The 57,671-nt window shown below is 36.8% G+C and carries 51 protein-coding genes, 1 riboswitch and 1 other annotated feature (1 of these 53 running past the window's edge); of the genes, 47 read left to right on the forward strand and 4 right to left on the reverse strand.

What is annotated here, in order from left to right; genetic code table 11:
* Positions 1 to 137: 137 nt before the first annotated feature.
* The gene (gene aac(6'), locus VXN63_RS10730) at positions 138 to 578 is read right to left on the reverse strand and encodes an aminoglycoside 6'-N-acetyltransferase (protein ID WP_327758081.1); all 441 of its coding nucleotides are present in this window, start codon (positions 576 to 578) and stop codon (positions 138 to 140) included.
* A gap of 886 nt (positions 579 to 1,464) precedes the next feature.
* Positions 1,465 to 1,552, forward strand: a riboswitch (SMK box riboswitch).
* Here aac(6') and metK point away from each other — a divergent pair.
* From metK to VXN63_RS10865, 27 genes are all read left to right on the forward strand, one after another.
* The gene (gene metK / locus VXN63_RS10735) at positions 1,550 to 2,740 is read left to right on the forward strand and encodes a methionine adenosyltransferase (RefSeq protein WP_327758082.1); all 1,191 of its coding nucleotides are present in this window, start codon (positions 1,550 to 1,552) and stop codon (positions 2,738 to 2,740) included. (Overlaps the previous riboswitch by 3 nt.)
* A 110-nt stretch (positions 2,741 to 2,850) precedes the next feature.
* On the forward strand, positions 2,851 to 4,104 hold the full coding sequence (gene yfmF, locus VXN63_RS10740) for an EF-P 5-aminopentanol modification-associated protein YfmF (protein WP_327758083.1): 1,254 nt from the start codon (positions 2,851 to 2,853) through the stop codon (positions 4,102 to 4,104).
* A gap of 7 nt (positions 4,105 to 4,111) precedes the next feature.
* Positions 4,112 to 5,401 (forward strand): EF-P 5-aminopentanol modification-associated protein YfmH, encoded by a 1,290-nt coding sequence (gene yfmH / locus VXN63_RS10745; protein WP_327758084.1) that lies wholly within the window; start codon positions 4,112 to 4,114, stop codon positions 5,399 to 5,401.
* 312 nt (positions 5,402 to 5,713) lie between these two features.
* The gene (locus VXN63_RS10750; RefSeq protein WP_327758085.1) at positions 5,714 to 6,610 is read left to right on the forward strand and encodes a helix-turn-helix domain-containing protein; all 897 of its coding nucleotides are present in this window, start codon (positions 5,714 to 5,716) and stop codon (positions 6,608 to 6,610) included.
* A 76-nt stretch (positions 6,611 to 6,686) separates the two neighbouring features.
* Positions 6,687 to 7,274, forward strand: a complete 588-nt coding sequence (pgsA, locus tag VXN63_RS10755; RefSeq protein ID WP_327758086.1) for a CDP-diacylglycerol--glycerol-3-phosphate 3-phosphatidyltransferase — start codon at positions 6,687 to 6,689, stop codon at positions 7,272 to 7,274.
* A gap of 162 nt (positions 7,275 to 7,436) precedes the next feature.
* Positions 7,437 to 8,726, forward strand: a complete 1,290-nt coding sequence (locus tag VXN63_RS10760) for a competence/damage-inducible protein A (RefSeq protein WP_327758087.1) — start codon at positions 7,437 to 7,439, stop codon at positions 8,724 to 8,726.
* A gap of 227 nt (positions 8,727 to 8,953) precedes the next feature.
* On the forward strand, positions 8,954 to 10,084 hold the full coding sequence (recA, locus tag VXN63_RS10765; RefSeq protein ID WP_327758088.1) for a recombinase RecA: 1,131 nt from the start codon (positions 8,954 to 8,956) through the stop codon (positions 10,082 to 10,084).
* Between the two features lie 371 nt (positions 10,085 to 10,455).
* Positions 10,456 to 12,021 (forward strand): ribonuclease Y, encoded by a 1,566-nt coding sequence (rny, locus tag VXN63_RS10770; protein WP_327758089.1) that lies wholly within the window; start codon positions 10,456 to 10,458, stop codon positions 12,019 to 12,021.
* A 194-nt stretch (positions 12,022 to 12,215) separates the two neighbouring features.
* Positions 12,216 to 13,019, forward strand: coding sequence for a TIGR00282 family metallophosphoesterase (locus VXN63_RS10775; RefSeq protein ID WP_327758090.1), 804 nt, complete (start codon positions 12,216 to 12,218; stop codon positions 13,017 to 13,019).
* A gap of 52 nt (positions 13,020 to 13,071) precedes the next feature.
* A complete protein-coding gene (gene mutS / locus VXN63_RS10780; RefSeq protein ID WP_327758091.1) occupies positions 13,072 to 15,696 on the forward strand; it encodes a DNA mismatch repair protein MutS in 2,625 nt (874 codons plus the stop codon).
* A gap of 33 nt (positions 15,697 to 15,729) precedes the next feature.
* Positions 15,730 to 17,685 carry a DNA mismatch repair endonuclease MutL gene (mutL, locus tag VXN63_RS10785; RefSeq protein WP_327758092.1) on the forward strand — a complete coding sequence of 652 codons (1,956 nt, stop codon included), beginning with the start codon at positions 15,730 to 15,732 and terminating at the stop codon, positions 17,683 to 17,685.
* A gap of 75 nt (positions 17,686 to 17,760) precedes the next feature.
* Positions 17,761 to 18,204 carry a peptide-methionine (R)-S-oxide reductase MsrB gene (msrB, locus tag VXN63_RS10790; RefSeq protein ID WP_327758093.1) on the forward strand — a complete coding sequence of 148 codons (444 nt, stop codon included), beginning with the start codon at positions 17,761 to 17,763 and terminating at the stop codon, positions 18,202 to 18,204.
* A 90-nt stretch (positions 18,205 to 18,294) separates the two neighbouring features.
* Positions 18,295 to 18,906, forward strand: a complete 612-nt coding sequence (gene ruvA, locus VXN63_RS10795; RefSeq protein ID WP_327758094.1) for a Holliday junction branch migration protein RuvA — start codon at positions 18,295 to 18,297, stop codon at positions 18,904 to 18,906.
* Between the two features lie 24 nt (positions 18,907 to 18,930).
* Entirely contained in the window at positions 18,931 to 19,941 is a 1,011-nt protein-coding gene (gene ruvB, locus VXN63_RS10800; RefSeq protein WP_327758095.1) for a Holliday junction branch migration DNA helicase RuvB, read from the forward strand.
* 30 nt (positions 19,942 to 19,971) lie between these two features.
* Positions 19,972 to 21,009, forward strand: coding sequence for a tRNA preQ1(34) S-adenosylmethionine ribosyltransferase-isomerase QueA (gene queA / locus VXN63_RS10805; RefSeq protein ID WP_327758096.1), 1,038 nt, complete (start codon positions 19,972 to 19,974; stop codon positions 21,007 to 21,009).
* A gap of 32 nt (positions 21,010 to 21,041) precedes the next feature.
* Positions 21,042 to 22,187 carry a tRNA guanosine(34) transglycosylase Tgt gene (gene tgt, locus VXN63_RS10810; protein ID WP_327758097.1) on the forward strand — a complete coding sequence of 382 codons (1,146 nt, stop codon included), beginning with the start codon at positions 21,042 to 21,044 and terminating at the stop codon, positions 22,185 to 22,187.
* A 194-nt stretch (positions 22,188 to 22,381) separates the two neighbouring features.
* Positions 22,382 to 22,723, forward strand: coding sequence for a preprotein translocase subunit YajC (gene yajC / locus VXN63_RS10815; RefSeq protein WP_327758098.1), 342 nt, complete (start codon positions 22,382 to 22,384; stop codon positions 22,721 to 22,723).
* 31 nt (positions 22,724 to 22,754) lie between these two features.
* Positions 22,755 to 23,039, forward strand: coding sequence for a post-transcriptional regulator (locus VXN63_RS10820; protein WP_327758099.1), 285 nt, complete (start codon positions 22,755 to 22,757; stop codon positions 23,037 to 23,039).
* A gap of 215 nt (positions 23,040 to 23,254) precedes the next feature.
* Positions 23,255 to 24,421: a DNA polymerase IV gene (gene dinB / locus VXN63_RS10825; protein ID WP_327758100.1), complete on the forward strand. Its 1,167-nt coding sequence runs from the start codon at positions 23,255 to 23,257 to the stop codon at positions 24,419 to 24,421.
* Positions 24,405 to 25,712, forward strand: coding sequence for a DRTGG domain-containing protein (locus VXN63_RS10830; protein WP_327758101.1), 1,308 nt, complete (start codon positions 24,405 to 24,407; stop codon positions 25,710 to 25,712). Before dinB ends, VXN63_RS10830 begins: the two co-directional genes overlap by 17 nt.
* Before the next feature lie 23 nt (positions 25,713 to 25,735).
* Positions 25,736 to 26,725 (forward strand): DHH family phosphoesterase, encoded by a 990-nt coding sequence (locus VXN63_RS10835; protein WP_327758102.1) that lies wholly within the window; start codon positions 25,736 to 25,738, stop codon positions 26,723 to 26,725.
* A gap of 170 nt (positions 26,726 to 26,895) precedes the next feature.
* Complete coding sequence (locus VXN63_RS10840; RefSeq protein ID WP_327758103.1) at positions 26,896 to 29,010, forward strand: PBP1A family penicillin-binding protein; 2,115 nt, start codon at positions 26,896 to 26,898, stop codon at positions 29,008 to 29,010.
* Between the two features lie 117 nt (positions 29,011 to 29,127).
* Positions 29,128 to 29,469, forward strand: a complete 342-nt coding sequence (locus VXN63_RS10845; protein ID WP_327758104.1) for a YlbF family regulator — start codon at positions 29,128 to 29,130, stop codon at positions 29,467 to 29,469.
* 108 nt (positions 29,470 to 29,577) lie between these two features.
* A complete protein-coding gene (locus VXN63_RS10850) occupies positions 29,578 to 30,798 on the forward strand; it encodes a metallophosphoesterase family protein (protein ID WP_327758105.1) in 1,221 nt (406 codons plus the stop codon).
* A 15-nt stretch (positions 30,799 to 30,813) separates the two neighbouring features.
* A complete protein-coding gene (locus VXN63_RS10855; protein WP_327758106.1) occupies positions 30,814 to 33,615 on the forward strand; it encodes an ATP-binding protein in 2,802 nt (933 codons plus the stop codon).
* Between the two features lie 28 nt (positions 33,616 to 33,643).
* Positions 33,644 to 34,609: a 3'-5' exoribonuclease YhaM family protein gene (locus VXN63_RS10860; protein ID WP_327758147.1), complete on the forward strand. Its 966-nt coding sequence runs from the start codon at positions 33,644 to 33,646 to the stop codon at positions 34,607 to 34,609.
* 248 nt (positions 34,610 to 34,857) lie between these two features.
* Positions 34,858 to 35,892: a peptidylprolyl isomerase gene (locus VXN63_RS10865; protein ID WP_327758107.1), complete on the forward strand. Its 1,035-nt coding sequence runs from the start codon at positions 34,858 to 34,860 to the stop codon at positions 35,890 to 35,892.
* A gap of 63 nt (positions 35,893 to 35,955) precedes the next feature.
* Here the strand turns inward: VXN63_RS10865 and VXN63_RS10870 are convergent, their stop codons facing one another.
* A complete protein-coding gene (locus tag VXN63_RS10870) occupies positions 35,956 to 36,315 on the reverse strand; it encodes a YtxH domain-containing protein (RefSeq protein ID WP_327758108.1) in 360 nt (119 codons plus the stop codon).
* Positions 36,312 to 36,749 carry an HIT family protein gene (locus VXN63_RS10875; RefSeq protein WP_327758109.1) on the reverse strand — a complete coding sequence of 146 codons (438 nt, stop codon included), beginning with the start codon at positions 36,747 to 36,749 and terminating at the stop codon, positions 36,312 to 36,314. The genes VXN63_RS10870 and VXN63_RS10875 overlap by 4 nt, the downstream gene beginning before the upstream one ends.
* A 162-nt stretch (positions 36,750 to 36,911) precedes the next feature.
* Here VXN63_RS10875 and VXN63_RS10880 point away from each other — a divergent pair, with 162 nt between their 5' ends.
* The 5 genes from VXN63_RS10880 to trmB all read left to right on the forward strand — a co-directional run bounded on the left by VXN63_RS10880 (position 36,912) and on the right by trmB (position 41,506).
* Positions 36,912 to 37,652 (forward strand): ABC transporter ATP-binding protein, encoded by a 741-nt coding sequence (locus VXN63_RS10880; protein WP_327758110.1) that lies wholly within the window; start codon positions 36,912 to 36,914, stop codon positions 37,650 to 37,652.
* A complete protein-coding gene (locus tag VXN63_RS10885; protein WP_327758111.1) occupies positions 37,649 to 38,872 on the forward strand; it encodes an ABC transporter permease in 1,224 nt (407 codons plus the stop codon). Before VXN63_RS10880 ends, VXN63_RS10885 begins: the two co-directional genes overlap by 4 nt.
* A gap of 22 nt (positions 38,873 to 38,894) precedes the next feature.
* Positions 38,895 to 39,752 carry a D-amino-acid transaminase gene (gene dat / locus VXN63_RS10890; RefSeq protein ID WP_327758112.1) on the forward strand — a complete coding sequence of 286 codons (858 nt, stop codon included), beginning with the start codon at positions 38,895 to 38,897 and terminating at the stop codon, positions 39,750 to 39,752.
* A 211-nt stretch (positions 39,753 to 39,963) separates the two neighbouring features.
* A complete protein-coding gene (locus tag VXN63_RS10895) occupies positions 39,964 to 40,740 on the forward strand; it encodes a phosphotransferase family protein (RefSeq protein ID WP_327758113.1) in 777 nt (258 codons plus the stop codon).
* Between the two features lie 118 nt (positions 40,741 to 40,858).
* Positions 40,859 to 41,506, forward strand: coding sequence for a tRNA (guanosine(46)-N7)-methyltransferase TrmB (trmB, locus tag VXN63_RS10900; protein ID WP_327758114.1), 648 nt, complete (start codon positions 40,859 to 40,861; stop codon positions 41,504 to 41,506).
* A gap of 52 nt (positions 41,507 to 41,558) precedes the next feature.
* On the opposite strand, the gene VXN63_RS10905 is transcribed toward trmB, so the two are convergent.
* Entirely contained in the window at positions 41,559 to 41,897 is a 339-nt protein-coding gene (locus VXN63_RS10905) for a hypothetical protein (RefSeq protein WP_327758115.1), read from the reverse strand.
* Between the two features lie 274 nt (positions 41,898 to 42,171).
* On the opposite strand from VXN63_RS10905, the gene pepA reads away from it, so the two are divergent.
* From pepA to hemG, 15 genes are all read left to right on the forward strand, one after another.
* Positions 42,172 to 43,242 carry a glutamyl aminopeptidase gene (pepA, locus tag VXN63_RS10910; RefSeq protein ID WP_327758116.1) on the forward strand — a complete coding sequence of 357 codons (1,071 nt, stop codon included), beginning with the start codon at positions 42,172 to 42,174 and terminating at the stop codon, positions 43,240 to 43,242.
* A gap of 31 nt (positions 43,243 to 43,273) precedes the next feature.
* Positions 43,274 to 43,885 (forward strand): YtpR family tRNA-binding protein, encoded by a 612-nt coding sequence (gene ytpR / locus VXN63_RS10915; RefSeq protein ID WP_327758117.1) that lies wholly within the window; start codon positions 43,274 to 43,276, stop codon positions 43,883 to 43,885.
* A gap of 47 nt (positions 43,886 to 43,932) precedes the next feature.
* Positions 43,933 to 44,598: a hypothetical protein gene (locus VXN63_RS10920; RefSeq protein WP_327758118.1), complete on the forward strand. Its 666-nt coding sequence runs from the start codon at positions 43,933 to 43,935 to the stop codon at positions 44,596 to 44,598.
* Positions 44,599 to 44,740: 142 nt separating this feature from the next.
* Complete coding sequence (gene murC, locus VXN63_RS10925) at positions 44,741 to 46,069, forward strand: UDP-N-acetylmuramate--L-alanine ligase (RefSeq protein WP_327758119.1); 1,329 nt, start codon at positions 44,741 to 44,743, stop codon at positions 46,067 to 46,069.
* Between the two features lie 198 nt (positions 46,070 to 46,267).
* Positions 46,268 to 48,931, forward strand: a complete 2,664-nt coding sequence (polA, locus tag VXN63_RS10930; protein ID WP_327758120.1) for a DNA polymerase I — start codon at positions 46,268 to 46,270, stop codon at positions 48,929 to 48,931.
* A 77-nt stretch (positions 48,932 to 49,008) separates the two neighbouring features.
* On the forward strand, positions 49,009 to 49,851 hold the full coding sequence (gene mutM, locus VXN63_RS10935; RefSeq protein WP_327758121.1) for a DNA-formamidopyrimidine glycosylase: 843 nt from the start codon (positions 49,009 to 49,011) through the stop codon (positions 49,849 to 49,851).
* A 31-nt stretch (positions 49,852 to 49,882) separates the two neighbouring features.
* Positions 49,883 to 50,488, forward strand: a complete 606-nt coding sequence (coaE, locus tag VXN63_RS10940) for a dephospho-CoA kinase (protein ID WP_327758122.1) — start codon at positions 49,883 to 49,885, stop codon at positions 50,486 to 50,488.
* Between the two features lie 62 nt (positions 50,489 to 50,550).
* Positions 50,551 to 51,018, forward strand: coding sequence for a transcriptional regulator NrdR (gene nrdR / locus VXN63_RS10945; protein ID WP_225744378.1), 468 nt, complete (start codon positions 50,551 to 50,553; stop codon positions 51,016 to 51,018).
* Between the two features lie 36 nt (positions 51,019 to 51,054).
* Complete coding sequence (locus tag VXN63_RS10950; protein ID WP_327758123.1) at positions 51,055 to 52,476, forward strand: replication initiation and membrane attachment family protein; 1,422 nt, start codon at positions 51,055 to 51,057, stop codon at positions 52,474 to 52,476.
* Complete coding sequence (dnaI, locus tag VXN63_RS10955; protein ID WP_327758124.1) at positions 52,476 to 53,405, forward strand: primosomal protein DnaI; 930 nt, start codon at positions 52,476 to 52,478, stop codon at positions 53,403 to 53,405. The genes VXN63_RS10950 and dnaI overlap by 1 nt, the downstream gene beginning before the upstream one ends.
* A gap of 54 nt (positions 53,406 to 53,459) precedes the next feature.
* Positions 53,460 to 53,677 (forward strand) — a binding site (T-box leader).
* Positions 53,678 to 53,750: 73 nt separating this feature from the next.
* A complete protein-coding gene (gene thrS / locus VXN63_RS10960; RefSeq protein ID WP_327758125.1) occupies positions 53,751 to 55,679 on the forward strand; it encodes a threonine--tRNA ligase in 1,929 nt (642 codons plus the stop codon).
* Between the two features lie 280 nt (positions 55,680 to 55,959).
* Positions 55,960 to 56,463, forward strand: a complete 504-nt coding sequence (infC, locus tag VXN63_RS10965; protein ID WP_327758126.1) for a translation initiation factor IF-3 — start codon at positions 55,960 to 55,962, stop codon at positions 56,461 to 56,463.
* A gap of 24 nt (positions 56,464 to 56,487) precedes the next feature.
* A complete protein-coding gene (rpmI, locus tag VXN63_RS10970) occupies positions 56,488 to 56,688 on the forward strand; it encodes a 50S ribosomal protein L35 (protein WP_327758127.1) in 201 nt (66 codons plus the stop codon).
* 53 nt (positions 56,689 to 56,741) lie between these two features.
* The gene (gene rplT / locus VXN63_RS10975; RefSeq protein ID WP_327758128.1) at positions 56,742 to 57,101 is read left to right on the forward strand and encodes a 50S ribosomal protein L20; all 360 of its coding nucleotides are present in this window, start codon (positions 56,742 to 56,744) and stop codon (positions 57,099 to 57,101) included.
* Positions 57,102 to 57,530: 429 nt separating this feature from the next.
* Positions 57,531 to 57,671, forward strand: the beginning of a protein-coding gene (gene hemG, locus VXN63_RS10980; RefSeq protein ID WP_327758129.1) for a protoporphyrinogen oxidase. It continues 1,263 nt past the right edge of the window; only the first 141 of its 1,404 coding nucleotides appear in the window; its start codon is at positions 57,531 to 57,533; its stop codon lies off the right edge, out of view.

Raw genomic sequence — 57,671 nt, forward strand, 5'->3', positions numbered from 1 at the left:
AGCCTTCCAAGCTGTCGTCGCGAGTTCGATTCTCGTCACCCGCTTCATATAAAAAGCGATTCATCATTTAAGATGAATCGCTTTTTTGTACTCATTATCTACTACTCGAATGGCCTTTTTTAGTGAAATCTAATAAATTACTTTGTTAATGGTTTTACGTAACAGATAATTCTGGCGGCTTCTTTGAATCCTGAATTCGTGTGAAAAAGGGTGCTTTCGGAATTTTCGAATGCACAATCACTAGCAAATTCAGTGCATCCTTTTTGCAAAGCCCACTGTTCGCAGTGTTCTAATAATTCTTGAGCTATCTTATGTCTTCTGTAATAGGGTTCTACATAAATACCTTCTAAATATCCTACAGGAGAAGTGTTTGTGCCTTCCACGTAGTCGTGTCTTAAAGAAGTCTGAGCATAACCGATAGCTTTGTCATTCATATAGTAAAGGTAAGCAGTATGATTAAAATGAGTTATCAAAGTATGAAATAATGCAGATAGTTCTTCACTAGTCATATCAGGCCATAAAGATTTCAGTAATGTGTAAGTGTCGTTTCTATGAATTTCTGTTACTTCAGTAATCACTCTATGACTTCCTTTCTCAATCTTCAAATTATGAGATAGCTTTAGTAAAAAAAGTAAGTCAACAATAAGATTACCGCATAGTTGAAGAAAAATAAGATGATTTTATTTAAATTTGTAAGTTTGACTGGGTTTAGCAGTAATGCCGGAGCAGTCAACAACATTCCTAAACTTAACCAAGTGCTGTTTGTCCACAGCATGGCAATAGTTAATACATAAGCAATACTCATGAATTGGATCTCAAAGGAGCGTTTGACTGGCTTATTCCTCTCTGAAGTTTCAGCTAAAAATATAGGAATAAGTAAGGGAATAAAGAATCGCAGAAGAACTAGAGAAAAGAAGCCAGTATGAATATAAAAGCCTATTGTATTGAGTAGTAAAGCCTTTAATACTGTTGAAATAGATATAGAAAAAAGGTCGAGTTCATAGAGTTTAAAAAAATAAACTGTCTGGGTCAGTATCCCATAACATAGGAGTAAAAGAAAAGTAGCAACTGAATGAACAATTAGGAAATAGGTTAAATTTAACAATAGCAGACCCTCTAATATTAGGATGAGTGTCTTTTTAAGCATTTTTTTCTCGTTCAAGGACGCCTTAAGATTCACCTCAATGACTTGATTGATTAGAACAAAGGTCGTCAAAAGGAAGAAAGAAAGGAAGTTGAGGTTGGAATAGGTTAAGGAAAGAATCGTTCCTATTAGTATGTAAAATATAGGTAGTAAAATATATGAAAATAATGGATTATTAATGGTTTCAGATACTCTAAATTTCAATCTTATCATCCTTTAGTATAGTAGTGTTTAACTTTATCATATCATAATTATATAAGATTACCTGAAATAATTTTGAATTCAGAATGATTGTTCTTCCCTAATGTGGTAGAATAATATAGGTTTACAATGAATTCCCGATAGGACGACCACAGACCAGGTCGGAAGCCTTGTAACCGATAATACAGTAGGGGGAATACTACAATGGAAGAAAAAAAATTATTTACGTCAGAATCTGTTTCAGAAGGACATCCGGATAAAATCGCTGATCAGATCAGTGATGCTGTACTAGACGCAATTCTTGAAAAGGACCCAGATGCTCGTGTAGCCTGTGAGACTATGGTAACAACCGGTTTAGTCTTAATTGCTGGTGAAATCAGAACGAATACGTATGTCGATATGCAGAAAATTGCTAGAGATACTATTCGAGAGATCGGTTATACGCGTGCTAAGTATGGTTTCGATGCGGATACATGTGCAGTACTCGTTTCAATTGATGATCAGTCACCAGATATTTCTATTGGAGTAGATGATTCAGCTGAGTCAAAAGCTTCAAATGAAAATGATTCACTTGATAAAATAGGAGCTGGAGACCAAGGGCTTATGTTTGGATTTGCTTCAAACGAAACGCCAGAGTTGATGCCTTTACCTATTTCTTTAAGTCATCGTCTAACGAGAAGGATTGCTCAAGTCAGAAAAGAAGAAATATTAGATTATCTTAGACCGGATGCTAAAGCTCAGGTCACAGTTGAATATGATGAGCATGATCAACCTAAGCGTATAGATGCAATCGTAGTGAGTACTCAACATTCTCCTGAGATAGATTACGAAACTTTGAAAAATGATGTGATCAAACATGTCGTTAAAGAAGTGATCCCAGCAAAATGGTTGGATGAAGAAACGAAATATTATATTAATCCTACTGGTAGATTTGTAGTTGGTGGACCTCAAGGGGATGCCGGATTAACAGGTAGAAAAATTATCGTTGATACCTACGGTGGATACGCAAGACACGGTGGAGGAGCGTTTTCTGGGAAAGATGCTACTAAAGTAGATCGATCAGCCAGCTACGCGGCTCGTTATATCGCTAAGAATCTTGTTGCTGCAGGGATTGCAGATAAAGTTGAAGTGCAACTAGCTTATGCTATAGGTGTGGCTCAACCCGTTTCAATAGCAGTAGATACCTTTGAAACCGGAAAAGTGGTTAATTCGAAAATTATTGAAGCCATTCGTCAGACATTTGACCTTAGACCAGCTGGCATTATTAAAATGCTTGATCTACAACGCCCGATATATAAGCAGACAGCTGCTTATGGTCATTTCGGCCGTACAGATATTGATCTGCCGTGGGAAAATGTAGATAAAGTAGACAATCTTAAAACACTTCTACTATAAATCGATAAGTTCATACTCTAAGACTAGAGCCTTGTTGTTCTAGTCTTTTTGTTATTTAAATAAGTGGTAGAAACCGAAATAAGCTAAGTGAAAACGATTCAGGAGGATATATGCAAATAGAACTGGTAAAAGGGGTTAATTTAAAAGTATTATCGACTCAAAAATTTAAAACAGTGTCTATTAGAATCAATTTCAAGTCTTTAATAGATGCCAATGAAATTACGAAAAGAGCCTTATTAGCAAACTTACTAAGTACGAATAGTCAGCATTATCCAACACAAACAGACTATAGAACGGCACTTTCAGAACTTTATGGCGCGCAGTTATCATCAGATGTTTCCAAGGTAGGCAAGTATCATGTATTAACTTTGGATTTAGATATAGTAGACGAAACGTATTTAAATGAAACAGGATTGTTCGAAAAAGCAACAGAATTTCTAAAAAGCATTCTTTTTTATCCAAATGTATATGATGGTGCTTTTCATAAAGAAACGTTTCAAAGAGAACTAGAAAACTTAAAAGACGAATACGAAGCGGTATACGAAGATAAGCAAGAATATGCTGGGATAGAAACTAGCCGCCTTTATTTTGATACTTTGGAACAACAAATTCCTTCTTGGGGTAGGCTAGAAGATTTAACTGGATTGTCTCAAAGAGATTTGTATGCTGTTTATCAAGATATGATTTTAAATGACAAAATCGATATTGTGGTTTTAGGTGATCTTGAAGAAGAGAGAGTTAAAAAAGCTTTCGTTGATTTCAATTTCAAAGCTCGAACGGTCAATAACGAATCGTTGTTTTATAGCATTAATGAAGTTAAAGATGTAACTAGAAAAAAAGAAATTCAACCAATCACACAAGCAAAACTTAATTTGGCGTATAAAACGACTATATATTATCATCAAGACCATTATTATGCTGGACAAGTATTTAATGGGTTATTCGGTGGCTTCCCACATTCTAATTTATTCACAATTTTAAGAGAACAAGAGGGACTAGCTTACGACATTGCGAGCGGAATCGATAGTTTTAATGGAGTACTTTATGTTCAATCAGGAATTGAATCTACGAAAGCTATAAAGGTTGAAAAATTAGTAGCAGAACAATTAAACTCTATTCAAGAAGGCGCTTTTTCTGAAGATGTTATATTTCAAACTAAGGCTTTGTTGAAGAATGCTCTAATCCAATCCGAAGACCATGCAGAAAGTCTGATAGAAAAGTATTACAGTTTTAATTTAATCGATAAACCGATGATAAGTCTTGTAGAATGGGCTGATAGAATTGATGCTGTTTCAAAACAAGATATTATAGATGTAGCGAAAACGGTAGAATTAAAAGCCGTATTCTTATTATCGGGAGAGTGAGTCTAAGTTGAAAAAAATTGAATATAAGCATTTAAGAGAGACCCTCTATAGAGAGAAATTGGATAATGGGTTAACGATAACCGTGTTACCTAAAAAAGATTATCATACTACTTTCGCTTTGTTTAGTACGGAATTTGGGGCGATTGATCAACAATTTATTCCTTACGGAGAAAATAGATTTATACAGTTTCCTCCTGGTATTGCCCACTTTCTTGAGCATAAACTTTTTGAAACTGAATCAGGAGACGTATTTGATCAATTTGCGCACCATGGAGCTTCAGCAAACGCTTTTACAGGTTTAACTAAAACGGCTTATCTTTTCTCTAGCACAAGCTCTATAAAAGAGAATATAGAAACCCTTTTAAATTTTGTACAAGAACCTTATTTCACAGACGAATCTGTTGAAAGAGAAAAAGAGATCATTGGTCAAGAGATTCAAATGTATGAAGATCAGCCAGAGTGGACGGTCGCTTTAGGGCTACTTAAAAATTTATACCCCAATCACCCAGTCAGCAACGACATTGCAGGGACATTGAACAGTATTCAAAAGATTACAGCGGACGATTTATATCGTAATCACCGTACGTTTTATCACCCAAGTAACATGCAATTATTTGTGGCGGGGAATATTGATGAAAAAGAGATCATAGAGTGGGTCAAAAAAAATCAGTTAGATAAATATTTTGAGAGTGAAAAAGAGATTAAAAGACAATTCCCAGTTGTGCAGCAACAAGAACTCATTCCTTATAAATCAATCGAAGCTGATGTAGTTAAAGCCAAAGTATTGATTGGTATAAAAGGTGATAACGATGACCTTGAAGGTGTCGAAGCTTTAAGGTATTCAATCAAGATGGAGTTTTTATTGAAATTGCTTTTTGGAGAGACTTCCACGACCTATTTAAAGTTATACAATGAACGTCTAATAGATGATAGTTTTAATTATGAACATACAGTTGAGAGACAAATTGATTATCTTAGTATTGGGGGAGATGCGAAAGACCCTTACGAGTTAACGATGATCCTTAAGACACTCTTATTAACGGCATCTGAGAGTCCAGATTTAAATGAAGTGCATTTTGATTTAGTTAAAAAAAGAAGTATCGGACAAGAATTACAATCACTGAACTCTTTGGAATATATTGCTCAACAATTCGTTGACCTTTCAGAGATGGAAGCATCCGTTTTTGATATTGTACCGTTAATGGAACAAATTAAATTGGAGGATATTAAACAATTAGCTTCAAGCTTTTTGATAGAAAAAAACATGTCTGTATTTCATGTTCTCAAAAGAACTTAGAGCTTGAATATGGGCTTTAAAATCAATAAATTTCAATCATTAATAAATCTTTAATAGGATCCAGTACAGATGCAATAATCACCCTATACTCAAAGTTTTTCGTGTGGTATACTTTTATAAATAGGTCCATAACCCTTGTTTTATATTAAATATAAACGGTTATATAATGAGTGTTAATAAAAAAATTATAAAGATTGACCTGATCCCTGTAGAAATAGAAAATAGGTCCAAAGAATATGAATCACTAGAGTGGTTGTTTTCTATAGAAGTATAATACAGGCTATAAGAATGATATTAGGGTAGGTGACAAGAGTGAATGAAGTAGGCGAAAAGCTTAAAGAAGCTAGAAAAGCCAAAGGATATACATTAGATGATTTGCAACAAATGACTAAAATCCAAAAAAGATATTTGATTGCTGTTGAAGAAGGAAAATTAGAGGTTTTACCAGGTAATTTCTATGCTAGAGCCTTTATCAAGCAATATGCGGATACTGTCGGCTTAGATGGAGAACAACTGTTAAAGGATCATTCTGATATTCCAACACCTAAGAGTGAAGAAATCACTGAGCAAGTTAGAACAACACAGACTAGAACAAAGCCTAAAGAAAATGGCATGATGAGTACCATCCAAGATAGTTTACCGACAATTTTGATTATATTATTAGTTCTAGGTATTGCATTGGCTTTTTATATAGCCGTTAGTAGCAACTCCAATAATAATAACTCATCTGTGAATCAAGACGAAAGTGCACAGAATGATAATGTGAATGTCGAAAGTAATGAAGATGCGGAGAATACTCAACCAGAGGCTCCGGCTGATGATGAGGATACTGAAGAAGAACCAGAACCAGAACCAGAACCAGAACCAGAACCAGAAGATCCATTCACTATTGCGCAAGAGTCGAGTACTGGTGGTACGACGACTTACAGTGTATCCGGCCCATTACCGGATGATAAGAGTCTGACTTTGAATGCTGAAGGTGGAGATTCATGGGTTAGTATCACTGTAGATGGTACAACAGATCAGCAAGCGCTTCTGTCTGGCGGAGAATCTATCTCTACAGACTTACCGGAAGATGTAGAGACTGTAGCTGTCGTGATTGGAAATGCTGCTGTCACAACTGTTCAATTAAGTGGACAATCTGTAGAGTATGCACCGGAATCGGCGAATGCTGTTAAACAAGATCTGATTTTTAACTTCGAGCAATAATAGAATGCTTTTTCAGAGAAAGACCGAGTTAATTCCATTAACCCTGGTCTTTCATTTGAATGTCTAGGAGGAAACTATGAATTTACCGAATAAACTAACGATGCTTAGAATCTTCATGATTCCGATATTTATCGTACTAGTGGTTATGCCTATAGATTTAGGAACTTTAGAAATCTTAAATTCTTCTATTGAAGTTAAGCTATTGATTGCGACGATTGTTTTCGCTGTTGCCAGTTTCACTGATTGGTTGGACGGTTATCTTGCAAGGAAAATGAACATTGTATCAAACTTTGGGAAATTTGCAGATCCACTGGCAGATAAAATGCTGGTTATGACAGCACTGATTTTATTAGTTCAGTTAAATATGGCTCCCGCATGGGTTGTAGCGGTTATAGTATGTAGAGAACTGGCGGTTACGGGCTTGAGACTATTATTAGTTGAACAAGGTGGAACGGTATTGGCTGCATCTTGGCCAGGTAAAGTGAAAACTAATACGCAGATGCTTGCTATTATTTTTCTCTTGTTGAGTAATTTCCCTTTCAATTGGACAGGTATCCCCGTTGCGACAATTCTATTATATATTTGTCTAATTTTCACTTTATATTCTGGATTTGACTATTTTTACAATGCGAGACATTTTTTCAAAGGAACCTTCAGTAGTTGATAGACATTTGAATAAGGCGTGTGTGATCTTAAAGGATTGCGCACGCTTTTTTTTAATCCTTGAAGCGGTATTCTGAAATTTAATATGATAAAATCAAAATATGCTATCTAAAAAAATTAGATTAAGATTAATCAAACAGTATTTATATGTAGGAGGAGTAGTATGAAAGCTGAAATTATTACCGTTGGAACAGAATTATTAATGGGACAGGTGATTAATTCGAACGCTGCCTATTTATCTAAAGAATTATCTTCTCTTGGTATTGAGATTTATCATCAGGTAACTGTGGGAGACAATGCTGAAAGGCTAGCTGAAGCGATTAAAGTAGCCGAATCTAGAGTAGATACGATCATACTGACAGGAGGTCTTGGACCTACTGAAGATGACATAACAAAATCAGTGGTATCAAAGCATCTAGGCTTAAATATGGTCATACATGAAGAAACAGAAGAAAAAATTATTGAACGCCATAGAGATAGCGATTTCAAAATGCCAGAAAACAATCGACTTCAGGCGCTTATACTAGAAGGTTCAGAGCCCTTGCTAAACGACGATGGATTAGCAGTAGGGGTATTCTTAGAAAAAGATAATCGAGCTTATGTTATGCTTCCTGGACCACCAAGTGAACTCAAACCTATGGTCGAAAACTATCTTAAAAATAGACTGATTGAACTGGAACAAGAAAATCAAAAATTAGTCTCTAGAATGATTAGATTGTTTGGTCTGACAGAAGCTCAAGTAGCAGAGCAATTAGATAGTATAATTAAGGAACAATCCAATCCTACTATTGCTATTTATGCTTCTAACGGAGAATCAAAAGTTAGGATAACTGCTAAAGGAAAGACTGAAGACGAGTGCGAAAAGATGATTACAGAAGTAGAAGAAGCAATAAAAGCTAAAATTGGTGATTACATTTACGGATATGGAGATCACACCCTTTCTTACGTTGTTCAGTCGCTTTTATTTGAACAAAGTAAAAAGATTACTGCTGCTGAAAGCTTGACCGGAGGGGCCTTTTTAAGTTGTATTGCGAGTGAACAAGGTGCCAGTTCAGTACTTGATGGCGGAATCGTAGTTTACAGTTCTGAAAAGAAACATCAGGCTCTTGGCGTCTCAAATGAAACGATTGACACGTATGGCGTGGTGAGTGCTGAGTGTGCAGTAGAAATGGCTGAGAAAGCTCTAGAAAAATTTGATGCAGATATTGCAGTATCTCTAACAGGCGTAGCAGGGCCTCATCCCCTAGAAGGTAAAGAAGCGGGAATTGTCTGGATAGGAATTGCACATAAAGGACAAACAACTTTTGCAAAGCACTTTCACTTTAAAAGAGACCGAGATAATAACAGAAATCTTGCAGTATTGAATGCTTTAAATCTTGTTCGTCGATCATTGCTGGGTCTTACAATACAAGAAAAAGTATTTTACATGAATGATAACGACGAAAGAGCATAAAATGGAAAGTGCATTTATTGCGAATAAATGTTCGATTTAAGCTTGCTTTTTGTTCAGAAAAACAGTAAAATAATAGAGTAGTAGAGAATGCACGTTTGCTATAAATAGACTAGATTCAAAAGAGGATTAGTCTATAAAAAAGCAATAAATGTGTAGGTTAAATAGTAGTAGTAAGCTTAAAAGTATATCAAAATTAAGTCCTGAATCAATAGGAGGAGAATATATTAATGACAGATGATCGTAGAAAAGCACTAGATGCAGCACTAAGCAAGATTGAGAAGAATTTCGGTAAAGGGTCCATTATGAAAATGGGCGAAAAAATCGATACTCAAGTTAAAACCGTACCAAGTGGTTCTCTTGCGTTAGATGTTGCGTTAGGTATAGGCGGGTATCCTCGTGGACGTATTATCGAAGTGTACGGACCAGAGAGTTCTGGTAAAACAACAGTTGCTTTACATGCAATTGCTTCTATACAAGCTCATGGTGGTATTGCGGCATTTATAGATGCTGAGCATGCACTAGATCCTAAATATGCACGTGCCTTAGGTGTAGACATAGATGAATTATTACTTTCTCAGCCAGATACAGGTGAACAAGCATTAGAGATTGCAGATGCACTTGTTTCAAGTGGTGCAGTGGACATGGTTGTTATTGACTCTGTAGCAGCACTAGTACCTCGAGCTGAAATTGACGGAGAAATGGGTGCTTCTCACGTTGGTCTTCAAGCACGTTTGATGTCACAAGCTCTTCGTAAACTATCTGGATCAATCAACAAAACAAAAACAATTGCGCTATTTATCAATCAGATTCGTGAAAAAGTCGGTGTTATGTTTGGTAGCCCTGAGACGACTCCAGGGGGACGTGCGTTGAAGTTCTACGCTACAGTTAGATTAGAAGTACGTCGTAGTGAAGCCATCAAGTCTGGTAAAGATATGACAGGTAATAAAACTAAAATCAAAGTTGTTAAAAACAAGGTTGCACCGCCATTTAAAGTAGCGTTAGTAGATATTATGTATGGTGAAGGTATTTCTCAAGTTGGAGAACTAGTAGATATGGGCTCTGATGCTGAGATTATTGATAAAGCTGGTGCATGGTACTCATACGGTGAAGAAAGAATTGGACAGGGTCGTGAGAACTCAAAACAATATCTTACAGATCACCCTGAAATGCGCCTCGAAATTGAAAAAAGAGTTCGTGTTGCTTACGATATTGGTAGTGAAGAAGATATCGAGTTTGTTAACAAGTTAAGTGGCGACGCTGGTGTCATTAAACTTGAAGAAAGTCCCGATGTTATAGGATCAGAAGAAACAGGGAATGAAAGTGAAACAGAATCTGACTCTGAGACTTTAGATGTTTAATTCTTTTTAAAGTGAAGTGAAGCACCACACAAATTCTTTATTTGTGTGGTGCTTTTTGGTTATATTTTGATTGTATCGTGCTAAAAAAAGAAAACTTCAGCTGATTGAAGTATGTACGAATGAAGTTCTTTTAAACGATTTTTCAACAAAAAGGTCTAAAATCCTTCTCTTTCTACAAACTGTATTGACACATAGGCATAAGACCTTTAAAATTAGATTGTCTGTTACACAATTATGTTAATCATAAATACTTTATTATAACTGACGCACGTTCTCAATAATTGAAAACGGTCGTTGCTTAACATAAATAGTACCTGACTTTTTTATACATGAATTAAATGTAAACTAAATAATGATACGGAGGTGACCAAATGACTACTCTTTTATACTCAGTAGCCTTCGCTATCGTTACTTTAATCATCGGAATCTTCGTAGGAGCTTATTTAAATAAAAAAAGCTTTGAAAAAAGACTTGCTGATTCAAGAAAAACAGCGGATAACATAGTAGAAGATGCTAACAAAGAAGCTGAAACCTTGAAAAAAGAAGCGTTGTTAGAGGCCAAAGAGGAAATCCATTCTTACCGAACAGAAGTAGAATGGGAGTTAAAAGAAAGACGCTCTGAAGTAGCACGTCAAGAAAATCGTTTGGACCAGAGAGAAGACAATCTTGAACGAAAAGCTAATACGATAGACAAGAGAGAAAGTTCTTTACAAAGTAGAGAAGATCGTTTGACAAGTAGACAAAAAGCAATTGAAGACTTGGAGCAAGCAGCTGAGGATTTAATTACAGAACAGCAAGAGAAATTACTAGCTGTTGCTGCTTTATCTCAAGAAGAAGCGAAATCAATCGTTTTATCTCAAACAGAAAAAGAATTATCTCGTGAATTAGCAATTATGGTCAAACAATATGAAGACAAAGCGAAATCAGAAGCTGATCGTAGAGCCAAAAACTTAATTACTCAAGCCATACAACGCTCTGCAGCAGACAAAGTTACCGAAACAACTGTCAGCGTAGTAAACTTACCGAATGATGATATGAAAGGTCGTATCATAGGACGAGAAGGACGTAATATACGTACGCTTGAGAGCTTGACAGGTATGGATCTAATAATCGATGATACACCAGAAGCAGTCGTATTAAGTGGATTTGATCCTATACGTCGTGAGACAGCTAAAATGGCACTTGAAAAACTGATTTCAGATGGACGAATTCACCCAGGCCGAATCGAGGAAGCAGTAGAAAAATCTCGAAAAGAAATGGATGAACGTATCCGAGAAATTGGTGAAGAAGCTATTTTTGATTTAGGTATTCACTCAATACATCCTGATTTCATTAAAATAATCGGGCGCTTACACTTTAGAACAAGCTATGGTCAAAATGTTTTGAATCATTCAATTGAAGTGGCCAAAATCGCTGGCGTAATGGCAGCAGAACTTGGAGAAGATATTCAGTTAGCTAAGAGAGCTGGATTACTGCACGACATTGGTAAAGCATTGGATAGCGAAGTAGAAGGATCTCACGTTGAGATTGGTGCTCAAATAGCGATGAAATATCAAGAAAGCGAAACGGTCATTAATGCAATTGCTTCCCATCATGGAGATGTTGAAGCGAGCTCAATCATTGCAGTCTTGGTGGAAGCGGCAGATTCAATTTCTGCAGCGAGACCAGGCGCTAGAAGCGAATCTCTTGAAAACTATCTACAGAGACTTGAAAATCTTGAAAGAATTTCTAATGGATTTGAAGGTGTCAAAGAAAGTTATGCAATTCAAGCTGGTAGAGAAATTCGCATTATCGTTAGACCGGATCAGTTAGATGATAGTATGTCTGCTAAATTGGCACGAAGTGTTCGTAAACAAATCGAGGAAGATATGGACTATCCTGGACACATTAAAGTAACGGTCATTCGCGAGACTAGAGCCGTTGAATATGCAAAATAATTAAACGAACAGTATCATTCAAGAAGAACAGCAAAGGCTGTTCTTCTTTTTTTAATGTTAATGTCCAGAGTATGAGACTGAACGAGTGCGTCACCAAGGCTTACATACGGGAAAAGATCTTTATCAATTCACTTTGATTTTATCCTGTCAATACTGGTAAAATAATAGTTACCGAATGGAGAAGAGGAAGTTAAATGAAAATACTATTTATTGGGGATGTAGTGGGCTCTATGGGACGAGAAATGGTCCAAGAGTACTTACCCAAGCTAAAAGCAAAATACAAGCCACAGGCAACGATTTTAAATGGAGAAAATGCAGCCGGTGGCAGAGGGATAACAGAAAAGATTTACAAGGAGTTTCTTCAATGTGGTGTTGACGCTGTAACAATGGGAAACCATACATGGGACAAAAGAGAGATTGTCGAATTTATAGATGATTCCAAGAAACTAATTCGTCCAGCGAACTATCCAAATCTTTCCAGAATTCCAGGAAAAGGTATTGCTTATATTAAAATCAATCAACAAGAATTAGCAGTGATCAATCTACATGGTAGAGTGTTTATGGCGGATCTTGAAGATCCTTTCAAAGTAGGAATGGAACTGGTAGAAGAAGCCAGAAAAAGAACGCCTCATATCTTTATTGATTTTCATGCTGAAGTAACAAGCGAAAAAGAAGCAATGGGCTGGTACATGGATGGTAAAGTATCCGCGATTGTAGGGACACACACGCATGTCCAGACTAATGATCATAGAATCTTACCTGGGGGAACAGGTTACATGTCCGATGCTGGGATGACTGGTTTTTATGATGGTGTACTAGGAATGAAAAAAGAAGCAATTATTGAAAAGTTCCTTACACAGTTGCCAGCTCGATTTGAAGTGCCAGAAACTGGTCGAAAGAAATTAAATGGATGCTTTATAGAATTAAACGATACAACAGGGAAAGCCAAATCCATTATACCTATTCGTATAGATGAAGATACACCGTTTTTTGATTAAGCAGATTTAGATGAAAAAAATCCTTTATTTTAGATATAGAGAGGTGAGGTAAATGCCTCAAAAGACAAAACACACACCAATGATGGAACAGTATTTAAAGATCAAGGAACAGTATCCTGACGCTTATTTGTTTTACAGACTTGGCGATTTTTATGAATTGTTTTTTAATGATGCCGTAGAAGTAGCACAAATGTTGGAATTGACACTGACTAGTAGAAATAAAAACGCGGAAGAACAAATCCCAATGTGTGGTGTACCCCATCATTCTGCGCAAAGGTATATTGATGCCTTAATAGAAAAAGGGTATAAAGTAGCTATCTGCGAGCAAGTTGAAGATGCTAAGTTGGCAAAGGGAATGGTCAAGCGAGAAGTCGTACAAGTAATCACTCCTGGAACAGTGATGAACGCGTCATCTGTTCAAGCTAAAGAAAATAATTACATTGCAGCAGTGTTGAAAGTGAATGAGTATTATACACTGGCTTATACCGATTTAACTACTGGAGAATTAAAAGCAACTAAGTTACATTCTCAAGAGGAAATTAAAACAGAACTGCAGTCATTGAAAATCAAGGAAGTTTTATTTGAAAGAAATCAGGATCCGGTTCTCGTTGAAAGATTAGAAACGGAACTCGATATTCTCGTGTCTTTAATATCAATAGAAACCGTCGAGGTAATGGCGTTAGAAAAATTAAAAAAAGAGTGCACGGATGAACAAATCCATCCGGTAATCGACCTTTTACTGACATATTTGATCAAAACTCAAATGCGCAGTCTGGATCATTTGCAACCGGCGCAGCAATATGAAACGTCTCATTATATGATTTATGGTCAAGAAGCCCGCCGTAATTTAGAGTTGTCAACTTCTTTAAGAGACGGGTCAAAGAAAGGCACATTACTCTGGTTACTCGATGAAACCAAAACAGCTATGGGTGGGAGAAAGCTGAGACAATGGCTCGAAAAACCACTAATTTCTAAAAAAGCGATAGAAAATCGATTAAATATCGTGAGTGTTTTGATCAATCATTTCTTTGAAAGAACAGATTTAACAGATACGCTGACGAGTATTTATGACCTTGAGCGACTAGCAGGAAGAGTGGCTTTTGGAACAGTGAATGCGCGTGATTTGATTCAGTTAAAGAATTCTTTGAATCAAATTCCAAAATTGATCCAGATAATAGAAGGCATGAACGCGAATCATGAATGGGATGAGTTGCTCGGCCAACTTGATCCTGTAGAAGAAATTGCGGAACTGATTGAAACAGCAGTCGAGGAAGAGCCACCTTTGTCTATTACAGATGGTGAAATCATCAAAATGGGCTACCAGGATCAGCTTGACGAATATAAAGATGCTATGATCAATGGTAAGAAGTGGATCGCGAACATGGAAGCAGAAGAGCGATCACTGACTGGCATCAAGAATCTTAAAATCGGCTTTAATAAAGTTTTTGGTTATTATATCGAAGTGACTCGATCCAATATTGATAAAATTGATGAGCAGAGATATCAAAGAAAGCAGACTTTAACGAATGCAGAACGTTATAGCACGCCTGACCTAAAAGAAAAAGAAGCATTGATTTTAGAAGCAGAAGAAAAATCCAAAGCGCTTGAATATGAGTTGTTTATCGAAATTCGTGAACAAGTTAAAAAACAAATTAAAAGACTACAAAAACTGGCTAGCATTGTTGCTGAAATTGATTGTCTACAGTCGTTTGCTTGTATCAGTGAGACCTATGATTATGTTCGTCCTGAATTCAACACAGAATCTCAAGATATTTTAATCAAAGAAGGGCGTCATCCTGTTGTAGAAAAAGTAATGAAAGAACAAGTCTATGTGCCTAATGATATTGAATTAGAAGGGGACACAGACATTCTTCTAATCACGGGGCCAAATATGTCAGGTAAGAGTACCTATATGAGACAATTGGCTTTGACGGTTATTATGGCTCAAATTGGCTGTTATGTTCCAGGAGAATATGCGAAACTGCCCATCTTTGATCGTATCTTTACGCGTATCGGGGCAATGGACGATTTGATTGGTGGACAAAGTACATTTATGGTCGAGATGATGGAAACAAATCATGCAATAGAGTTTGCCACAAATAAAAGTTTACTACTATTCGATGAAATTGGACGCGGAACCGCAACCTATGACGGAATGGCTCTCGCAGAAGCTATCATAGAATATGTTCATGATAAAATTGGGGCTAAGACGTTATTTTCAACTCATTACCATGAGTTGACCGTTTTAGAAGAACGGTTGGATCATTTGAAAAATATTCACGTAGGTGCTGTAGAAGAAGATGGTCGGCTTGTGTTCCTTCATAAAATGCTTGAGGGCCCGGCTGATAAAAGTTACGGCGTCCAAGTTGCGAAGCTAGCAGGACTACCGGACACTTTGATTGACCGAGCTTCAGGTATACTGACTGAACTAGAACAAAAACAAGCAGGACTATTTGAGCAATCTACGGAAAAAGAAACTACAGTAGCTCCTTCTCAAAAACAAGAAAATAACCAAAAAGTTCAAGAAAAACTTGATGAGCAATTATCTTTATTTATATCTGAATCGGCTGAGAGAGAAGTCGCTGTCTTAGAGAGGATAAAAGCTACCAATATTATGAATTTGACACCACTACAAGCAATGACATTGCTGAATGACTTACAAGATAGACTCCAATAAATACCCATCTGAATGGAGAAAGGAGCCAAAGAAATGTCCCAGATCAAAATCATGTCTTCTATTTTAGCCAATCAGATAGCAGCCGGTGAAGTCATTGAAAGACCGGCATCAGTTGTAAAAGAACTGGTGGAAAATTCAATTGATGCAAAGAGCACAAAAATCGATATCTACGTAGAAGAAGCTGGGCTTAAATCTATTCAAGTAACAGATGATGGAGAAGGCATCCAGTCAGATGAGGTTCAAAAAGCATTTAAACGTCATGCAACCAGTAAACTGATTTCAAATGAAGATCTTTTTCGTATCAGAACACTTGGATTCAGAGGAGAAGCTTTACCTAGTATTGCTTCAGTTTCTATGGTCACCATTGAGACTTCTCAGCAAAATCTCCCAGGCAGAAAAGTAGTGTTAAAAGCAGGAGAAATCATTGAGAATCAACCTTCTTCTTCGAGACGTGGAACATTGATTAAAGTTGAAGAACTGTTCTTCAATACACCTGCTCGACTCAAATACGTCAAAACACTTAAAACTGAACTGGCGCACATCAGTGATACAATCAACCGAATTGCATTATCTCATCCTGAAATTAGTTTCAGATTGTTTAGTGACCAAAACCAGTTGCTGAAAACAGTGGGTAACGGAGATGCGAGACAAGCCATTGCTGGTGTATACGGTGTAGAGGCTGCTAAAAAGATGAAAGCCATTGAAGCATCAAACTTTGACTTCACTGTTTCAGGTTATGTTTCATTACCCGAACTCACCAGAGCAAGTAAATCTTATCTGACACTTGTCGTCAATGGTAGACATATCAAGAATTATGCTTTATCCCAAGCCATTGTGGATGGATATTCTTCCAAGTTGATGGTAGGCAGATATCCTATGGCGCTAGTCAACATAGAGATGGATCCATTGCTGCTAGACGTCAATGTACATCCAACGAAACAACAAGTCAGAATCAGTAGTGAGAAAGAACTCAGTCAATTGATCAAACAAGCCGTTGGGGGACTGATGCAAACTCAACAAAGGATACCCAATGCGTTAGGCAATATTCATTCTAGTAAAAAAGAAAATAGTCAGAATAAGATAGAACAGACGACGTTCAATTGGCAAGAAAGCACGGACTCAAAAAAAACTACTGAAAACAAGGCGTTTCTTTTCAGAGAATCGGTCAAAGAAGTAGAGGCTCCGTTTGTCGAAAGAAATGAAACAGATTCATATTCTACTGAAGATCATTATGAATATGGAAGCCATGATGATGTTCGCGAAGATAAAGATCATGACTCGAGATATACACAAGCAGATCTGTCTACAGAGCAGTCTGTAGTATCAGAAGAGAACCATGTTCTTGAATCTCCACTTAAGACAGCAGACAGAGTGCTCAAAGAAGCAAAATCAATGCGTGAATTTCCACATCTAGAGTATGTTGGACAAATGCATGGGACATATTTATTTGCCCAAAATGAAGATGGACTTTATATTATCGATCAGCATGCTGCTCAAGAAAGAATCAAATATGAGTACTATAGAAAAGAGATCGAAAAAGATGGAACGGTTCAGCAAGAATTACTCGTTCCGATCGTACTTGAATATCCTTCAAATGATGCCATCACCATTCGAGAGTACACGGATAAACTTTTGAAAGCGGGGATTGAACTGGAAGACTTTGGACAGAATAGTTTTTTGATTCGTCGTCATCCAGCTTGGTTCAAAGCGGGACAAGAAGAAGCAATCGTGCAGGAAATGATTGATTTCCTACTTGAGAAGAACGATTTATCTGTTACTAAATTCAGAGAAGCTACGGCTATTATGATGAGCTGTAAACGATCGATTAAAGCGAATCATTATCTGAATCCTAACGAAGCAAGAGTTCTGATTCAAGACTTGAAAGAAACTGAAAATCCTTACAACTGTCCACATGGGCGCCCGGTACTCGTACAAATGACAAATAATGACATGGAAAAAATGTTTAAGAGAATTCAAGATCCGCATTAGTAAAAAAACGAGCGGATTACCTTTAATTTTGCACGATATATTGGTACAATGTAGGTTAACAGGAGGGATAGTATCATGGCAAAACAATTTTCAGATGAAGAGTTAAAACAACGTTTAACTAGAGAACAATACGAAGTCACTCAAAATAGTGCAACTGAACGAGCGTTTACTGGTGAATACGATGATTTTTATGAAGATGGAATTTTTGTAGATGTCGTAAGTGGTGAACCGCTATTTTCTTCTAACGATAAATATGATGCTGGTTGTGGTTGGCCATCTTTTTCAAAACCAATCCAAAAACGAGGCGTTAAAGAATTAAGAGATTCTACTCATGGCATGGAAAGAACAGAAGTTAGAAGTAGCGAAGCAGATTCTCACTTAGGTCACGTATTTACAGACGGTATACCGGAACAAGGTGGTTTACGTTACTGTATCAATTCTGCAGCGATGAAATTCATTCCTAAAACTAAACTAAAAGAAGAAGGATACGAAGAGTATCTGCCTGAATTTAACGCATAAAGAAACGATTCCCAGCCCCTAGGAAAATTTTATGGGCTGGGTATTTCTATGTTACAATAGATGAGAAATTAGCTGAAAAGGGGAACTTATGTGTACGAATACATAAAAGGGATCATTACGCACATTTATCCAAGTTATCTTGTAATCGAAACGAATGGGATCGGATATCACGTTTTAATGGCAAATCCTTTTCGGTATACAGATTACCATAATCAAGAAGTCCAACTTTATTTATACCAAAATGTCAGTCAAGATGATATCAATCTTTTCGGATTTAAAACGCACGAGGAAAAAGGATTATTCTTGAAGCTGATCAACGTTTCTGGAATCGGTCCGAAAAGTGCACTGGCTATTTTAGCTAATGAGAACCATAGAGGGCTTATTCAGGCAATCGAACAAGAAGATGTGAAATTCTTGCAGAAATTTCCAGGTGTTGGTAAGAAAACAGCTTCTCAAATTGTGCTGGACTTGAAAGGGAAGTTGTCTGAATTAAGTATTGATCAATTTACTGGGCAACTTTCAGAAGAGCTATCGTTTGAAGAAGATAATGGAAACCTTTCTTTACAAGAAGCTACCGAAGCATTGATAGCTCTAGGGTATTCCAAGAGAGATGTCATAAGAGTTAAAAAATCTTTAGAGGCTATGGGACAAACGACTACAGATGCCTATATCAGAGAAGGCTTGAAATTACTAATGAAATAATAAAACGAAAAAGGAGGTGCAGTAGTGGATAGTGAAGATAGATTAACATCGGAAGACTTATTGAGTGCAGCAGAGGGGTCTTTGGAAAAGTCCTTACGTCCGCAGTATTTTGATCAGTATATTGGTCAAGATAAAATTAAACAAGAGCTTTTAATTTATATTGAGGCCGCAAAAAATCGCGAAGAAGCGCTAGATCATGTCCTTCTTTATGGACCACCGGGACTCGGAAAGACCACAATGGCGATGGTTATAGCAAATGAAATGAATGCGACAATCAGAACAACTAGTGGACCTGCTATAGAGAAACCGGGAGATCTAGTTGCGTTATTGAACGATTTAGAACCAGGTGGAATTTTGTTTATAGATGAAATCCATCGTCTACCGAGAGTCGTTGAAGAGATGCTCTATTCGGCAATGGAAGATTATTTTATCGATATTATCATTGGTCAAGGAGAAACAGCTCATCCAGTTCATTTTCCTTTGCCACCATTCACTCTAATCGGCGCAACAACGCGTGCAGGAACACTATCTGCACCTTTAAGAGATCGATTTGGTATCTTGTCCCATATGGAATACTATGCTGAGCAAGATTTAAAAGAAATTGTGGAGCGTACAGCAGATGTACTGAATACACAAACAGATGAAACGGGTGCGATCGAACTTGCCAGAAGATCAAGAGGAACACCACGTATTGCAAACCGATTACTGAAGAGGGTTCGCGATTATGCTGAAGTCGTTGGTGAGGGAATCGTCAATGAAGATATTGCTTCCAAAGCTTTGGACTTACTCAGAGTCGATAGCCATGGTCTGGATACTGTTGATCAGAAATTACTGATGACAATGATTACATTATATAATGGTGGACCAGTTGGTTTAAATACATTGTCTGCAAACATCGGTGAAGAAATGGAAACCATCGAAGACATGGTTGAACCGTATCTCCTGAAAGAAGGTTTCATTCAACGAACACCTAGAGGTCGGGTAGCAACAGCTAAAGCCTACCGACATTTTGACTTACCTGAAAAACACCTTTAAAGCATCATGGAATAAAAAGGAGAGAAAATTGTGACGTTAACTACAGAAGATTTTGACTTTGATCTGCCAGAAAACTTAATTGCTCAAACGCCACTTGAAGATAGAGCTTCCTCAAAAATGATGGTCCTTTCTACTTCTGATCAAACAATCAAAGATCAGAAGTTTGAAGACATTATAGAAGAACTACAAGCTGGAGACGCCTTAGTCATGAATAATACGCGCGTACTACCTGCTCGGTTACATGGAGAAAAAGAAAAAACTGGCGCTCATATTGAACTACTACTTTTAAAAAATACTACAGGGGATAAGTGGGAAACGCTTGCCAAACCAGCTAAAAAAGCTAAAGTAGGGACTAAAATTCTCTTTGGGGACGGTCGATTAGTCGGAACTGTTCAAGAAGAGTTAGAACATGGCGGAAGAATCGTGGAGTTTTCTTACGAGGGGATCTTCTTAGAGACTCTTGAATCGCTTGGTGAAATGCCACTACCACCTTATATCAAGGAAAGACTAGAAGATCAAGACAGATATCAAACTGTATATGCAAAAGAAAATGGATCGGCTGCAGCACCAACTGCGGGTCTGCATTTCACAAAAGAAATTATCGAAAAAGTAGAAGCAAAAGGCGTGAAAATTGTTTTCTTAACGTTACATGTTGGGCTTGGAACATTCCGTCCAGTTAATGTAGAAAACTTAGAGGAACACAAGATGCATGAAGAATTCTATCAATTAACTGCTGAATCTGCTCAGACTTTGAATGATATTAGAGAAAATGGCGGTAAAATCGTTGCAGTAGGAACGACTTCTATTAGAACGCTTGAGACAATTGGAACTAAATTTAATGGAAAGCTTGAAGCGGATAGTGGATGGACAGACATCTTTATCGCACCTGGTTACCAGTTTAAAGTGGTTGATGCCTTTTTGACCAACTTCCATTTGCCAAAATCTACACTAATTATGCTAGTTAGTGCGTTTGCTGAAAGGGAATTTGTCTTGAAAGCATACAATCACGCTGTTAAAGAACAGTACCGTTTCTTCAGTTTTGGGGATGCGATGTTTTTAAAAAAGTAAAGAAATTAAATTAAAAGAAATTGAGGGTTACAATGATAGATCATCCGATAAAGTATCATTTAGAGAAAAAAGAAAAACATACAGGAGCAAGACTTGGGAAAATTGAGACGCCACATGGAACATTCGAAACCCCTATGTTTATGCCTGTTGGAACACTTGCAAGTGTTAAGACGATTGCGCCTGAAGAGCTAGAAGAAATGGGTGCGGGCATTATATTGAGTAATACGTATCATCTTTGGCTAAGACCAGGCGAAGATATCGTAGAAGAAGCAGGTGGCTTGCATGAATTCATGCAATGGGACAAGGGCATTCTAACGGATTCAGGCGGGTTTCAAGTGTTTTCCTTATCTGATATGAGAGATATTAAAGAAGAAGGGGTCCATTTCAGAAGTCACCTTGATGGTTCAAAGCTATTTTTATCTCCGGAAAAGGCTATTCAGATCCAAAATAGTCTGGGATCTGATATTATGATGAGTTTTGACGAATGTCCACCATTTGATGAAAGCTATGATTATGTTAAAAAATCTGTGGAACGTACATCAAGATGGGCGGAAAGAGGCCTTGAGGCACATAAAAATTATGACAGACAAGGTTTATTTGGAATCGTTCAAGGTGCAGGTTTCGAAGACTTAAGAAAACAGTCAGCGAAAGATCTAGTGAGTATGGACTTTTCCGGTTATTCAATTGGGGGACTTTCGGTAGGCGAGCCTAAAAAAGAAATGTATCGTGTCTTGGATTTCACGACGCCTCTGTTGCCTGAAGACAAGCCGCGTTATCTCATGGGTGTTGGCACGCCAGATGCCTTGATCGAAGGTGTAATGAGAGGCGTTGATATGTTTGACTGTGTATTACCTACTCGAATCGCAAGAAATGGTACAACCATGACAAGTAAAGGTAGAGTTGTTATCAAAAATGCTCAGTATGCCAGAGATTTTGGACCACTTGATGATAAATGTAATTGCTACACTTGTCGTAATTATTCTAGAGCATATATACGTCATTTGATTAAATCGGATGAAACGTTCGGCCTTAGACTGACCAGCTATCATAACTTGTACTTTTTATTAGATTTAATGAAAAACGTGCGTCAGGCTATTAGAGAAGACAATCTTCTTGAGTTCAAAGAAGCCTTTTTTGAAGAGTATGGATATAACAAACCCGATGCTAAAAACTTTTAATTCGACTCAAACTTATGTAGCATTCGCTTACAAAATCTGATAAGGTAATAGGTGTCGTTAATGTTTAAATTTATTTAAACATCTAATCACTGCCTAAACAGACTAGGCTTGAGAAATAAAGGAATCATATAAATTATCAGGACTTTAAGCGACTCACAGTCTATGATAAAGAAATGAATAATGGAGGAAATAACATGGAAGCAATATTTGGATCAGTTTTACCTTTTGTATTTATTATCGCAATTGCATATTTCTTAATGGTAAGACCGCAACAAAAACGAGCAAAAGAAGCTCAAAACATGCTGAGTTCACTACAAAAAGGTGATTCTATCGTGACAATCGGTGGACTTCATGGCGTAATTGATGAAGTTGATTCAGAAGGAAAGACAGTCGTTTTAGACTGTGAAGGCATTTATTTAACATTTGAACGTCGTGCGATTTCTCGTATTGTAACAAAAGTTGATAGTGTCCAAACAACTACAACAGAAGAATTAGGTACGAATACACCCGATTCAACCAATGAAGAAGAATTGTAGACCGATAACTCAGTAATAAAGGAGGTACCTTTTGGACTTTCAAACGCAGACTTTTATGAATTATGAGGTTTGGCTGAAAATGAAGCAGGAGGAATTTTCAAAGAATGGTTATGATCAAGTCACAATCGAAGATCTTTGGAAATATTGTAATAATTTTCTGTGGAAACACATTCGTCCCGAGAGGTACCATGAAGAAGTAAAAGCCATTATGGGTATCGGACTGAATGATTATTTCAACTACGCTTCGCTTGAAGCTCAAGTGTATAATGTCTCCTCTCTCGATGAAATGGATTTTGGAGATATACTGAGATCATAAAGAAAAAAGACAGAGATGGGTTTACTCATTCTCTGTCTTTTTGTTTGTAGTTTTACTAGATGTAACAATAAATTCTAAAACAGAATGATACTTGAAGGGGATTTCTAGTATAATCATTTAGTAGATACTTTAAAATTTAATGGTAAGTTTAAGTGGTGTAGTGTATTAAATGTGCAAATTTCGAACTCGGGTAAATGAACTAAAGAGGTGAACCGATGAAATATGGTATTCTAACTTTTGATGAACCTGAGAGGGATACATCTAGAAAAATCATTCATATTGATATGGATGCATTCTATGCTTCTGTAGAAGTTAGAGAAAATCCTTCTTTACGAGGTAAGCCAGTCATTATCGCTAGGCATCCAAAAGAAAATGGTGGTAGAGGGGTCGTTGCTACGGCTAGCTACGAAGCTAGAAAATTTGGGATCCATTCAGCTATGAGTGCTCAAAAGGCTTACGAATTGTGCCCAGATGGGATATTTGTTTCTGGGAACTTTGAACTTTATCGTTCTATATCAGAAGAAATTCGAGCGATTTTCAAGCGATACACGGATTTAATTCAACCGCTATCCCTTGATGAAGCTTATCTTGATATAACAGAAAATAAGATTAATTTAAATAGTGCGACATTGATTGCACAAAGGATCCAAAAAGAAATCTATTATGAACTGGGACTAACTTGCTCAGCAGGTGTGTCTTATAACAAATTTCTTGCAAAATTAGCTTCTGACTTTAAAAAACCTTCAGGTATAACCGTTATTCCACCAGATGATGCACATGGATTTCTGACGACTCTGCCCATTGAAAAATATTATGGTGTAGGAAAAAAATCAGTAGAAAAAATGCATGCACTAGGAATTTTTAATGGACAAGATTTGTTTGATCAGAACGAAATGGAACTTGTATCGCACTTTGGTAAAATGGGACATTCTCTTTACCGCAAAGTCAGAGGGATTGATGACAGTGCAGTCGTCGCTGATCGAACGCGTAAATCGGTCGGTAAAGAAAAAACATTTTTAGATGATTTAAAATCAGAGGAAGAAGTGACTCAGTCTCTTCGACAAATTGCCAATCAGACTTTCGCATCTTTGAAAAAGAGTCAAAAGCACGGTAAAACAGTGGTACTAAAAATTAGATACAATGACTTCAGCACATTTACAAGACGTAAGACCTTTCCTGAATATATTCAAGATGCAGATGAGCTTTTTGTGAGTGCACTAAGGATTTTTGAAGAAGAAGGTTCAGTATCAAAAGGGATTAGACTTCTAGGAATCACGGTCACTGGTTTAGATTCATTATTGTTCGAAAACATTCCATTAAAACTTTGGGACAGACAAAAGACTGAAATTGAAAAGGAAACTGCAGATGGCGACGAAGCATGAACAAATTCTAAATTTTATCGAGTCAATCTCAATAGGTGAAAAGCTATCAGTTAGGCTGATTGCGAAAGAACTAAAAGTCAGCGAAGGAACAGCTTACCGGGCAATTAAAGAAGCCGAGAATAGTGGGCTTGTTACAACGATACAACGAGTGGGGACGATAAGAACCGAGTCGAAAACAGAAGGAAATATTGAAAATCTGACTTTTGAAGAAATTCTTAAAATTATCGATGGGGAATTATTAGGTGGTAAAACCGGATTAAATAAAACCTTAAATAAATTTATTATCGGTGCGATGACAGAGAGTGCCATGCTCCGCTATATTACGGAAGAATCGCTCATGATTATTGGAAATAGAGAGTCCGCTCAAAGATTATCTCTTCAAAATGGCGCTGCTGTTTTAATAACAGGTGGATTCAGAGCGGATCAAGAAATTATTGATTTATCAAACAAATTGTCTCTTCCAGTCATGACGACTTCTTACGATACATTTACAGTAGGTGCGATGATCAACCGCGCGATGACAGATCAGTTAATTAAAAAAGAAATTATGTTGATTGAATCTATCTATACACGTTTGGAGCATACTCAGTATTTGAAAACGGATGATACGGTATACGATTACCGTATTGCCAATCAAAGTAGTCAGCATACAAGGTATCCAGTCATTGGAGTCAATGACAGATTAGTGGGAATCGTGACGGCTAAAGATATTATTGGTAAAAAAGATACCGTCTTAATCAAAAATGTCATGACAAAAAATCCGGCATTTACAAGAAACCATATGAGTGTGGCGAGTGTGGCACATACGATGATCTGGGATGGGTTAGAAGTTATGCCTGTCGTATCAGACGAAATGAAATTACTAGGGATTGTATCCCGCCAAGATATTATGAAAGCTATGCAGTCCCAACAACGACAACCACAGACTGGTGAAACGATAGCAGATCAGATCAATCAACTGATTAAAGAGAAGAACCCTGAAGAGTATTCTTTTAATGTAACGCCACAGATGACAAATGGTATGGGAACCATCTCTTTTGGAGTGTTAAGTGAAATCGTCACAGAAACAGCTTATTTAAAACTTTCCCAGCAAAATAAAAGAAATGTCGTGGTGGAACAAGTTCAGTTGCATTATCTGAACTTGATACAAATCGGCAGTACATTGACAATCAGACCAACCGTTTTCGATAAAAGTAGAAGGTCAGCTAGACTAGATATTGAAATCTATTCAGAAAGCGGACTGTCTGCCAAAGCGATTGTTGTTTGTCAACTCTTACAAAAAATTAAATAGTACAGGATTGGAAGGAAATTTAAATGACATTAAAATCAATGAATAAAGAGGACTACGATACTAAATTAGAAATATTGAATACCATTAAAAAGTGGGAAACGATTATCATTCATCGTCACGAAAGACCAGATCCAGACGCGCTTGGATCACAGTGTGGATTGGCTGAACTCATTAAAGGCACCTATCCAGACAAGAAAGTCTATACAGCAGGTTTTGATAATGACAATCTAGCATTTTTACAAAAAATGGATCCACCAAAAAAAGAAGATTATACTAATGCATTAGTGATTGTAACGGATACTGCTAATGTCAAGAGAATAGACGGTAAGGCGTTTGATTTATCTGAAAACTGGATCAAAATTGATCATCATCCTTTAGATGATTCTTATGGGGATATTGAGTGGGTCAATACAGAAGCAAGTAGTTGTAGCGAGATGATTGCTGACTTTTGGCTGACATTTAAAGATGAACTGGTCATGACGACAGAAGCAGCGAGATTATTGTACGCAGGGATTGTTGGAGATACGAATCGCTTCTTATACAGTGGGACGTCAAGTTATACGATGCAAATTGGTGCAGAACTAATGAAGTTTCCATTTTCACACACAGCATTAAATAATAAAATGAATGTCATCAAACCACCAGTTGCTAAATTAATGGGGTATGTATTGGAAAACTTCTCAGTCAACGATCAAGGCGTAGGACATATCATACTGACTCAGGAGACTTTAGAGAGTATGAATATTGGAGATAAGGATACAAATGGTATCGTTTCTCTTCCAGGATCCATTGAGGGCGTGAAAGCTTGGGGGATATTTGTTCAGCAAGTGGAAGGTCACTATCGTTGTAGATTACGTTCAAAAGGCCCTGTTATAAATGTGATTGCAAAACAACATGACGGCGGAGGGCATCCGCTTGCAAGTGGAGCCAATGCAAAAGATGAAAGTGAAATTGAACAGATTTTAGGACAAATGACGGAAGCAGCTGAACAGTGGACGCCAGAGATCTTATAAATCAGTCTTTAGACGGATGATTCTATGTCAGTATGCAGATACTATAAAGTGGAACATCCTTTACTTAAGATGATTAAAAGGTAAAAGAAAATCGTCTGATATAACCACAGTTGATATTCAATGAATGAGTTGGTGTCAATGTGGTAACAAAAGATATTGAGGGAAAAATCATGAAAAATCAGAATTTCAAGCAGCAACTCAAAAACAAGTTACGCTCTTTTTGGATCTGGTTGAAGCCAATTCTATCTCGTTTAATGATTCGACTGCGTCGGACTTGGAAGAAATACCATTTAACCAAAAGTCTGATTCTATTCGGACTGACGGTTTCATTGGTTTTCAGTATCTATCTAGCTTATTTGGCTAAAACTGCTAACGTAAATGCACTTCGTGCAGGACTAGAACAGACGACGACGATCGTTGATGTTCAAGGAGAAGCAGCAGGTACGTTGTATGATCAAAAAGGAACATTCGTGGAATTGGAACAGATTTCGCCAAATATTCAAGATGCCGTTACCTCTACTGAAGATCAGAGATTCTATGAGCACCGTGGATATGATATTAGAGGAATCGGAAGAGCCGGTATTAAATTTTTAACAAGTGGTAGAATTTCTGGAGGCGGGAGTACGATTACGCAGCAGTTAGCTAAAAATGCGTATTTGTCTGCAGATCAAACGCTTATCAGAAAACTTAGAGAATTGTTCTTGGCTATAGAGATTGAGAAACACTATAGTAAAGAAAATATATTGGAAATGTATTTGAATAATGCTTATTTTGGCAATGGTGTCTGGGGTGTTGAAGATGCTTCTTACAAATATTTCAATAAGTCAGCTGCTCAACTGGATGTAGCAGAAGCGGCTACTATAGCAGGAATGTTAAAAGCTCCCTCCAATTATAATCCGATTGATCATTATGATCGAGCGATTGATAGAAGAAATATTGTTTTAACCCTAATGGTTGATACGGAAAAGCTCACAGACCAAGAAGCCAAGACGATTAGTCAGTCAGTATTAACCCTTTCGGATGGCTTTGCAGACGAAGATGGCTACCGTTATCCTTACTACTTTGATGCTGTGACAAATGAAGCTGTTTATCGCTACGGTATAGCAGAAGAAGATCTTCTAAATAATGGATATACGATTTATACTTCGTTGAATCAGACCTATCAGCAACAGATGGATACGACTTACCAGAATAGCGCCTTATTTACAGATGCTTCAGATGGAACGGTTGTCCAAAGTGCTTCAATAGCGATAGATCCTTCAACAGGGGGCGTCAATGCAGTTGTCGGTGGAAGAGGAGAATACACTTTCCGCGGGCTTAACAGAGCAACTCAAATGAAACGTCAACCTGGGTCAGTAATCAAACCGTTAGGTGTATACGTTCCAGCCCTTGAGAATGGCTATGAAATTGATTCAATGTTACAAGATGAATTGACATCATATGGAGAAACCAATTATCAACCTACTAATTTATCAGGAACATATGCTGGCGAAGTGACGATGTATAATGCACTGTCAAATAGTTTGAATGCACCCGCAGTCTGGTTACTGAACGAGATTGGGTTGAATAAAGGTGTAGACAAATTAAAAGATTTTGGTTTACCTGTCAGTGACAAAGATATGCACTTGGGGGCTATTGCACTTGGTGGAATGGATCAAGGCGTTTCTCCAATGCAGATTGGGAGTGCTTATGCAGCTTTTGCTAATGGAGGAAGGCGTATTGACCCTTATTTTATTACAAAAATTGTGGATGCTACGGGAGCGGTTGTCGTAGACCATACGAGACCAAAAGAGAAGCGTGTCATGTCGGAAAGTGTAGCGGAAGAGATGAATAGAATGCTACTGAATGTATATTCTTCTGGTACAGCACGTAATAACCAACCAAACGGATATAGAGTTGCAGGGAAGACCGGAACAACTCAGACATCTAGTGGAACGGGCTCGACTGACCAATGGATTGTTGGAATGACACCGGATATCGTGGTAACAAGTTGGATGGGATTCGATCAGACGACAGAAAACCACTACCTGACAAATAGTAGTTCACAAGGGATCGGAATGGTCATGAAATCTGAATTAGAGCATATTCTACCCTATACAAGCCAAACGGCATATGCTGTAGAGGATGCAAATACAGAAGAAGTAGAAGCAGACAATAACCAAGAATTAATGGAGCAAGTGAACAAAGGAATTGAAGATACAAAAGAAGTGATTCGTAAAGGATCTTCTTACATCAAAGAGGGTGCTGGAAAAGTAGTGGAGTTTTTCAAAAATTCTGTAAGATGATCTAGTTCTTATTCTAAGAGAAAAGTGATTAATACTAGAATGGTATTCGGATTCATGATAAACTGAAAATAGAAAATAATCAGTTAATTATCTGGTTATAAATGAAGGGATGAGAGTATGGCGGTCAATATTTATGACACAGCTAACCAGTTAGAAAAAGAAATAAGAGAAACAGAACAATTTGTAACATTGCAGGAATCTTTCAAAGCAGTACAAAGTGATGAAGAAGCTAGTGCAATTTTCAATGAATTCAGAAATGTACAACAAGTACTCCAACAAAAACAAATGACTGGGCAAGAAATAACTGAAGAAGAAGCACAACAAGCCCAAGAAATTTCAGGTAAAATCGGAGAGAACGAAATCATTTCTGGTTTACTTGAAGCGGAAAAACAAGTTGGACAAATGATAGACGATATCAACCAAGTTGTTTTGAAACCTGTTCGCGAATTATATCAGTAAAATTAAAAGAGTTGTTAAGTGAAAAGAGCTTGCTGAAAGGTGAGCTCTTTTCATTTAGATTTAAAAAGAACATACGTACCCAGAAGGTTTGAGAGGATTGAAGAAAGTATGATCAAATTTATTCATGCAGCAGACTTGCATCTGGATAGTCCGTTCTCAGGACTCAAAAGTCTGCCCAAAAAAATTGTGGAGATGATTCAGCAATCCACCTTTCAGTCTTTAGCGACTATTGTGTATTCCGCAATACATAACCAGGTAGACTTTGTTGTCTTTTCGGGAGACATTTACGATTTAGAGGATCGTAGTGTGAAAGCTCAAGTGCAATTCAAAAAAGAGATGGAACGCTTGAATAAAGCAAAAATACCTGTTTATATTATCCACGGTAATCACGATTTTATTGGAGATGAAAAGCTCCATTTATCTTTACCTGAGAATGTAAAAGTATTTGATGCCAGTGTAGAAACCGTCCGTATGACAACAAAAGGCGGAGAAAGCGTTGCGGTATCAGGATTCAGTTATGGTGAAAGATGGATCACGGAACGCATGATTACAGACTACCCTAAAAGACACACGCAAATAGATTTTCATATTGGTTTATTGCACGGATTTCAAGAAGGAATCAATAGTGAACATGCACGCTACGCTCCTTTCACGCTGGATGAGTTAAAAGAAAAAGGCTACGATTACTGGGCGCTAGGACATATTCACGTCCGGAGTAAAGTCTCTGATTTTCCACTAGCCTATTATCCCGGAAACATTCAGGGACGCAATAAAAAAGAAACCGGTGAAAAAGGTTACTTGATGGTTGAGCTTAAAAAGAATGCTTCTGCTGAAATTGAATTTTATTCTAGTGCGTCTATTGTCTGGGAAAAAGTGGTGGTAGATGCCGTAAAACTAAATGATATGGATGCGATTTATAAGCTGATTCAAGAATCATTACCGTCGATTGAATCTGCACAATTTCACTATCTTATCTCGCTAGAGTTACAGGTCTCTGAAGACATTAAAGACACATTACTGAAAAAAATTAGCCAAGATCAATTTATTGAAGCGCATCATTTTTTTGAAGATGCCCAATTTATCTGGATTGCAAATTATAAAGTTTCTCAAATTAAATCAAATCACAATGATTCAGATCTGCAATCACTTTTTCCAGAGGCTTTTCAAGAAGTTCTCTCAGAGCTTTCAGAAGAAGAAGGATTCAATGAATTAACAACAGATTTCTTTGACCAGTCTAAGTTTTCTAGGATATTAGAGGAAAGATCGGTGACTTATAGAGAAGAAATGATTAGAGAAGCTTTATCAGAGTTGCGCAATCAGTCGATTTAAAAGGAGTAAGAAAAGTTGAAGATTAAAAACCTAATGATATACGGATATGGGAAATGGATTGATCAGACCTTTGATTTCTCTAGTGATTTTCATGTCGTTTTTGGACAGAACGAAGCCGGGAAATCAACTATTATGTCATTTATTCATAGTATTTTATTTGGTTTTCCAACCAGACATAGTGCACTGCTCAGGTATGAACCTAAAGATAGTAGTCGATATGGCGGGAAAATCATAATAGAGGATGAGCGATTTGGAATTGTCAGCATTGAACGGGTGCAAGGAAAGTCGACGGGCGATGTAACAGTCCTTATGGAAGACGGGACAACTGGAAGTGAGGCTTTACTCCACAAAATTTTATATGGTATAGATCGTACCTTGTATCAGTCAGTATTTTCTTTTCATTTAAAAGGAATCGAACGTGTGGAAGATATGACAAAAGATCAAATGAACCGTTATTTTCTGAGTGCCGGAGCTTTAGGAACAGAACAATTTCTACAAAAAGCTGATCAGTTCAAGCAAAAAGCAAATGGATTATACAAGCCAACCGGACGTGTGCCAAAAATCAATCAAGTACTAAAGGGACTAGAAGAAAAGCAAGCTGCTATGGAGTTAGCAAAAAGTAAAAATGCAGAATACCTAGATCTACTGCAAAAAGTAGAAGGATTAAATCAAGAAATTGAAGAACAGGAACGCACACAAAAAGAGTTAAATATAAGAATCCAAAAACTCAAGCAATTTGAACAGAACTTCGAAGCGGTTGAAACAATCAAGCAGCTTGAAAAAGAAATTGAGCAGTTAAATACTTCTAAACTTAATGAGAATAGTCTTTACGAGATGAATACGTTAAACAAACAAATAGAAGATATTCAAAAAGAAATTAGAACTCAGCAAGCATTACTTAAGGGGTTCGAAGAGGAATATGAGCCGACTAGTCAATTAATCTTATACCAAGAACATGAGCAAAGTATAGATGCCTTAGCTGTTCAAATTGGTTCGATTGATGACTTGATTAGAGAGCAACAGTATGTTTACAAAGAGTTAGAAAAAGCGGAACAAGAAATCACTAAGAAACGGATACAGCTAGATTTATCTAGTGATGAACAGGTTCCAACTGCCCTAACGAAGGCTGAAAAAGAAACCTTAGTAGAATGGCAGCGCGAAATGAATCATAAAGAGAGTGGAATAAATCTACTTAAAGAAAAACTGACGACTATTGGATTCAAGATCAGTTCTCTTGAAGAGTCCATTGATCAGCTAGAACAAAATCTCTGGTCTAATGAACAATTTAGAAAAGAAGAAGATCATTTTGAAGCAAAACCAGCGACTCGTTCTCAAGCTATTCAGTTAAAAAAAGAAATGAGCATCATACTTGTTTCGATAGTATTGATTATAAGTATATTTTTATTGGATTTACCTTTTATGCTCTTATGGAGTTTGCTAGCCGTTAGTCTCATAATCGGTAGTATTTTCAGTATATGGAAAAAAATGCATAAAAAAAATCAAGATTCTGCACAAATATCCTATGAAGACTATATTCATCAAAAAGAAATCCGCAGACAATGGCGAGACTATTTATTTAATAGCGATAAACTTGAAAGTGAGAAACAATCCTTACATTCAGAAATAGCTATTCTAGAAACTGAAATTGAAAACATACAGAGTGGCTGGACTAAATTCAAAGAAGATCGATTAGCAGGATATCATACTGTATTATCAACGGTATTGCAATTTGAAGAAGTGCTTAGTAAACTTCGTGCTAGTGAGCGTGAACGGGATAAAGTGCGCGATTATTTGGAAGAATTGAAAACAGCATTATTTCTTAAAACAGAACAGTTTGATCAAGTATCTGAATTATTTTTCGAAGAAGATACACCTACTGAGAAAATAACAAAATTCAAAACGTTTTATCAACAAGTTAAAGAAGAAAGAAATCAGTTACAGCAATACATGATTGAGAGTCAAGAAGCAAGAAGGTCACTGAATCGCTCGATTGAATTGGAGAAAACGATTCTTAGAAAAAAACAGCAACTGTTGCAAGAGGCAGGGGCAGATTCCGAAGAGGTATTTAGGCATTTATATGGTATATTAAAACAAAAGAATGAAAAAGAAGAAAGATTAAAAGTGCTTAAAGAACAACTGCCTGAAAACCATTCGGAGATAAAAGCAGATTCGATAGAAGACGTCCGATATCAAGAAAAGCAATTACAACAAGAAGTATTGAATATAACTACGAGTATAAAGAGCTACACTCAAGAAAAGATAGAAATCGAAGTTCATATCAAAAGACTGGAAGAGGGTGGAGAGTATACAACACTACTACAGGAATTTGAGAATGAAAAGAGCCATTTACAAGAATTAGTGAATAGCTGGGTAACCAATAAATTGGCTTCTAATATAATCGAAAAAACCCTCAAATACGCTAGGAAAGATCGATTCCCCCAAACAATAGTGGATGCTGAAAACTATTTCAGTTATTTAACGAAGGGCAAATATACTAAAATCGTTATAGATGATGAAACGGTCTTTATATTAGATAATGAAGGTCACTATTTTAGAGCAGATGAACTTTCAAGAGGAACAGCCGAACCCTTATATGTTGCATTAAGATTAGCCTTTATTAACAATATCAAAGACACTATTCTTATGCCGTTACTTGTAGATGACGGATTCGTAAATCTAGATTGGACTCGAAGAACACGAATGTATGAACTGTTGAAAGAAATCAGTCAGACAACACAAATCATCTACTTCTCATTTGATGAACAGTCACTTGAATCTCTAGAAGATGGTCAGAAAACAATTTTAACTAAAGTATAAACGAGTTATGGATAAAAACCTGAAAGGGATGAGTATAGTGGAGAAAAAATTATATGAACATCGCATGGATGAGCAAGTAAACTTGTTCTTGCTAATCAAGTCATCAGAAGAAAAGACGACTAGAAATGGAAAACCATATCTAGCTTTTACTTTTCAGGATACGAGTGGTGAAATGTCGGCTAATTACTGGGATGCTTCTGAAGAAGATGTTGAAATTTTCCGTTCTGGTGCTGTCGTTAAAGTGAATGGAAAGAGAGAAGAGTATAAAGGGAGCCCGCAGTTAAAAATCAATGCGATTCGAGTAGCTACAGAAGGTGAACCAGCGAATCCTGAACTTTATGTTGAAAGGGCACCTATCAAGAAAGAAAAAATGATTGAACAATTCAATAAGGCGATTTTTGATATTACGAATGCGAATATGAATCGAATTGTTCGACATATTATGAATAAATACCAGAAAGACTTTTTCCAGAGCCCAGCTGCTAAGACTAATCACCATGCTTTTTTAGGTGGTTTGGCCTATCACACGATTTCTATGCTTGGAATCGCGCGTTCAATTGTGGAGCAATATGACTTTTTGGATCAGTCTTTACTCTTTTCTGGTCTAATCCTTCATGATGTTGGGAAAGTGGTGGAATTGTCCGGACCAACTGCCACAGAGTACACGCTTGAAGGTAAGTTGATTGGACACATTGTAATTGTACACGAAGAGATCTCTAAAGCTTGTCAGCAACTGAAAATTGATGAATCAAATGAAGATGTTGTTTTATTAAAACATATGGTGTTGTCTCATCATGGACAGTTGGAGTATGGATCTCCTGTCAGGCCGCAAGTTCCCGAAGCAGAAGCCCTTCACTACATTGATCAGATTGATGCTAGAATGAATATGCTCCAATCAGCAATCAACAAAACGGAAAAAGGAGCATTTTCAGAACGACTTTGGGCTATGGAGAATCGATCTTTTTATCGTTCAAACCTTTCGGATAAATTGTAAAAATCAGTACAACTTCAATTATTATTCAAACTCATGAATAATGTGTAAATATTCTTAGCATTTTAGTGAAAAGCGGGTTTTTATTGTGACATAGGTTTAAAAATCATCAATGCTGTGGTATATTAATCAAAGAATAGAAGAGTAAAACAAAGCGAATTGATGGAAAGCTGTCATAAAATGAGCTTGTATAGATTTGCTAAATGTTTTCGATTTTAAAACTTATAGAAGTAGGATGTGTAAAGTAAAATATGAAAAAATGGTTAATCGCTACAATGGCTTGTTCAGGAATATTACTTGCAAGTTGTTCTAATAGCCCAGAAGTTGCTTCTACCGAAAACGGAAGAATTAGAGAAGATGCACTATATGATCGTATGAAAAATGAAGTAACGCAATCTGGTCAAAAATACGGAGAACAAATGCTTCAACAAATGTTACTTGAAGATATTTTAGAAAATGCTCATGGTGATCAAGTATCAGAAGAAGATGTTGATGCTGAATTTGAATCAGAAGCTGAACAATATGGTGGTGTTGACCAGTTCGAGGAACTGATTGCGAACCAAGGGTTAGAAGTTGATGAGTTAAAGAAAACAATGCGTACATCTCTATTAGTTGAAAAAGCTATTACAGAATATGCAGATTTCTCTGATGAGGATATCCAAGAAGCATATGATAATTATGCAGTAAACAATACAGTTGCACATATTCTTGTTGAAGACGAAGAAACTGCTAATGATATTATCGGACAGTTGAATGATGGAGCAGATTTTGCTGAACTTGTTCAAGAATTCTCTACAGATACCGCTTCAGTAGCAAATAATGGTGAAATGGAATTAGTAGAAGGTCAGTTCGTTCCTGAGTTTGAAGAAGCTGCGAATGCTTTGGAAAACGAAGGTGACATCACTCAAGAACCCGTTCAATCAGAATTTGGATACCACATTATTAAGTTAGTTAGTGTAGGAGAAAAAGGCTCGCTTGAGGAAGAGAAAGCTACGATTCAAGAGAATATGATTGCTGAGAAATTAGCAGATCAAGCTTACGTTCAAGAAGTGATCTCTTCTTTAGTAGCAGACGCTAACGTGCAAATTGCTGATGAGGACCTGAGCAATGCCATGAGCGCTTATATGGAACCGGCGATGGGAGAAGAACAGCCAGTTGAAGAAGAAATACCGGCTGATGATACAACAGATATGGAAGAAAACACAGAAGAAAATTCTGATGAAAACACAGATACAGAAGCAGATACGGAAACAGATACAGAAGAAAACACAGAAGATTCAGAATAATCTTCTCTTATTTCATAATAAAAAGAAGGCCTGCCATTTGGCGGGCCTTCTTTTTATATGTCATTATTTCACAGTCGTACTTTTAATATTCACAGTCGCTACTTCAATATCTTTACTGATTTTGTCAGTTTTTCTTTGAATTCTTTCTATTCTCGGTTGAGCTTCATACATATATTCATTCGAAAGAGCTTGGATATCTGTGATGAATTCAGTCTGTAATTTCATTCCTTCGTCCGTTAAATTTTGCATGGCTGCTTTCAAGTCACTGACTTTGTCATTTACATCCTTTACGTGATCGGTCGTATCATCGATATAATTTTTCAGTTTTTCTTGATTTTCTTTACCTGATCTAGGTGTTGTTAATAATCCGTACGTACCACCTAGAATGATTCCGCTTAAACTTCCTAGTATAAAATGTTTCATTTTGTCATTCCCTCCAATGCCTTTATTAATTCTGATTGTATGTTATCTAATTCTGCATCAGTGTATTGATCAGAATTGTCTGACCACTTCAGACCGAAGTCATCATTTTCACTGTATCTTGGCAATAAATGAATATGACTATGGAAAACTGTCTGCGAAGCGACCGCCTCATTGTTCATTAAAATATTTAACCCTTTAACGTCAGGATTGTGTTCTTTAACGGCTTTTGCCACTATAGGAAGACTTGAAAATACATTTGCTGCCAAATCTTCATCGTATTCAAAAATGTTTCGAACGGGTTTCTTTGTAATGATCAATGTGTGACCTCTAGTAACTTGTGACAAATCCATTATAGCAATCACATGCTCATTCTCAAAAATTTTACGAGCAGGAATTTCTTCCTTTATAATTTTAGTGAAAATACTGTCTGTCATTTTCATTCCTCATTTCGTTTTAACGATCATCTATATGATCTCATGATTTATTCTAGTTTAGCATAGAATCTAGCAATTTAATAAAAAGAAGCCTATTTCTTCCTCAGCTCTATTTGAACTTATGGTAAAATATAGAGAACTCGAATAGGAGGAAGTTTAAATATGAGCTTACAGATACAACTTGTCACAGGAGGCTATACAAGAAGACCTATTCTTAAAGAAGTATCCTTTGATGTCTCAGATGGTGAATTAGTAGGATTGATAGGACTGAATGGCGCCGGTAAGAGTACAACGATTAAGCATATTATGGGTTTGCTGGAACCTTTTGAAGGCAACATTACATTAAATGGAAAAACAATTAATGAAGATAGTATAGAATATAGAAAAAATATTGGATTTGTTCCGGAAACACCAGTTTTATATGACGAAATGACGTTAAAAGAACATATAGAAATAACGGCTATGGCTTATGGTATTGAAAAAGAAATGGCTTTTAAAAGAGCTGAGCCATTACTTTCTTTGTTTAGATTAAAAGACCGATTGGAATGGTTTCCATCGGATTTTTCTAAAGGAATGAAACAAAAAGTCATGATTGTTTGCGCATTTTTGATAGAACCTAGCCTTTACGTAATAGATGAACCTTTCTTAGGGTTAGATCCTTTAGCGATAAGAGATTTACTTAAATTGATGGAAGAAAGAAAACAAGCGGGCGCATCTATACTGATGTCTACTCACGTTTTGACGAATGCAGAAAAAATCTGTGATTCTTTTGTCATCCTTCATGATGGAAAAGTATTTGCGAAAGGTAACCTAAAGGAACTTCAACTAGAATTTCAGATGCCTGGAGCAAGTTTAGATGAGATATATGGACGTCTGGCTGACGAAGAAGGTTTTGCAGTATGACGATTCAATCATTGTTTAAACAACGATCCTCGATTCATTTCAAGCAGCTCTCAAGGTATATGAAATATGTCTTGAATGATCATTTTGTGTTGGCATTATTGCTGATACTTGGAGCTGCTGGGTTTGGCTACTCGAATTACGTCCAGACAATTGAACAGGGTGCTATATTGCCTCGTCTTATTTTATTAATTCTTATGGTGGGTGTTGTAGCTGGCGGAACAATCACCACATTGATGCAACAAGCAGACATCGCTTTTTTATTGCCATTAGAATCAGAGGTTATCCCTGTCTTGAAAAAAGGTGTTTTGAAAAGCTTGCTAATATTAGCTTTTCCGGTAGCTTTCGTGTCTGCGGCAGCTATGCCTTTGCTAGTCGCAACGCAAGGTATAAGCTTTAATGTCTGGCCGCTTTTTTTAGTTACGTCAGTTCTCTTTAAATACATTGATTTGAATTTTCAATTTATGAGTTTTTTTCAGAGTGATGTTGTAAAGAGAGGGTTATATACTCATGCAGGAAAAATAATCAGTTTACTTGGATTTACCTTGAGCATATTTGTAGAATTATCTATCGGGCTGATTTTTTCTCTAACAATTATCTTGATACAGTTCATATATAGTAAAAAAATGAATCAAGCATCTAATAGATTACAATGGAACGATGTGATCGCAAAAGAAGAAAATAGACAGCAGAAACTCTATCGATTCATCAACTTATTCACGGAGGTTTCTTTTGTTGAATCACATCCAAGAAGGTTGAAATGGTTAGACAAAATCATAGAATTTCAGTCTGGGAAATTCCCGCAACCACATTACTTTTATATTTTAAGATCTTTCTACAGAAACCCTTCCTACAGCGGACTTGTCAGTAGATTAGTTTTAATTGGTGTGTTGTTGATTTCATTCAGTACAACGATTGTTTTGAACCTGATGCTATCGGTACTTTTTCTATACCTAATTGGTTTCCAATTGATGCCGATTTACCAGCAGTTTAAACAAAATTTCTATTTTCAATTGTACCCGATTCAAGAGACTGGTAAAATAAAATCCATCCAGCGTTTAATAACGGAAGTTCTTGCAGTCGTTTTGGTTATTTTTACTCTTACAGGATTAGCCAGAGATATTTATAGCGGTGCAAGTATACTCTTAGTTGGAATAATCTTTATCCTATTGTTTACAAGACTGTATTTACCTAAGCGTTTAAAACGGATGGAACAATTTTAATTAAAGAAACGAGGAAAAAGACATGAAAGTAATCTGGAATAGTCAAATTGTTGATCGAGAAGAAGTTAAAATAGATCCAGAAGATAGAGGATACCAGTTCGGTGATGGAATATACGAAGTAGTAAGAGCTTATAACGGTCATTTTTTTGGCTTAGATGAGCATGTCGACCGGCTATATTCTAGTGCGGATAAGATTGAAATGATTATGCCTCAATCAAAAGAAGAAATGAAAACTCTGATGACTAAATTATTAAATGAGAGCGAAGTACAAACTGGAAATCTCTATCTACAGGCAACTAGAGGAGTAGCTTCTCCAAGAAATCATGTATACCCTGATATGAGCGTTTTACCAACGATAACGGGAAATGTAACAGCAGTACCCAGAAATGCCCAAAAGATAGAAAATGGGATTACGACAATTACAGAACCGGACATTAGATGGTTGAAATGTGATATCAAATCCATTAGTCTTCTTGGTAATATCATGGTCAAACATGAAGCGCATAAAAAAAATGCTGAAGAAGCAATCTTACATCGTGACGGTATCGTCACAGAGTGTTCTGCTTCAAACGTTGCAATTGTTAAAGACGGCACAATTTATACTCATCCAGATGGAAATTTGATTTTACCGGGTGTGACAAAAATCGTTTGGCTCAAATGTGCAGAAGAATTAGGAATAGAAGTTAAAGAAGAACCTTTCACGTTAGAGCAACTTCAAGAAGCCGATGAAGTCTTTTGTTCAAGTACGACTATTGAAGTCATGCCTATTCATACGATTGACGGGAAAAAAGTGAATGGCGGTCAACGTGGAAAGGTCACAGAACGATTAGCAGAAGCCTTTAAACTAAAAATAGAAGAAGCTTGTGGAGAGCTTCTATAAGATTGAAAACGAATGATGAAAAATAGAAATGAAAGTTAAATTGAACCTGCTCAAATAGCATATAGAACTGTTCTTGGACTCAAGTAGTCAGTAATCTAGAAAAAGAACGTCTATCCGCTTGACGAGTAGGTCATTTCTTTCTACAATAGAAGAGACAATGCTATCAGGAAAGTGAACAGGCGAATATGGATAATAAAAGGATTGAGTGGATATGGAGTTAGAGAGAGAAACGGGGTGGAAATTACATCCTATAGGTGGAGACACCGGTCAGGCTTATATGGGGACAAAAAATGAAGAGAAGCTTTTTCTAAAGCGGAATTCATCACCATTTTTAGCAGCACTTTCGCTAGAAGGAATTTCTCCTAGATTGATATGGACCAAGAGAATTGGAAACGGAGACGTTTTAACGGCACAAGAGTGGTGCAACGGTCGAAATCTTTTTAAAGACGAAATGTTATCTTCTAGAGTTGCCAAAATACTTAAGAAAGTCCATCGTTCTCAAAGTTTGAAAAGAATGCTCCAGCGTATGGGAGGTCATTCCATCACACCGCAGGATCTTCTAGCAGAGTATCAACAAAACATTCCAGAAGAACTGGCAGAACACCCACAACTTAAAAAAGCGTTGGAATGGGTGCAAGATACTAAACTAGATATCATCAAAGATTCTGAAGTGACCGTTTGTCATGGAGATGTATCTAGAAAAAACTGGTTGCTGTCTGAAGAAGATGAATTGTATCTCGTTGACTGGGATTCGGCTGTACTAGCGGATCTTGCATATGATATAGGACAACTTTTTAGTCGCTATATCGATAAAGAACAATGGGACGGCTGGTTAGTTGAATACGAACACGAGTTAACAGAATCCTTCATGATGCGGATTCAATGGTATGTAATTATGACATTATTGATTGATGTCAAGAACGCCCACCGAAAAGGTCAATTTATTAAAATGAACAATTCTATTATTAAGATTGATCAATTACTTTGATTGAAGAACTGATTCAGGTATTATTCGAAACTACTGAGATTAAATTTATAGAAGAATGGGGATCAGACAATCTTGATTGAATCTGTCCCTATTTTTACGTTAAGGAGAGAATAGAGTTATGCGTTTAAGAAACAAACCAGGAGCTGAAGAAAAGTTATTGGAGTACGACCAATATGTTGTAGCTAAACCTGATGAATGGAAAGGTAAGTGGCAGGATCGATTTGAAAAGAAGCAGCCACTTCATATGGAAATCGGGATGGGTAAAGGTCGGTTTTTAATTGAGATGGCTAAACAAAATCCTCACATCAACTATTTAGGCATTGAATTACAGACCAGTGTAATTGTATCTGCACTTGAAAAACAAATAGAAGAGGATTTGCCAAATGTTCAATTGCTTCAGGTGAATGCACAAGATCTTAAAACCTACTTTGAAAAAGGTGAAGTTCAAAGAATCTATTTAACGTTTTCTGATCCATGGCCAAAAAATCGACATGAAAAGAGACGTCTAACTTACAAAGACTTTTTGATTAGCTACGAGACTGTACTAGATGATCAGGGGGAACTACATTTTAAAACAGACAATCAAGGATTGTTTGAGTACTCATTGATTAGTTTTTCAGAAAAAGGGATGATTTTAAAAGAGTTATACTTGGACCTTCATAATAGTGATGTCGAAGGCAATATTATGACAGAATATGAAGAGAAATTTTCGAAAAAAGGCAATCGTATTTATAAAACAGTGGCTTACTTTCCGGAGCAAAACTAATCAAAAAAAGCGTAACAGATGCGATTAGTCGCACCTGTTACGCTTTTTTTGATTAAACTCTATATAAATCAATTAAACTGCCTGTATAAGCGTCCGCTATAAATTCGTACTGAACTAAAATACCTTCTTCTAGTCTTGAAATTCCGCCATAATAAACATCAGTAGAATAAGCAAATTTTTTCCAAGGTACTTTTGTCAGTTCAATCCACGATCCATCAATAGGACCTTCTTCACGAAACTGATCTTTAATGGCTTCAAGAATCGTGTCGGCGTGGATAGCCTGTTTTTTCGAAACTTTAGGATAAAGGAAAAATCCTAGTAAAAAAGTAACCATAAATCCTAATGCGCCTAATAAGTAGGTTGCTTGCTTTTGGTTTAATTTATTCTCCATTGTCTAGCCTCCAGATTATAGTTGCTTATATAAGGTCTTAAGTTATTTTAACATATATATTATATAAGCGTAATAAGAATATATAGGAAAGAGACTTAAAAAGATGAGAGATTTTGTGTATAATTGAAAAGATTGAACACCCAGAAAGATCAGGATACTGAAGTAAGAAGTTATAAAGTTATATTCGGTACCAATAGGATTATAGTTATGATCAGTTCGATATAAGAAAAAATAACGGATCAGGAGGCGTCGGGTAAGATACCGACATATCATTATGGATAATCAAACATTTGAACGAATAAAGAAAGTTACCGAATTACAAGGAACAAGTGGATTTGAACATTCTGTTAGACAATATATGAGAGAAGAAATGACCCCACTAGTTGATAAAGTAGAAGTAGATGGTCTCGGAGGAATATTTGGAATAAAAGAGTCTGCTCAGGAAAAGGCTCCAAAATTGATGGTAGCTGCTCATATGGATGAAGTTGGGTTCATGATTGCTTCTATTACTGAAAAAGGTTTATTTAAAGTTGTTCCATTAGGAGGCTGGAATCCTTATGTTGTTTCCGCGCAACGATTTACGTTGCAGACAAGTAAAGGAGACTATCCAGTAGTATCTTCTTCAGTGCCACCGCATTTGCTAAAAGGCAAAAGTTCAGGAGCCGTTAGTGTTGAAGATATTCTTTTTGATGCAGGATTTGATTCAAAAGAAGAAGCACTTGCCTATGGTGTTAGACCTGGGGATGCTGTTGTGCCTCAAGTCGAAACCATTAAAATGGCGAATGGAAAAACGATTCTTGGAAAAGCTTGGGATAATCGCTATGGTGTTGCAGTAGTATTAGACGCTTTAAAAGCAGTGGAAAACGAATCGTTACCAAATACACTGATTGCTGGAGCGAATGTTCAAGAAGAAGTTGGTTTGAGAGGTACAAAAGGTGCTGTGACAAAATTTGATCCAGATGTCTTTATTGCAGTAGATTGTTCTCCTGCAAACGATATTACTGGTGGTCCGGACGCTTTTGGAAAACTAGGAGAAGGATTCTTGATGAGAATTCAAGATCCAGGTATGATTCTTTCGAAGGAAATGCGTGATTTCTTACTCGATACAGCTGAAACGAACAATATTCCGTATCAGTACTTTATCTCTAAAGGTGGTACTGACGCTGGAGCTGCTCATCAGATGAATCACGGAATACCGAGTGCTGTTATAGGTGTTTGTGCAAGATATATTCATACGCATCAGACTTTGTTTAATATCACCGACTTTGAAGCAGCAAAAGAAATGGTTATTCAGATTATGCGTACGCTGGACCAGTCGACTTTAGATACATTAAAAGTACGTTAATATAAAAAAGAGCGTTAAAGAGGAGCAAAATATGTTAATTACGAGTTACAATAATAAAGGTTTAAATGACATTTTAATGGTTCAATTGTCAAAATCTACCTTAGATAATCAAATAGCTGAACGTAAAGGAAATGTCACGAAAATTGTATCAACGGATCAAGGAGAAACGGTTGGATTTAATTTCTTTGAACTATCAGAATTATTTAGTATAGACACGAACGGACCAGTAACCTTATTAAGTGAGCAAGTATCTATCCTTAACAAGCAAATCAAACAAAACGGTTGGGAAGATGAACTAGTTGCCGATACTTCACCAAAATTTGTAGTGGGTTATGTGAAAGAGTGTGTACCTATGGAAGACTCTGACCACTTGAATATCACACAAACTGAAATCGATCATGGAGAAATTGTTCAAATCGTATGTGGAGCATCAAACATCGAACAAGGTCAGAAAGTTGTCGTAGCAAAACCGGGTGCTGTTATGCCGGACGGACTAGTGATATGGCCTGGAGAACTAAGAGGAACTAAAAGTAGTGGTATGATTTGTTCAGCAAAAGAGTTAGGTCTAGAGCAAACAAGTAAAGGAATAGTAGTACTAGAAGATACGGAAGAAACTGGACGTACATTTGAGCTAACTAAATAGTGTATTCTAGTTCAGATCATTCATGTAAATAGAGAGGAGGAAGTGTAGTGGTAGAATATGATGGACCGAGTTTTTTCAAGCATGTCAAACATCAATCAACGCTCGAATCGACTAAGCGATTAAAAGCAAACCTTGAAAAAAAGCAGCCGAAAGAACTGGAATCCAAAGAAAATCTGTTCAGTGAAGAGCATACGCACTCGCTTCCAAATCAGATTCAAAGTAGAGGGGAAGTGGAAAAGGGGTTCCAGCAATATCTTGAAGAAACAACAACAACAACTGGTTCACCTAATCGATCAAAGCATTATATCGAGCCACCTTTTGAGGTGAGTAAAGTACCTTCGCCTATATATGGATTTAAAAAACCAATCAAAAAAGAACGGGACAATTGGAATTATGAGCAATTAAAAGAAACCTTGAAAAAGACTTCAAATGAATTCTTGCTTTTTGAAGAATTCGAGACGGCTGAATTGATAGCTGGTTGGAATACCAAAGAGCAGTCGAATCAAGCCGAAGCGACTATACAAGAATCAATTGAAGCAATTGATATAGTTAATAGAGAGAAAATTGAACCGTCTAAAAAGGAAAACAAACAAGATGACAAGAAAAGAATGAGATTACACCGATCTTTAATGAATATCATTCAAGAAGAACAGTTAGGCGCCAACAAGACAAAAAGAGAGATACCAGGACTTTTTTCTGACAAAAATGAATGAAGTCTCATTTGATTAGAATGATTGATACTAGATTTTTTCAGCGATTTGCATTATAGTATAAAATCGTTATGTCTTATCTTTATTTGTATTAAGACAAAGACTATATAATCAATTATATAGCAGAAATTTGGAGGACTTTTCAATGGATCAAACGATGATTTATCATTTTGTCGGCATAAAAGGATCAGGTATGAGTGCATTAGCGTTGATTCTTCATGACAAAGGGTACACAGTTCAAGGATCAGATGTTAATAAATACTTTTTTACACAAGAAAATTTAGAAATTGCGCAAATTCCTATTTATGTTTTTGATGAGAATAATATAAAAGAAAATATGGTTGTAATTGCAGGGAATGCTTTCCCTGACACGCACGAAGAAATTGTGAAAGCAAAAGCGATGGGCTTGAAAGTAGAACGTTATCACGATTTTCTTGGTGAATTCAGTAATCAGTTCACAAGTGTTGCAATAACTGGTTCACACGGTAAAACAAGTACAACAGGACTATTGGCTCACGTATTAAGTGGTATCGAAAAAACAAGTTATCTTATTGGTGATGGTACAGGTAGCGGAGTAGAAGATGCAGAATATTTTGTTCTTGAAGCATGCGAGTACCGTAGACATTTCCTAGCCTATAAGACAGACTATGCATTGATTACAAATATCGATTATGATCATCCAGATTATTATACGAGTGTAGAAGATGTTGAGAATGCTTTTACGAACTTTGCATCTCAAATCAAAAAAGCTGTCTTCGCCTGCGGAGATGATGAGCGTCTGCAGAATTTACAAGCATCTGTTCCGGTAGTCTTTTACGGATTTCAGGACCACAATGATTTTCAAGCTAAGAATATTGTGAGAACAACTGAAGGATCTTCTTTTGATGTGTATGTAAGAGGAGACTTTTATGGTCAATTCTCGATTCCTTCTTATGGGAACCACAATATTCAAAACGCTCTAGGCGTTATTGCTTTCTGTCACTACGAAGGAGTCGATCAGGAAAAAGTTGCTGAAAGACTTAAAACGTTTTCTGGTGTTAAAAGAAGATTTACTGAAAAACAAGTAATGGATACAGTGATCATTGACGATTATGCACATCATCCAGCTGAGATAAAAGCTACATTGGATGCAGCACGCCAAAAATATCCAGATAAAGAAATTGTTGCTGTTTTTCAGCCACATACATTTACTAGAACCGTTGCTTTGCTAAGCGATTTCGGAAAGTCGCTGGATTTAGCCGACTATGTCTATTTATGTGAGATATTTACTTCTGCTCGTGAGCAATCAGGTGAGATAACGATCCAAGATTTGCTCAACAAAACAGAAAAAGGCTTAGCAGTTGTTGGTGAAGAGGATATGTCTCCGTTACTCAAACACAGAGGTTCTGTATTTGTGTTTATGGGTGCAGGCGATGTAGAGAAGTTTGAACATGCTTTTGAAACCTTATTAAGCCAATCAAAAGCACAGTATTAAGTCGAATTTTAAACGATCATAATAGCTAAAAGATTATCTCCTTTGAGGTAGTCTTTTTATTTTTGAATCCATTATTTAAACAGTCATTATAGTAAAGCTGAGAGTTTAAGTACGTTCTCTTTTTTGTAGACGCCATTTTTGTTAAAATAGAGTAACGAGAGTATTAAATGAACTGAGAAAATAGAGGAGTCGAGATGAATGCCTGAACAGAAAAAACTGCTTTTGATTGATGGATATAGTATAGCTTTTCGTGCGTTCTATGGATTGCACAGTCAATTAGAACGAATGAAAAATAGAAATGGATTACACACGAATGCCCTTTATGGTATTCATAATATGCTTGAAGTCGTTGTGAACAAAGAACAACCTACACATGCTCTTGTAGCGTTTGATGCAGGTAAAACGACGTTCCGTCATGAATTTTTTGAAGAGTATAAAGGTGGACGTTCAAAAATGCCGGCTGAGTTTGCCGAGCAGATTCCCTTTATCAAGGATTTATTATCAGGATTTGGGCTACAATCTTATCAATTGGTTAATTTCGAAGCCGATGATATCATTGGAACGCTTTCTACTCTAGCAGAAGCAGACGGCTTTGAAGTCGTTATTTTGACTGGGGACCGAGATCTGACTCAATTAGCTTCAGATAAAGTTAGAATCGATATCACTAAAAAAGGGGTTAGTGATATTAAAGAATATACTGCAGATTCGATCATGGAAGAAATGGGCATTACGCCGAATCAGATTATCGACATGAAAGGTCTCGCAGGGGATGCTTCTGATAATATTCCAGGAGTTTCAAACATTGGAGAAAAGACAGCTTTAAAACTCTTAAAAGAATACAGCACAGTTGAGGGTTTGTATGAAAACATTGAAGAGATGAAGAAGTCTAAACGAAAAGAAAATTTGATCAATGAAAAAGAAACAGCACTATTAAGTAAAAAATTGGCAACCATTGATATCCAAGCACCTATTGAAATTTCTGTAGAGGAATTAAAGTACAGTGGTATGGATATGGAGAAACTCATTTCTTTCTACAAAGAAATGGATTTCCAATCACACTTGAACAAATTGGATACTTCTGAATATATGGAACAATTAGCAGAAGATGTAGAAGATATTGACTACGAATACGTTAAATCAATCACATCTGACATGTTCAAACCAGATATGGCATTGTATATTGAAATGCTTGAAGACAATTACCATCAATCGGAAATTGTCTCAGTAGGTTGGGGTAATGATCAAAAGATATATGTTGTGGAACCTGCGGACGCTTTCAAATCTCCAGAGTTCAAAAAATGGATTGAATCAGAAGATATTCCTAAAACACTTTATGATACCAAAAGAACCTATGTGGCTCTAAACAGAAAAGATTTTAACCTTAAAGGAACCGAGTTTGATATTTTATTGGCTTCTTATTTATTGACAGCGGAAGACAGTAGTAGTGGGGACGTAGCGGATGTAGCGAGCAAGCATCACTACAATGGACTGTCTCCAGACGAAGTGGTCTACGGAAAAGGGAAGAAAAAGAAAGTACCTGAAAATCTTGAATTGATGAGAGACCATATCGCGCATAAAATTAATGCTGTCTTCAAATTATCTCACCAGATGAATGAAGAACTGGTCAAAAATGAACAGGAAAATCTTCTCAAGGAGATGGAAATTCCTCTAGCAATCGTGCTAGCTGAAATGGAAATCCGAGGAATCACCGTAGATGCTCAAAGACTAGAAAAAATGAAAGCTGAATTTGCTGAAACCTTACACACGATTGAACAGAGAATTTATAAAGAAGCCGGAGAAGAATTTAATATTAATTCTCCGAAACAACTTGGTGTTATTTTGTTTGATAAAATGGGTTATCCTGTTATCAAGAAAACAAAAACTGGGTATTCTACAGCTCAAGATGTACTTGAAAAGCTTCAAGATCAAGCACCCATTGTAGAATTCATTTTACAATACAGACAAATCGCTAAAATTCAGTCTACTTATATTGAAGGTTTGCTCAGAGTGATTAAACCAGAAACAGGGAAAATCCATACACGTTATCTTCAAACAGTAGCGAGGACTGGGCGCTTAAGCTCAGTGGATCCTAACCTTCAAAATATTCCTGTTAGACTAGAAGAGGGGCGGAAAATCAGACAAGCTTTCATACCCAGAAAAGAAGGTTGGAAAATTTTTGCATCCGATTATTCTCAAATCGAATTAAGAGTGCTCGCACATATTTCTAACGACGAACATCTGAAACAAGCCTTTATCGAAGAACAAGATATTCATACAAGTACGGCGATGCGAGTATTTGATCTTAAAGATCCAAGTGAGGTAACTGCAAATATGAGAAGAGATGCTAAAGCTGTTAACTTCGGAATTGTCTACGGAATCAGTGATTATGGTCTTTCTCAAAGTTTGAATATCACTCGAAAAGAAGCTCAAGAATACATTGATACGTACTTTAGTCGATTTCCTGGTGTTAAGACATTTATTGATGATGTCATTCGCGAAGCAAAAGACAAAGGATTCGTTGAAACCTTGTTCCATAGAAGAAGATATTTACCGGATATCAATTCTCGAAATTTCAATTTAAGATCATTTGCTGAAAGAACAGCTATGAATACGCCAATTCAAGGTAGTGCCGCAGATATCTTGAAAGTAGCTATGATTAATATGGCAGAAAAAGTGAAAGAAAAAGGACTTGAAGCTACGATGCTTTTACAAGTTCACGATGAGGTCATCTTCGAAGCACCTGAAGAAGAGATACCGGTTCTAGAAGAGCTAGTCAAAGAAGTTATGGAAAATGCAGTAGAACTATCTGTACCGCTCAAAGTTGAAAGCAGCTGGGGTAAGAGCTGGTATGAAGCCAAATAATATAAGAAATCAGCTAAGAAGCGAGTTTACTCTCGCTTCTTTAACTATTTTTATAGGAGAATGAAAGGAAGAACCGTGTGCCTGAATTACCAGAAGTAGAAAGTGTTCGGACAGGACTTGAAAAGCTGATCAAAGGATTGAAAATCAAACAAGTGACTGTTTTATGGGATAGAATTATTGCGGAACCGAGTGACATCCGCCTATTCAAAGAAAAAATTAAAAATCAACGTATTGAATCAATAGGAAGAAGAGGGAAATTTTTATTATTCTTTTTAACAGATTACGTAATGATCTCGCATTTGAGGATGGAAGGGAAATACCGAATAGAATCAAGGGATGTTCCAATCTCAAAGCACACCCATGTGATCTTTGAACTAGAAGATGGACGGGAGCTGAGATATCTTGATGTTAGGAAATTCGGTAGAATATCATTGATTCCAAGAGACACCGAGCTTGCTCATGCATCAATTGCCAAACTAGGCCCAGAACCAGTAAGAGAAACTTTAATATTAGAAACATTTAAAACTCAATTGCTTAAAAGAAAAAAAACAATCAAAGCAACACTTTTAGATCAAACGGTTATTGCTGGTATTGGAAATATTTATGCAGATGAGATTTTATTTGAAGCAAAAATCTACCCAGCACGTATGGCGAATACGTTAACTGAAATAGAACTTGTAACTCTTTACGAAGCTATCTTGCTCGTCATGGGTAAGGCAGTGAAGGCAGGTGGGACAACCATACGAACCTATCAGAACGCTTTTGGAGAAACAGGATCTTATCAGTCATTTTTGAACGTATATGGCAAAAACGGGCAAAATTGCCCACGTTGCGGAACAATTATTGAAAAAACGAAAGTAGCGCAAAGAGGTACTCATTACTGTCCAAATTGTCAGTCAGAAAGTCAGTTGGTTCGTTAATAAGAGAATAGAGTAAAAAAGGAGGCTGATCATGGCTTATATATTAGGTTTGACAGGAGGCATTGCATCTGGTAAATCGACTGTCAGTCGATTATTTTTAACACACAACATTCCTGTGGTGGATGCTGACGTCGGGGCTAGAATTGTCATTGAACCAGGAACTGAAGCTTTAAAGAAAGTGCAAAACCTATTTGGTGAAGAGATTTTACTAGCAAATGGAGAATTGAATCGAAAAAAACTAGGCGACCTTATTTTTAGCGATCACTTAAAAAGAAAACAGTTAAATGACTGTCTATCTTATTATATTAGAGAATGGATTCTTTCAGAGAAAGATCGATTGATCAATTCTGGACATGAACTGATTGTATTAGATATTCCATTATTATTTGAAGCTGGCTACAATAAAGATGTTGATGAGATTATGGTTGTTGCAGTTGATAAAGAAACGCAACTGAAACGCTTGATGAAACGAAACGAACTTAGTCAATCAGAGGCGCTTCAAAGAATCGAGTCTCAGATGGAATTATCAAAGAAAGTAGCCCAAGCAGATTATATTATTTATAACAATGGAACGCTAGAAGATACAGTGAAACAAGTCGAAGAATGGCTTATAAGTAAAGGGTATTACAGCACTTAAAGCTATGGTATACTGAATATAACTGAAAGTACCTTTAGATTATAAGAAAAGGACTGATTTCTATGCAATGTCCTCGCTGTCAGCATAATGGAAGTAGAGTAGTCGATAGTAGACCAGCTGATGAAAATAAAGCCACTCGTAGACGAAGAGAATGCGAAAGTTGTGGATTCAGATTTACGACCTTTGAGCGACTAGAGCAATCACCGATACTCGTTGTGAAAAAAGATAAAACTCGTGAAGAATTCAGTCGAGAAAAACTTTTAAGAGGCCTGAGGCGAGCGTTTGAAAAAAGACCCGTCACAGCTGAAGAACAAGAAAAAATTGTAACTCGAGTAGAGTATAAAATTAGAGACCGTGGAGATAGCGAAATTGAATCTACCAAGATCGGTGAGTATATTATGCAAGAACTTGCTGAAGTGGATGATGTAGCTTATATAAGGTTTGCGAGTGTATACAGACAATTTAAAGACATAGAGGTATTTATGAAAGAAATGCAAGAGTTAGCAAAGAAAAGAAAGAATGACAAATAATGTTTAGGATAGATAAATGAAAGGAGAGAGTGCACAATGAATTACCCGTGGCAACAAGTCAATCCAAAAGATTTTTTCACATTACGTCAAGTTGTCCCTCTCTCTGATCAAGATGTACGTATTTTGACGACAATCTACCAACCACTTATTGGCAATGCAGCATTCACATTGTATATGAATTTAAAAGAATCAATCAGAAATGGCAGTGGTTGGACAGAGGCTAGACCTTTATCTGAGCTGATGACGCTTCTTGATATTGGGATACCAGAATTATATCAGGCCCGCATTCGACTTGAAGGTTTAGGCTTATTGAGCGTTTATAAAAGCAAAAAAGACTCAGATCAGTTTCTTTTTGAGATCAAACCCCCTCTTTCTGCCGAACGTTTTTTCAATGATCATCTGATGCGTCTGATCTTATTTGAAAAAGTTGGAGAAAGAATGTTCAACGAAATCAAACAGCAGTTTTCTAATGAAAAGCCTGAAGCAGAAAAGTATGAGGAAATTACAAAGTCTTTCTTAGATGTCTATTATTTTGACATCCAAAAACATAATCAATTGTCAGTCGTAGAATTTGATGACCAAGAGTTGCCGTCTTCAAAACATTCACCGGTTCAAATGATGAGTGAACAAAGTGACTTCGATTGGACGTTCTTTGTAGAAGGTTTGAATCATCACTTTATCAATAAAAAATCTCTTACAAAAGAAATTAGAGAATTAATTATTTCTATCTATGAAATATACGGCGTCAACGAACTGGATATGCAAAAGTATGTTCTTGAGTCTACAGATATAGAGACTTCAAATATCGACCAAGAGAAACTACCACAAATCGTTCAAAGAGATTTCCATAAAAAGCAAGCTAGAAAAGTTCAGATACAAGATAAAGTAACGGGTTCAATTCAAGAAGAACAATCTGCTAAAAGTGGGCGAAAAACACAACTTAAACAAAAGGGATTTAATAATCAAGAAATCGAAATCATTTTACATGCTCAGGAAGTAAAACCGATTGAATACTTGAAATCTATCAAGAATCAAAAAGGTGGATTTGTTTCTAGCAATGAAACATGGGTCATTAAAGAACTTGTAGAACAATCTTCTCTTTCGACAAGTGTGATTAATATCCTAATCAATTATGTGTTGATTGGGAAAAATGCACCTGTATTGGAAAAAAGTCTTGCACTGAAAGTTGCTAATGATTGGGCGCAAAATGATATAAACTCACCAGAAGACGCTCTACAGAAAGTGAAACAATTATATGCTGAGTCAAGAAGCGATAGACAAAGCAAACAAAGATCGGGTTCAACTCGATCAAATTCTCAAAAATATATTAGAAAAGAAACGTTACCAGACTGGGCATCAGAAGAGAATGTTGGAGAAGAAATCGATGCTAAAAAGCAAGAAGAATTCAGGCAAAGACTTGAGCGTATCAGAAATCGAAGTAAAGGTGGTGACAGTTAATGGAGAGTATTCGTAACCAGTTGGAAAATATGATGAATTCAACTAAAATGAACGAGAGATTTAGAGAAATCATGAAAAACGAAGTATTTAAAGATCCTGATGTTCGACGGTTTATTGCTGAAAACAGGACAGTACTCGATAACGAAGCGATTGAAAAAAGTGCGTCTAAGTTGTATGAATTTGTTGTCGAAAAGAAGAAAGCGGCTGCTCAGAGTGGTCAGCTTATGCCGGGGTATAAGCCAAGTCTTTCAATCAACAATAAAAGAGTTGATGTAACCTATGAGCCGTCTTCTGATTTGATCAATCGTCAGAAACAAGAAGCTATCAATAAACGGATTCATTCATTGTATATGTCAAAAGACATTAAGCATTTCAATATTGATCAGTTTGATAGTACGCCCGGGAGAAACAAAGCGGTAGAGGAAGCCTACGATTTTATTGATCAGTTTCTTGAAAATCCTGAAACCTTCCAACAAGGATTGTATCTTTACGGAAAATTTGGAGTAGGGAAGACTTTTCTATTAGGGGCGATTGCGCATGAGTTATCAAAACAAGGTCATCCCTCAACACTCGTTCATTTTCCAACATTTGCTGTCGAAATGAAGAATTCAATTGGCCAAAATACAACTGAAGAAAAGCTTTCTGCTTTGAAAAACGCTAAAATATTAATGATTGATGATATTGGAGCGGATTCTATGTCTAGTTGGATTAGAGATGATATTCTGGGAGTCGTTTTACAGCATAGAATGCAAGAACAGCTTCCAACGTTCTTTACCTCTAATTTTGATATGGCTCATTTGGAACAAGAGCATCTTCGAGTGACGCAAAGAGGCGAAAATGAACCTTTAAAAGCTAAAAGGATTATGGAAAGAGTGAAGTTTCTTTCCAAAGAAGTAGAAATGACAGGCGATAACAGGAGACATGCTTAGTAAGAAAACTATTGAAAGCTAAAGTCAAGCGTGGTATTCTACTATTATTCTAATAATAAAACTTAGAGAAAGACAAATTTGATAAGAGCTTGTTTTAAAGAGAGGAAGACATTAGCTGAAAGTCTTCTGAAACAATTTATCATCTACCCCTTTCGAGTGCTGCTTTGAATTGAGTAAGAGCAGACGTGTCTCTGCGTTAAAGAGCTAATGAAGACAGAGAGTTTACTTTCTGTAAAACTGGGTGGAACCACGTAATCAACTACGTCCCAATGAATGAGATCAATCTCATTCATTGGGACTTTTTTTGTACAATAAGTGAAGAGAATAAAAGCAGGAGGAATTGATATGTCAGAAATCGCAGTTAAATTACCAGATGGGTCCATAAAAAATGTGGAGTCAGGATCATCACCGAAAATGGTTGCAGGCAGTATTGCTAAATCATTGGAGAAAAAAGGATTAGCCGGTAAGTGGAATGGTCAACATGTTGATTTTGATCAACCACTTTATGAAGACGGAGAACTTGAAATCATTACACCAGATCACGAAGATGCTTTAGGAATCCTTCGTCATTCTACTGCTCACTTAATGGCTCAAGCAATTAAGAGATTATTCCCAGATGTTAAGTTCGGTGTAGGTCCAGCGATTGAAACAGGATTTTACTATGATACAGATTCAGAAACACCTATCACAGAAGAAGATTTAGAATCCATTGAAAAAGAAATGATGGCAATTGTTAAAGAGAATCTACCATTTGTACGAAAAGAAATTTCTAGAGAAGCCGCACTTGAATTGTTCGCAGCAGATCCTTACAAAGTAGAACTCATTACAAATTTACCAGAAGATGAGACAATATCTGTTTATGAACAAGGTGAATTTGTCGATTTATGTAGAGGTGTACATGTGCCTTCGACTGGTCGTATTCAGGTGTTTAAATTACTCTCTCTAGCAGGAGCATATTGGAGAGGAAACTCAGATAATAAAATGATGCAACGTGTTTACGGTACGGCTTTCTTCGATAAAAAAGCATTAAAAGAATTTATCAAGATGCGTGAAGAAGCCAAGCAACGCGATCACCGTAAATTAGGTAAAGAATTAGATATCTTTATGCTGTCACCTGAAGTTGGATCAGGACTACCATTCTGGTTGCCAAAAGGTGCAACAATCCGTCGAGTGATTGAAAGATACATTACAGACAAAGAGATCAGCATGGGGTACCAGCACGTATATACTCCAATCATGGCGAATGTAGATTTCTACAAAACATCTGGACACTGGGATCACTATCACGAAGATATGTTTCCACCAATGGATATGGGTGATGGAGAAATGCTTGTATTGCGTCCGATGAACTGCCCGCATCATATGATGGTATTCAAAAATGACGTAAGAAGTTACCGTGATTTACCAATCCGTATTGCGGAATTAGGCCAAATGCATCGTTATGAGAAAAGTGGCGCTTTATCTGGATTGCAACGTGTTCGTGAAATGACTTTGAATGATGCTCACGTATTTGTAAGACCGGATCAAATTAAAGAAGAATTCCGCAGAGTTGTGGAATTGATGCTAGCTGTATTCGAAGATTTCGATATTAAAGATTATCGCTTCCGATTAAGCTATCGTGATCCGAAAAATACAGAGAAATATTTTGACGACGATGAAATGTGGGAAAAAGCACAGTCTATGTTGAAAGATACTTTGGATGAGATGGGGATGGACTACTTCGAAGCTATTGGTGAAGCAGCTTTTTACGGTCCAAAGCTAGATGTACAAGTTAAGACAGCGATGGGGATCGAAGAAACATTATCAACTGTTCAATTAGATTTCCTGCTACCTGAAAGATTTGACCTGACTTACGTTGGAGAAGATGGTAATGACAACCATAGACCAGTTGTTATCCACCGCGGTATTGTTTCTACAATGGAACGATTTGTAGCTTACTTGATTGAAAGATACAAAGGAGCTTTCCCTACGTGGTTAGCACCAGTGCAAGCTAAAATTATTCCGGTTAACTTGGATATCCATGCTGACTATGCTAATCAGTTAAACGAAGAACTGAAAGCGAAAGGATTACGGATCGAAATTGATAACCGCAATGAAAAAATGGGGTACAAGATTCGCCATGCGCAAACTCTTAAAATCCCTTATCAAATCGTGGTTGGTGACAGTGAAGTAGAGAATCAGACAGTGAGTGTTCGTAAATATGGTGAAAAAGAAACCATCACATATTCTAAAAATGAATTCATTTCAAACATTGTAGCTGAATCCAATAAATGATTTAATGCTCAAATAGTGTTGACAGGTAAATAAATATTTGTTATTATATAAGAGTTGAGAAAACAAAGCAGAAGCACCCGCTTCTCGCCTTTTGGATTTAGATCCATGGGCAGATATCGAACGTATATAACTCAAAATAGTTACGACTATTTTGAAGTCAGATAAGTATTTCTTGTCTGGTTGCGGAGATGGAGACGGGGCTTTGAAAAAGGTCACGTCTCTTTTTCTGTCTCTGTTTTTTTCGCAAATACTTTGGAGGTGAACCACCATAGCAAAAGACATGATTGTCAATGATCGTATTCGTGCTAGAGAAGTACGTTTGATCGGCAAAGACGGTGAACAGATCGGGGTAGTCCAACGCAATGAAGCAATGCGCTTAGCTGAAGATGCCAATCTAGATTTAGTTCTAGTGTCACCTAACGCTAAGCCACCTGTTGCTCGTGTAATGGATTATGGGAAGCATCGCTACGAAATGCAAAAGAAAGAACGTGAAGCAAGAAAGAATCAAAAAATCGTTAACGTTAAAGAGATTCGTTTGAGTCCAACTATCGACGATCACGATTTTGATACAAAATTGCGTAATGCACGTAAGTTCTTGGAAAAAGGCGATAAAGTGAAAGTATCTATTCGATTCCGTGGACGTGCGATTACTCACAAGGAAATTGGACGTGAAGTACTAGAACGTATGGCGGAAGCAGCGTCTGACATTTCACAAGTCGAATCGAAAGCTAAAATGGATGGTCGTAGCATGTTCTTGATGCTGGCACCGAAATCTGAGAAATAAGACAAGTGTAGGAGGAAATCAATAATGCCTAAGCAAAAGACACATAAAGGTTCAGCAAAACGTTTCAAGAGAACGGGTTCTGGTAAACTTAAACGTAGCCACGCAAAACGTAGCCACATGTTTGCAAACAAATCTCAAAAACAAAAACGTCACTTGCGTAAATCTACAATGGTTTCGAAGAGTGATTACAAACGTATCAAACAACAACTTGCTAAAATGAAATAATAAATGTACGAGCACTCGAATGATCAAGAGTGCAACCAAGGAGGAAATCAACAATGGCACGAGTTAAAGGTGGAGTAGTCTCCCGCAAGCGCCGTAATCGCGTTTTAAAGCTAGCTAAAGGGTACTACGGAGCGAAGCATCGCTTGTTTAAAGTTGCAAAACAACAAGTAATGAAATCTTACCAATATGCATATAGAGACCGTAAACAAAACAAGCGTAACTTCCGTAGATTATGGATTGCACGTATCAACGCTGCAGCACGTATGAACGGCTTAAGCTACTCTAAATTGATGCACGGACTTAAACTTGCAGAAATCGACATGAACCGTAAAATGTTAGCTGAACTTGCAGTAAGTGATGCAGCAGCATTTACAACTTTGGCTGACCAGGCTAAAGACGCTTTAAGCAAATAATACAGTAAAACTCGCTTATATAAGCGGGTTTTTTTTATACCTTTTTATAAACTCTACTTAAAGTATTCGTTGGAAAAAAACGATTATAAACAGATAGATTAGAAAGAACCATAGAAAATAGGTTGAGTCTATACGTAACATTTATACGAATTCAAGATAGTTTAACTGTTAAATATGGCGAAAAATAGTCGATGTAATTTAATTCGCTTCCAACATAAGAATTCCAGATTGAAATTGTATAAAAATAAGATATAATCTGTAAATACATGATATAATAAATTAAATGACAAGAATCCCAGTTTGCCCAAATTGGAGTATGATCTCTTGAAAAAGCTAATGAGGAACTCAATAATGAATAGTGACAGTAATTATTGAATGATCCTATACATAAGTTGCAATCCCTTATATAGAAATGGAAGGTATGAGGCAATGAATAGATCTAAAAAGCGAATAGCGGTCATCGGAACAGGCATAACAGGGCTTACGACAGCATTCAGATTAAAAAAAACAATAGAAAAATATAGCCTTCCTTTCGAACTACTTGTATTGGAAAGTTCCATTCGTTCTGGT

The sequence above is a fragment of the Marinilactibacillus sp. XAAS-LB27 genome, assembly GCF_036039175.1.
Lineage (GTDB): Bacteria > Bacillota > Bacilli > Lactobacillales > Carnobacteriaceae_A > Marinilactibacillus.

Bases quoted from the DNA above. Each gene is read 5' to 3' on its own strand.
- metK (WP_327758082.1), top strand. From the start codon at position 1,550: ATGGAAGAAAAAAAATTATTTACGTCAGAATCTGTTTCAGAAGGACAT.
- yfmF (WP_327758083.1), top strand. From the start codon at position 2,851: ATGCAAATAGAACTGGTAAAAGGGGTTAATTTAAAAGTATTATCGACT.
- pgsA (WP_327758086.1), top strand. From the start codon at position 6,687: ATGAATTTACCGAATAAACTAACGATGCTTAGAATCTTCATGATTCCG.
- VXN63_RS10760 (WP_327758087.1), top strand. From the start codon at position 7,437: ATGAAAGCTGAAATTATTACCGTTGGAACAGAATTATTAATGGGACAG.
- recA (WP_327758088.1), top strand. From the start codon at position 8,954: ATGACAGATGATCGTAGAAAAGCACTAGATGCAGCACTAAGCAAGATT.
- rny (WP_327758089.1), top strand. From the start codon at position 10,456: ATGACTACTCTTTTATACTCAGTAGCCTTCGCTATCGTTACTTTAATC.
- VXN63_RS10775 (WP_327758090.1), top strand. From the start codon at position 12,216: ATGAAAATACTATTTATTGGGGATGTAGTGGGCTCTATGGGACGAGAA.
- mutS (WP_327758091.1), top strand. From the start codon at position 13,072: ATGCCTCAAAAGACAAAACACACACCAATGATGGAACAGTATTTAAAG.
- mutL (WP_327758092.1), top strand. From the start codon at position 15,730: ATGTCCCAGATCAAAATCATGTCTTCTATTTTAGCCAATCAGATAGCA.
- msrB (WP_327758093.1), top strand. From the start codon at position 17,761: ATGGCAAAACAATTTTCAGATGAAGAGTTAAAACAACGTTTAACTAGA.
- tgt (WP_327758097.1), top strand. From the start codon at position 21,042: ATGATAGATCATCCGATAAAGTATCATTTAGAGAAAAAAGAAAAACAT.
- yajC (WP_327758098.1), top strand. From the start codon at position 22,382: ATGGAAGCAATATTTGGATCAGTTTTACCTTTTGTATTTATTATCGCA.
- dinB (WP_327758100.1), top strand. From the start codon at position 23,255: ATGAAATATGGTATTCTAACTTTTGATGAACCTGAGAGGGATACATCT.
- VXN63_RS10830 (WP_327758101.1), top strand. From the start codon at position 24,405: ATGGCGACGAAGCATGAACAAATTCTAAATTTTATCGAGTCAATCTCA.
- VXN63_RS10835 (WP_327758102.1), top strand. From the start codon at position 25,736: ATGACATTAAAATCAATGAATAAAGAGGACTACGATACTAAATTAGAA.
- VXN63_RS10840 (WP_327758103.1), top strand. From the start codon at position 26,896: ATGAAAAATCAGAATTTCAAGCAGCAACTCAAAAACAAGTTACGCTCT.
- VXN63_RS10845 (WP_327758104.1), top strand. From the start codon at position 29,128: ATGGCGGTCAATATTTATGACACAGCTAACCAGTTAGAAAAAGAAATA.
- VXN63_RS10850 (WP_327758105.1), top strand. From the start codon at position 29,578: ATGATCAAATTTATTCATGCAGCAGACTTGCATCTGGATAGTCCGTTC.
- VXN63_RS10860 (WP_327758147.1), top strand. From the start codon at position 33,644: ATGAGTATAGTGGAGAAAAAATTATATGAACATCGCATGGATGAGCAA.
- VXN63_RS10865 (WP_327758107.1), top strand. From the start codon at position 34,858: ATGAAAAAATGGTTAATCGCTACAATGGCTTGTTCAGGAATATTACTT.
- VXN63_RS10870 (WP_327758108.1), bottom strand. From the start codon at position 36,315: ATGAAACATTTTATACTAGGAAGTTTAAGCGGAATCATTCTAGGTGGT.
- VXN63_RS10875 (WP_327758109.1), bottom strand. From the start codon at position 36,749: ATGACAGACAGTATTTTCACTAAAATTATAAAGGAAGAAATTCCTGCT.
- VXN63_RS10880 (WP_327758110.1), top strand. From the start codon at position 36,912: ATGAGCTTACAGATACAACTTGTCACAGGAGGCTATACAAGAAGACCT.
- VXN63_RS10885 (WP_327758111.1), top strand. From the start codon at position 37,649: ATGACGATTCAATCATTGTTTAAACAACGATCCTCGATTCATTTCAAG.
- dat (WP_327758112.1), top strand. From the start codon at position 38,895: ATGAAAGTAATCTGGAATAGTCAAATTGTTGATCGAGAAGAAGTTAAA.
- VXN63_RS10895 (WP_327758113.1), top strand. From the start codon at position 39,964: ATGGAGTTAGAGAGAGAAACGGGGTGGAAATTACATCCTATAGGTGGA.
- trmB (WP_327758114.1), top strand. From the start codon at position 40,859: ATGCGTTTAAGAAACAAACCAGGAGCTGAAGAAAAGTTATTGGAGTAC.
- VXN63_RS10905 (WP_327758115.1), bottom strand. From the start codon at position 41,897: ATGGAGAATAAATTAAACCAAAAGCAAGCAACCTACTTATTAGGCGCA.
- pepA (WP_327758116.1), top strand. From the start codon at position 42,172: ATGGATAATCAAACATTTGAACGAATAAAGAAAGTTACCGAATTACAA.
- ytpR (WP_327758117.1), top strand. From the start codon at position 43,274: ATGTTAATTACGAGTTACAATAATAAAGGTTTAAATGACATTTTAATG.
- murC (WP_327758119.1), top strand. From the start codon at position 44,741: ATGGATCAAACGATGATTTATCATTTTGTCGGCATAAAAGGATCAGGT.
- polA (WP_327758120.1), top strand. From the start codon at position 46,268: ATGCCTGAACAGAAAAAACTGCTTTTGATTGATGGATATAGTATAGCT.
- coaE (WP_327758122.1), top strand. From the start codon at position 49,883: ATGGCTTATATATTAGGTTTGACAGGAGGCATTGCATCTGGTAAATCG.
- nrdR (WP_225744378.1), top strand. From the start codon at position 50,551: ATGCAATGTCCTCGCTGTCAGCATAATGGAAGTAGAGTAGTCGATAGT.
- VXN63_RS10950 (WP_327758123.1), top strand. From the start codon at position 51,055: ATGAATTACCCGTGGCAACAAGTCAATCCAAAAGATTTTTTCACATTA.
- dnaI (WP_327758124.1), top strand. From the start codon at position 52,476: ATGGAGAGTATTCGTAACCAGTTGGAAAATATGATGAATTCAACTAAA.
- thrS (WP_327758125.1), top strand. From the start codon at position 53,751: ATGTCAGAAATCGCAGTTAAATTACCAGATGGGTCCATAAAAAATGTG.
- infC (WP_327758126.1), top strand. From the start codon at position 55,960: ATGATTGTCAATGATCGTATTCGTGCTAGAGAAGTACGTTTGATCGGC.
- rpmI (WP_327758127.1), top strand. From the start codon at position 56,488: ATGCCTAAGCAAAAGACACATAAAGGTTCAGCAAAACGTTTCAAGAGA.
- rplT (WP_327758128.1), top strand. From the start codon at position 56,742: ATGGCACGAGTTAAAGGTGGAGTAGTCTCCCGCAAGCGCCGTAATCGC.